The 57,067-nt window shown below is 65.9% G+C and carries 51 protein-coding genes (2 of these 51 running past the window's edge); 26 read left to right on the top strand and 25 right to left on the bottom strand.

Features of this window, described 5'->3' with window-relative positions:
* The 3 genes from E5A73_RS05595 to lnt form a co-directional block, all read right to left on the bottom strand.
* Nucleotides 1-281, bottom strand: the beginning of a protein-coding gene (locus E5A73_RS05595; protein WP_168355821.1) for an EAL domain-containing protein. It extends 439 nt beyond the left edge of the window; the window shows 281 of its 720 coding nt (coding positions 1-281); it begins with the start codon at nt 279-281; the stop codon falls past the left edge of the window.
* A gap of 182 nt (nt 282-463) precedes the next feature.
* Complete coding sequence (gene metK, locus E5A73_RS05600; protein ID WP_135962811.1) at nt 464-1,675, bottom strand: methionine adenosyltransferase; 1,212 nt, start codon at nt 1,673-1,675, stop codon at nt 464-466.
* A 74-nt stretch (nt 1,676-1,749) separates the two neighbouring features.
* Nucleotides 1,750-3,306, bottom strand: coding sequence for an apolipoprotein N-acyltransferase (gene lnt, locus E5A73_RS05605; RefSeq protein WP_135962812.1), 1,557 nt, complete (start codon nt 3,304-3,306; stop codon nt 1,750-1,752).
* Nucleotides 3,307-3,502: 196 nt separating this feature from the next.
* Here lnt and E5A73_RS05610 point away from each other — a divergent pair, with 196 nt between their 5' ends.
* Nucleotides 3,503-3,919, top strand: a complete 417-nt coding sequence (locus E5A73_RS05610; protein WP_135962813.1) for a VOC family protein — start codon at nt 3,503-3,505, stop codon at nt 3,917-3,919.
* The gene (locus E5A73_RS05615; RefSeq protein WP_135962814.1) at nt 3,919-4,221 is read left to right on the top strand and encodes a polyhydroxyalkanoic acid system family protein; all 303 of its coding nucleotides are present in this window, start codon (nt 3,919-3,921) and stop codon (nt 4,219-4,221) included. Before E5A73_RS05610 ends, E5A73_RS05615 begins: the two co-directional genes overlap by 1 nt.
* An 86-nt stretch (nt 4,222-4,307) precedes the next feature.
* Here the strand turns inward: E5A73_RS05615 and E5A73_RS05620 are convergent, their stop codons facing one another.
* From E5A73_RS05620 to E5A73_RS05635, 4 genes are read right to left on the bottom strand one after another with little or no spacing between them, the layout of a single operon-like run.
* Nucleotides 4,308-5,678 (bottom strand): PQQ-dependent sugar dehydrogenase, encoded by a 1,371-nt coding sequence (locus E5A73_RS05620; protein ID WP_135962815.1) that lies wholly within the window; start codon nt 5,676-5,678, stop codon nt 4,308-4,310.
* A gap of 5 nt (nt 5,679-5,683) precedes the next feature.
* Nucleotides 5,684-6,607, bottom strand: coding sequence for a hemolysin family protein (locus E5A73_RS05625; protein ID WP_135962816.1), 924 nt, complete (start codon nt 6,605-6,607; stop codon nt 5,684-5,686).
* Nucleotides 6,608-6,615: 8 nt separating this feature from the next.
* Nucleotides 6,616-7,125 (bottom strand): rRNA maturation RNase YbeY, encoded by a 510-nt coding sequence (ybeY, locus tag E5A73_RS05630; RefSeq protein ID WP_135962817.1) that lies wholly within the window; start codon nt 7,123-7,125, stop codon nt 6,616-6,618.
* Complete coding sequence (locus tag E5A73_RS05635) at nt 7,118-8,131, bottom strand: PhoH family protein (RefSeq protein ID WP_135962818.1); 1,014 nt, start codon at nt 8,129-8,131, stop codon at nt 7,118-7,120. The genes ybeY and E5A73_RS05635 overlap by 8 nt, the downstream gene beginning before the upstream one ends.
* A 277-nt stretch (nt 8,132-8,408) precedes the next feature.
* Between E5A73_RS05635 and E5A73_RS05640 the strand changes: the two genes are divergently transcribed.
* Nucleotides 8,409-9,383, top strand: a complete 975-nt coding sequence (locus E5A73_RS05640) for a phosphatase PAP2 family protein (protein WP_135962819.1) — start codon at nt 8,409-8,411, stop codon at nt 9,381-9,383.
* Here E5A73_RS05640 and miaB read toward each other — a convergent pair.
* From miaB to E5A73_RS05685, 9 genes are all read right to left on the bottom strand, one after another.
* The gene (gene miaB, locus E5A73_RS05645) at nt 9,335-10,654 is read right to left on the bottom strand and encodes a tRNA (N6-isopentenyl adenosine(37)-C2)-methylthiotransferase MiaB (protein WP_135962820.1); all 1,320 of its coding nucleotides are present in this window, start codon (nt 10,652-10,654) and stop codon (nt 9,335-9,337) included. The genes E5A73_RS05640 and miaB overlap by 49 nt on opposite strands.
* 101 nt (nt 10,655-10,755) lie before the next feature.
* Nucleotides 10,756-11,544: a lysophospholipid acyltransferase family protein gene (locus tag E5A73_RS05650; RefSeq protein ID WP_135962821.1), complete on the bottom strand. Its 789-nt coding sequence runs from the start codon at nt 11,542-11,544 to the stop codon at nt 10,756-10,758.
* A gap of 71 nt (nt 11,545-11,615) precedes the next feature.
* Nucleotides 11,616-12,038, bottom strand: coding sequence for a Fur family transcriptional regulator (locus tag E5A73_RS05655; RefSeq protein WP_135962822.1), 423 nt, complete (start codon nt 12,036-12,038; stop codon nt 11,616-11,618).
* A 105-nt stretch (nt 12,039-12,143) separates the two neighbouring features.
* The gene (locus E5A73_RS05660; protein WP_135962823.1) at nt 12,144-12,557 is read right to left on the bottom strand and encodes a Ros/MucR family transcriptional regulator; all 414 of its coding nucleotides are present in this window, start codon (nt 12,555-12,557) and stop codon (nt 12,144-12,146) included.
* A gap of 108 nt (nt 12,558-12,665) precedes the next feature.
* Nucleotides 12,666-13,130: a GNAT family N-acetyltransferase gene (locus E5A73_RS05665; RefSeq protein WP_135962824.1), complete on the bottom strand. Its 465-nt coding sequence runs from the start codon at nt 13,128-13,130 to the stop codon at nt 12,666-12,668.
* The gene (tsaB, locus tag E5A73_RS05670) at nt 13,127-13,759 is read right to left on the bottom strand and encodes a tRNA (adenosine(37)-N6)-threonylcarbamoyltransferase complex dimerization subunit type 1 TsaB (protein WP_135962825.1); all 633 of its coding nucleotides are present in this window, start codon (nt 13,757-13,759) and stop codon (nt 13,127-13,129) included. The genes E5A73_RS05665 and tsaB overlap by 4 nt, the downstream gene beginning before the upstream one ends.
* 4 nt (nt 13,760-13,763) lie before the next feature.
* Nucleotides 13,764-14,357, bottom strand: coding sequence for a malonic semialdehyde reductase (locus tag E5A73_RS05675; RefSeq protein WP_135962826.1), 594 nt, complete (start codon nt 14,355-14,357; stop codon nt 13,764-13,766).
* Nucleotides 14,358-14,383: 26 nt separating this feature from the next.
* Nucleotides 14,384-14,959, bottom strand: a complete 576-nt coding sequence (locus tag E5A73_RS05680) for a NifU family protein (RefSeq protein ID WP_135963142.1) — start codon at nt 14,957-14,959, stop codon at nt 14,384-14,386.
* 71 nt (nt 14,960-15,030) lie between these two features.
* Nucleotides 15,031-15,303: a hypothetical protein gene (locus E5A73_RS05685; RefSeq protein ID WP_240700047.1), complete on the bottom strand. Its 273-nt coding sequence runs from the start codon at nt 15,301-15,303 to the stop codon at nt 15,031-15,033.
* Nucleotides 15,304-15,450: 147 nt separating this feature from the next.
* Between E5A73_RS05685 and E5A73_RS05690 the strand changes: the two genes are divergently transcribed.
* The gene (locus E5A73_RS05690; protein ID WP_135962827.1) at nt 15,451-18,324 is read left to right on the top strand and encodes a M16 family metallopeptidase; all 2,874 of its coding nucleotides are present in this window, start codon (nt 15,451-15,453) and stop codon (nt 18,322-18,324) included.
* A gap of 156 nt (nt 18,325-18,480) precedes the next feature.
* Here the strand turns inward: E5A73_RS05690 and E5A73_RS05695 are convergent, their stop codons facing one another.
* Genes E5A73_RS05695 through E5A73_RS05705 form a run of 3 tightly spaced genes read right to left on the bottom strand, consistent with a single transcriptional unit; the run spans nt 18,481 to nt 23,043 of the window.
* Entirely contained in the window at nt 18,481-20,265 is a 1,785-nt protein-coding gene (locus tag E5A73_RS05695; protein WP_135962828.1) for an AMP-dependent synthetase/ligase, read from the bottom strand.
* Nucleotides 20,266-20,301: 36 nt separating this feature from the next.
* Complete coding sequence (locus E5A73_RS05700) at nt 20,302-22,005, bottom strand: gamma-glutamyltransferase family protein (protein ID WP_135962829.1); 1,704 nt, start codon at nt 22,003-22,005, stop codon at nt 20,302-20,304.
* 45 nt (nt 22,006-22,050) lie between these two features.
* A complete protein-coding gene (locus tag E5A73_RS05705) occupies nt 22,051-23,043 on the bottom strand; it encodes a quinone-dependent dihydroorotate dehydrogenase (protein WP_135962830.1) in 993 nt (330 codons plus the stop codon).
* Between the two features lie 200 nt (nt 23,044-23,243).
* On the opposite strand from E5A73_RS05705, the gene E5A73_RS05710 reads away from it, so the two are divergent.
* From E5A73_RS05710 to E5A73_RS05760, 11 genes are all read left to right on the top strand, one after another.
* Nucleotides 23,244-24,239 (top strand): helix-turn-helix domain-containing protein, encoded by a 996-nt coding sequence (locus E5A73_RS05710; protein ID WP_168355823.1) that lies wholly within the window; start codon nt 23,244-23,246, stop codon nt 24,237-24,239.
* Nucleotides 24,240-24,280: 41 nt separating this feature from the next.
* A complete protein-coding gene (locus tag E5A73_RS05715; protein WP_135962832.1) occupies nt 24,281-24,781 on the top strand; it encodes an SUF system Fe-S cluster assembly regulator in 501 nt (166 codons plus the stop codon).
* The gene (sufB, locus tag E5A73_RS05720) at nt 24,781-26,244 is read left to right on the top strand and encodes a Fe-S cluster assembly protein SufB (protein ID WP_135962833.1); all 1,464 of its coding nucleotides are present in this window, start codon (nt 24,781-24,783) and stop codon (nt 26,242-26,244) included. Before E5A73_RS05715 ends, sufB begins: the two co-directional genes overlap by 1 nt.
* Before the next feature lie 169 nt (nt 26,245-26,413).
* On the top strand, nt 26,414-26,902 hold the full coding sequence (locus E5A73_RS05725; RefSeq protein ID WP_168355824.1) for a hypothetical protein: 489 nt from the start codon (nt 26,414-26,416) through the stop codon (nt 26,900-26,902).
* 70 nt (nt 26,903-26,972) lie between these two features.
* Complete coding sequence (locus tag E5A73_RS05730; RefSeq protein ID WP_135962835.1) at nt 26,973-27,395, top strand: hypothetical protein; 423 nt, start codon at nt 26,973-26,975, stop codon at nt 27,393-27,395.
* The gene (locus E5A73_RS05735) at nt 27,392-27,694 is read left to right on the top strand and encodes a hypothetical protein (RefSeq protein ID WP_135962836.1); all 303 of its coding nucleotides are present in this window, start codon (nt 27,392-27,394) and stop codon (nt 27,692-27,694) included. Before E5A73_RS05730 ends, E5A73_RS05735 begins: the two co-directional genes overlap by 4 nt.
* Complete coding sequence (sufC, locus tag E5A73_RS05740) at nt 27,694-28,434, top strand: Fe-S cluster assembly ATPase SufC (protein WP_135962837.1); 741 nt, start codon at nt 27,694-27,696, stop codon at nt 28,432-28,434. The genes E5A73_RS05735 and sufC overlap by 1 nt, the downstream gene beginning before the upstream one ends.
* Nucleotides 28,435-28,478: 44 nt before the next feature.
* A complete protein-coding gene (locus E5A73_RS05745; protein WP_135962838.1) occupies nt 28,479-29,564 on the top strand; it encodes a SufD family Fe-S cluster assembly protein in 1,086 nt (361 codons plus the stop codon).
* Nucleotides 29,561-30,772 (top strand): cysteine desulfurase, encoded by a 1,212-nt coding sequence (locus E5A73_RS05750; protein WP_135962839.1) that lies wholly within the window; start codon nt 29,561-29,563, stop codon nt 30,770-30,772. Before E5A73_RS05745 ends, E5A73_RS05750 begins: the two co-directional genes overlap by 4 nt.
* Nucleotides 30,769-31,233 (top strand): SUF system Fe-S cluster assembly protein, encoded by a 465-nt coding sequence (locus E5A73_RS05755; RefSeq protein ID WP_135962840.1) that lies wholly within the window; start codon nt 30,769-30,771, stop codon nt 31,231-31,233. The genes E5A73_RS05750 and E5A73_RS05755 overlap by 4 nt, the downstream gene beginning before the upstream one ends.
* Nucleotides 31,233-31,583 (top strand): HesB/IscA family protein, encoded by a 351-nt coding sequence (locus tag E5A73_RS05760; RefSeq protein ID WP_135962841.1) that lies wholly within the window; start codon nt 31,233-31,235, stop codon nt 31,581-31,583. Before E5A73_RS05755 ends, E5A73_RS05760 begins: the two co-directional genes overlap by 1 nt.
* Before the next feature lie 109 nt (nt 31,584-31,692).
* Here the strand turns inward: E5A73_RS05760 and E5A73_RS05765 are convergent, their stop codons facing one another.
* Nucleotides 31,693-32,736 (bottom strand): glycosyltransferase family 2 protein, encoded by a 1,044-nt coding sequence (locus E5A73_RS05765; RefSeq protein ID WP_240700048.1) that lies wholly within the window; start codon nt 32,734-32,736, stop codon nt 31,693-31,695.
* A gap of 148 nt (nt 32,737-32,884) precedes the next feature.
* On the opposite strand from E5A73_RS05765, the gene mgrA reads away from it, so the two are divergent.
* On the top strand, nt 32,885-33,946 hold the full coding sequence (gene mgrA / locus E5A73_RS05770; RefSeq protein ID WP_135962843.1) for an L-glyceraldehyde 3-phosphate reductase: 1,062 nt from the start codon (nt 32,885-32,887) through the stop codon (nt 33,944-33,946).
* On the top strand, nt 33,943-34,410 hold the full coding sequence (locus tag E5A73_RS05775; RefSeq protein WP_135962844.1) for a GreA/GreB family elongation factor: 468 nt from the start codon (nt 33,943-33,945) through the stop codon (nt 34,408-34,410). Before mgrA ends, E5A73_RS05775 begins: the two co-directional genes overlap by 4 nt.
* Nucleotides 34,411-34,523: 113 nt before the next feature.
* Here the strand turns inward: E5A73_RS05775 and E5A73_RS05780 are convergent, their stop codons facing one another.
* On the bottom strand, nt 34,524-37,853 hold the full coding sequence (locus E5A73_RS05780; protein WP_135962845.1) for a TonB-dependent receptor: 3,330 nt from the start codon (nt 37,851-37,853) through the stop codon (nt 34,524-34,526).
* A gap of 165 nt (nt 37,854-38,018) precedes the next feature.
* On the bottom strand, nt 38,019-40,154 hold the full coding sequence (ligA, locus tag E5A73_RS05785) for an NAD-dependent DNA ligase LigA (RefSeq protein ID WP_135962846.1): 2,136 nt from the start codon (nt 40,152-40,154) through the stop codon (nt 38,019-38,021).
* 72 nt (nt 40,155-40,226) lie between these two features.
* Between ligA and E5A73_RS05790 the strand changes: the two genes are divergently transcribed.
* Both E5A73_RS05790 and E5A73_RS05795 read left to right on the top strand, forming a co-directional pair.
* Nucleotides 40,227-41,471 carry an MBL fold metallo-hydrolase gene (locus E5A73_RS05790; protein WP_135962847.1) on the top strand — a complete coding sequence of 415 codons (1,245 nt, stop codon included), beginning with the start codon at nt 40,227-40,229 and terminating at the stop codon, nt 41,469-41,471.
* Nucleotides 41,472-41,505: 34 nt separating this feature from the next.
* The gene (locus tag E5A73_RS05795; protein WP_240700049.1) at nt 41,506-42,000 is read left to right on the top strand and encodes a hypothetical protein; all 495 of its coding nucleotides are present in this window, start codon (nt 41,506-41,508) and stop codon (nt 41,998-42,000) included.
* A gap of 10 nt (nt 42,001-42,010) precedes the next feature.
* Here E5A73_RS05795 and E5A73_RS05800 read toward each other — a convergent pair whose 3' ends face one another.
* Together E5A73_RS05800 and E5A73_RS05805 are read right to left on the bottom strand one after the other, a co-directional pair.
* Entirely contained in the window at nt 42,011-42,583 is a 573-nt protein-coding gene (locus E5A73_RS05800; RefSeq protein WP_135962848.1) for a DUF3617 domain-containing protein, read from the bottom strand.
* Between the two features lie 107 nt (nt 42,584-42,690).
* A complete protein-coding gene (locus E5A73_RS05805) occupies nt 42,691-43,728 on the bottom strand; it encodes a GGDEF domain-containing protein (RefSeq protein WP_168355825.1) in 1,038 nt (345 codons plus the stop codon).
* A 678-nt stretch (nt 43,729-44,406) separates the two neighbouring features.
* On the opposite strand from E5A73_RS05805, the gene uvrB reads away from it, so the two are divergent.
* The 7 genes from uvrB (at nt 44,407) to E5A73_RS05840 (ending at nt 55,933) form a co-directional block, all read left to right on the top strand.
* Complete coding sequence (uvrB, locus tag E5A73_RS05810; protein WP_135962850.1) at nt 44,407-46,602, top strand: excinuclease ABC subunit UvrB; 2,196 nt, start codon at nt 44,407-44,409, stop codon at nt 46,600-46,602.
* Nucleotides 46,603-46,725: 123 nt separating this feature from the next.
* Entirely contained in the window at nt 46,726-47,151 is a 426-nt protein-coding gene (locus tag E5A73_RS05815) for a hemerythrin domain-containing protein (protein WP_135962851.1), read from the top strand.
* 41 nt (nt 47,152-47,192) lie between these two features.
* Nucleotides 47,193-47,726, top strand: a complete 534-nt coding sequence (locus E5A73_RS05820) for a hypothetical protein (protein ID WP_135962852.1) — start codon at nt 47,193-47,195, stop codon at nt 47,724-47,726.
* 464 nt (nt 47,727-48,190) lie between these two features.
* On the top strand, nt 48,191-48,667 hold the full coding sequence (locus tag E5A73_RS05825; RefSeq protein WP_135962853.1) for an RNA polymerase sigma factor: 477 nt from the start codon (nt 48,191-48,193) through the stop codon (nt 48,665-48,667).
* Complete coding sequence (locus E5A73_RS05830; protein WP_168355826.1) at nt 48,667-49,623, top strand: FecR family protein; 957 nt, start codon at nt 48,667-48,669, stop codon at nt 49,621-49,623. Before E5A73_RS05825 ends, E5A73_RS05830 begins: the two co-directional genes overlap by 1 nt.
* A gap of 109 nt (nt 49,624-49,732) precedes the next feature.
* Entirely contained in the window at nt 49,733-53,143 is a 3,411-nt protein-coding gene (locus E5A73_RS05835; RefSeq protein ID WP_135962855.1) for a TonB-dependent receptor, read from the top strand.
* A gap of 72 nt (nt 53,144-53,215) precedes the next feature.
* On the top strand, nt 53,216-55,933 hold the full coding sequence (locus tag E5A73_RS05840) for a M16 family metallopeptidase (RefSeq protein ID WP_135962856.1): 2,718 nt from the start codon (nt 53,216-53,218) through the stop codon (nt 55,931-55,933).
* A 15-nt stretch (nt 55,934-55,948) separates the two neighbouring features.
* Here E5A73_RS05840 and E5A73_RS05845 read toward each other — a convergent pair whose 3' ends face one another.
* A protein-coding gene (locus tag E5A73_RS05845) for a tetratricopeptide repeat protein (protein ID WP_135962857.1) crosses the window boundary here: on the bottom strand, nt 55,949-57,067 show its 3' portion. 966 nt of this gene lie beyond the right edge of the window; only the last 1,119 of its 2,085 coding nucleotides appear in the window; the start codon falls outside the window, past its right edge — the gene reads right to left on this strand; it ends in the stop codon at nt 55,949-55,951.

The following is a 57,067-nucleotide window of genomic DNA, read 5'->3' on the forward strand; positions in this document are numbered from 1 at the left end:
ATCGGCTCGAGATGCTCGGCGGGCTTGTCGATCGACTGGGCCTGGACCGGGATCAGCAGGCGCGCCCCGCTGTCTCCAAGGCCCACCGCCATCGCCCAGCGAATCGCCCCGGCGGCACAACGCTGATCGAAAGTGGCCTTGGCTTCGGGCGGAAGCGATTCGAATATCTGAGCGGAGGTCTGGCCTTTCGGGCCGCGGATGATCGCCTCATAGGCGTAGACGCGGCTGGCCGAGACGTCGGCGATTGGCTGGAACGCGACCGTGAGTCCTGAGTCGGACACCAGCTTGCGTTCCCCTTCCGATGTCACTGGCTGCGACTCCAACGTTTCCGCTCCTTTGCCCCGTAGCTAGTGAACAAGTGCGGTTACCCGAGGGTTAACGACCCCTACGCAAATCTGCGGAGACTAACGAAAAAGGCCGGAGGATTGCTCCCCCGGCCCGTTTGGAATCGTCTGGACCCGATTCAGGCCAAAGCGGCCTTGAGGTCGTCGACAAGGTCGGTCTTCTCCCAGGGGAAGAAGTCGCCCTCGGGCTTGCGACCGAAATGACCGTACGCCGCGGTCTTCTGATAAATCGGCTTGTTGAGGCCGAGATGGGTGCGGATGCCGCGCGGGGTGAGCCCGCCGAGCTTCTCGATGCCCTGGATCGCGGCTTCGATCTTGTCGTCGCCGACCGTGCCTGTGCCGTGGGTGTCGACATAAAGTGACAGCGGCTTGGATACGCCGATCGCGTAGGCCAGCTGGATCGTCACGCGTTGGGCAAGGCCGGCGGCGACGATGTTCTTCGCCAGATAGCGGGTGATGTACGCCGCCGAGCGATCGACCTTGGTGGGATCCTTGCCCGAGAACGCGCCGCCGCCATGCGGGGCAGCGCCGCCATAAGTGTCGACGATGATCTTGCGGCCGGTCAGGCCGGCATCGCCGTCAGGGCCGCCGATCTCGAAGCTGCCGGTCGGATTGATGTGATAGACGGTCTCGTCCGAAAGCAGCTCGGCTGGCAGAATTTCTGCGACGACCTTCTTCACATAAGCGTGGAGCTCGGCTTCCTTGTCGCCTTCGTCATAGCCCTTGCCGTGCTGAGTCGAGACGACGATCGCCGTTGCCGCAACCGGCGTGCTGCCTTCGTAGCGCAACGTGACCTGGCTCTTGGCGTCGGGCTCGAGGAACGGTGCGGCGCCCGAATGACGGTCGGCCGCCATGCGCTCGAGGATCTTGTGGCTGTAATAGAGCGTCGCCGGCATCAGATCGGGGGTGTCGTTGGCCGCATAGCCGAACATGATTCCCTGATCGCCCGCGCCTTCGTCCTTGTTGCCGCCGGCGTCCACGCCCTGCGCGATGTGCGCCGATTGCGGATGCAGATTGTTCTCGAAGCGCAAGGTCTCCCAGTGGAAGCCGTCCTGCTCATAGCCGATGCGCTTGACGGTATCGCGGACGGCCTTCTCGACCTCTTCCTTGACGCCCGGGGCCCAATTGCCCGCTTCGTCCATGATCCCCTTGCCGCGGATTTCGCCGGCAAGGACCACGAGCTGGGTGGTGGTGAGTGTCTCGCACGCGATGCGCGCTTCGGGGTCCTTCGACAGGAACAGGTCGACGATGGCGTCGGAAATCTGGTCGGCGACCTTGTCGGGGTGACCTTCCGAAACCGATTCGGACGTGAAGAGATAGCTGGAACGCATGATTTTCCTCGAGTCGTGGGAAGGACAGCCGGGCCGTTGCCATGCCCATATAAAGCTTTCCTTATATCTGGCCCCTAGCGGGCCAGGCGTCGGAAGGCAATCGCGAACAAATACAGTGCGCCGGTGACGAGGAAGGCCAGCCAATTGCCGGCCCTTGCAAACAAGGTGGGCGGGAGCGGGCGGGGCAGCGCCAGCTCGATCGCGCCCTGCTGACCATGCGGGATCGCTTCGAGCACCTGGCCGCGCGCGTCGATCACCGCCGAGATGCCGGTCGGAGTCGAGCGCAGGATCGGCAACCCCTCCTCGATCGCACGCAGCCGCGCCTGGGCGAGATGCTGCGGCGGACCCCATTTGCCGAACCACGCGTCGTTCGAGGGATTGAACAGGAAATCGGGCCGGTTACGGCGATCGACTACCTCGCCGGAGAAGACGATCTCGTAGCAGATCTGGATCCCAGCCTTGCCGAAGCCGGGGGTGGCGATCGCGCGCGGGCCTGGGCCAGGAACGAAGTCGACGTCGCCCATCACCAGCCGCGCCAGCCCGAGCGGGGCGAGCAATGTGCGCATCGGCAGATATTCGCCATAAGGAACCAGGTGCGCCTTGTCGTAGCGCTGGCCGAGCGCGCCGTTCGCATCGAGCGCCCAGACCGAATTGCCGGCACCGCTCAATTGGCCGTCCTTGCCGAAGAACAACGACGTCCCGCCGATCAGTGCGATGTCGCGCGGCCCGAGTTGCGCGGCGATGCGCGCGCGCACCCAGCGCGGATCGCCGCGGCCATAAAAGCGCGTGTCGGGATAGCCGTCCTCGACATAGTAATTGACCGTACCCTCGGGCCAGACGAGCAGCCGCGGCGCGGCGCCGGGACGCCCGCTCCATTCGAGCAATTTGGCCAGCACGCGCTCGGGGTAGTCGGCGTCACCGACGCCCTCCTGCCCGATATTGGGCTGGACCACGCGTACGCGCGGCGCGGCGGGGTCGGGCAGCGGGGGCCGCGAGAAGTCCATGTTGAGCGCGGCCAGCACGATCAGCAGCGGCGCGCCGATGAGCAACGGGCGATAATGGCGCTGCGACGCGAGGAAGAGCAGGCCCGCGGCGAGGATCGCGACTCCCGACAGGGCATAGGTGCCGATCCATGCGGCGATCTGGGCCAGCGGCGTCGGCAGCCAGATCACCCCGAGCGGGTTCCACGGATAGCCGGTGAACAGCACGCCGCGCAGATATTCGGTCAGGATCCATGAGCCAGTGGCGGCAAGCACGAAGGCGAGATCAGGCTCCTGCCAGCCGGCGCGGCTCTTCACCAGTCGGGCGAAGCGCCAGGCAAGTCCCATCGCGAAGGCCGGATAAAGTGCGAGGTACAATGCCAGCACCACCACGGCGAAATAGCCGAGCACCGGCGGCATCTTGTCCTGATAGTCGAAGGCGTGCTGGATCCAATTGTTGCCCAGCGTGAAATGCCCGACCCCGAATATCCAGCCGCGCAGCAGCACGCTCTTGAGCGTCGGCGCGGACCAAGTCAGCCAGAGCAGGATGGCGAAGGCGAGCAGGGCGAGCGGCCACAGGTTCAGCGGGGCGAAACCGGTGGCGGAGATCAGGCCGGCGAGGAGGGCGGTGAGCAGGGGACGGGAGAGCATCCGTCTTCGCTTACCCGATCCGTTGCGGGAGGGGGAGGGGGCGGCTCCCCCAAACCGTCATCCCCGCGAAGGCGGGGATCCAGGGTTACTCTGCCCTGCCGGTCCCGCATGGCTCTGGATCCCCGCCTGCGCGGGGATGACGAGGGAGGGTATGAGCGACATTGTTCGTTGCGTGTCGCATCGCTAGACCGCAGCGATGCTCCGTCCCTTCCATCTCGCTTTCCCGGTCCACGATCTCGAAGCCGCGCGCGCATTCTACGGCGGCGTGCTCGGCTGTTCCGAGGGGCGCTCGTCCGACAGCTGGGTCGACTTCGACCTGTTCGGCCACCAGATCGTCGCGCATCTCGATCCCGCGGCCAGGCCGGTTGCGGGTGCCAACCAGGTCGACGGTCACGACGTGCCGGTCCCGCATTTCGGCGTCGTGCTGACGATGCCGGACTGGGAGGCGCTCGCTGCCCGCGTCGAAGCGGCGGACATCCGCTTCGGAATTGCACCTTATGTCCGCTTCAAGGGCCAGGTCGGCGAGCAGGCGACGATGTTCTTTCGCGATCCGAGCGGCAACGCTCTCGAGTTCAAGGCGTTTGCCGATGATGACATGTTGTTTGCACGCTGATGGCTGATCCGGTCATCGTCGATATCCCGCATAAGCTGGGACGAGAGGCCGCGCGCGCGCGGATTGCCGGCGGCGTCGGCAAGATCGCCGAGATCGTCCCCGGCGGCGGGCATGTCGAGCAGCGCTGGGAAGGCGACACGCTCCACTTCACCGTCAGTGCGATGGGGCAGCAGGTGGCGAGCCGGCTCGAAGTGCGCGACGACAAGGTCCGTGCCGAAGTCGATTTGCCGCCGATGCTCGCATTGTTCGCGTCGAAGATCCGCGAGAAGCTGGCCGAGAAGGGCACCAAGCTGCTCCGCTGACCGTCATCCCGGCGAACGCCGGGATCTCAGGCGGCAGGCGAGCGGTGCGTGGCACGAGATCCCGGCGTTCGCCGGGATGACGGTTGCTACTTCGCGCTGACCCGCCAGATCACGTTGCCGACATCGTCCGACACCAGTAGCGCCCCGCTCGCATCGGTGATCACCCCGACCGGGCGGCCGCGCGTCGTCTTGCCGTCGGCGCTGAGGAAGCCGGTGAGCAAGTCGACCGGCTTGGCATCGCGCACCGGAAAGCCGTTGTCGGCGAAGGGGACATAGACGACCTTGTAGCCCGATTTGGGCTCGCGGTTCCACGATCCGTGCAGCCCCACGAACGCGCCGTTGGCCCAGCTTCCACCAAGCTTGGCGTCGCTGGCGAAGCTCAGCCCCAACGGAGCGACGTGCGCGCCCAGCGCGAAATCGGGCCGCCTGACATATTCGAACAGGTCCGGCCGCCCGGGGCTGACTCGCTTGTCGACATAGCCGCCCCAGTAAAACCACGGCCAGCCGTAGAAGGTGCCGAAATCGACCTGGGTCAGATAATCGGGCGGCATGTCCGATCCGAGCATGTCGCGTTCGTTGACCACGGTCCACAATTCGCCGGACTTCGGCTCGAACGCCATGCCGTTGGGATTGCGCAGGCCCCAGGCGAAGACGCGGGTGTATTTGGTGTCAGGCCAGACCTGGAGGATCAGCGCGCGGCCGTCCTTGGGAAAATTGGCGCGGGGACCACCGGCATAGAGCGTGCCTTCTGCGTCGAGCCCGTTTTCGGCGATGTTCGACGAGGAGCCGATGCTGACATAGAGCGTCTTGCCGTCGGGCGCGGCGACCACGTTGCGCGCCCAATGATTGCCGCCGCCGGGATAGGCGATGATCTTCTCGGGCTTGGCGGTGACCCTGGTCTGACCCGGGGTGAACGGATAGCGGACCAGAGCGTCGGTATTGGCGACGTAGAGCCAGTTGCCGACCAGGGCCATGCCGGTCGGCGAGTTGAGCCCGGTGATGAGCGTGGAACGCTGGTCGGCGACGCCGTCATTGTTCGTGTCGCGCAATAGCGTGATGCGGTTGGGCGAGGGGACGTCGGCGCCGGCCTGGCCGAGTAACAGCCCCATCACCTTGCCGGTGATACCGCCACCCTTGCGTGGCGGCGAATTGGTCTCGGCGACCAGCACATCGCCATTGGGCAATCGATAGAGCCAGCGCGGATGCTCGAGCTTGTCGGCGAACGCCGCGACCTGGAGGCCGGCGGCAGGAATTGGCTTGGCGCCGCCCGTCCAGCCCACCGGCTTGGCGATGCCGACGGTGGGGAAGGTCTGGCTGCGCGTCACGGTCAGCTGGGGCACCCGCCCGGTCACTGCCTGCTCGCTCAGCTTGGCCTTGTCGGGCTGGCTGATCCAGAACCAGCCAGCGATCGCCAGCACGACGAGCAATGCCAGGACGATCAGGATACGCTTGAGCATGGGTTTCATTCCTCGAGCTCGGCGAGCTGCTTGGGCGGGTGCAGGCGCAGCCGGGTGACCTTGCGCGAATCGCCCTCGGTCACTTCGAGCACCCAGCCGCTGGGATGGGCAAGGCATTCGCCCGGCGCGGGGACATGCCCGGCCAGCACGAAGGCCAGCCCGCCGAGCGTGTCGATATCCTCCTCGACTTCGCCGAGCCGCGGGTCGACGGTTTCGGCGACATCCTCGAGTTCGGCGCGGGCATCGGCATCCCAGCCGCCGCCGTCGATCGGGATGAGCAGAACCGTCGGCGCGTCGTCATGCTCGTCTTCGATCTCGCCGACGATTTCCTCGATCAGATCCTCGATCGTGATCAGCCCCTCGGTCCCCGAATATTCGTCGACGACGATCGCGAGATGGGTGCGGTTGGCGCGCATCTGCGCGAGCAGGTCGAGCACTCCCATCGATTGGGGGACATAGACCGGCTGGCGGATCAGCCCAGCGATGCTCGGTGGGTGCGGTGCGCCGGTGGCGAGGATCGCGAACACGTCCTTGACATGGACCATCCCGATGACGGTATCCAGCTCGTCGCGATAGACCGGCAGGCGGCTGTGCCCTGCCTCGGCGAACAACTGGACGAGATCGGAAAAGCTGGTCGCCTCCTCGACCGCGACGATGTCCGCGCGCGGCACGCCGACATCGCCGGCATCGCGCTCGCCGAAGTGCAGCAGGTTCTTGAGCATCTGGCGCTCGATCGGCGCGAGATCACCGGCGGGCGACTTGCCGCCTTCCTCCTCATGCTCGTCGATCGCCTCCTCGATGCGGTCGCGCAGCGTCTCTTCCTGGTCGTCGCCGAACAGCAAGGTGCGGATCGCCCGCCATATGCCGCCGCTTTCGGAAGGGGTCTCGTTGGTGCCGGCATTATGTCCGGTACTGGGGCCCTCGGGCATGTTCGTGTTCAGTCCTCGCGCACGGAATACGGATCGTGCAGGCCGAGACTGGCGAGCGCGGCGCGCTCCATGTCTTCCATCCCCTCGGCCGCAGCGTCCTCTATATGGTCATAGCCTAGCAGATGGAGCACGCCGTGGACAATCAGGTGCGCGGCATGATCCTCGACGCTGACTCCGCGCTCCGCGGCCTCGGCCGCGCAGATGCCGTGCGCGAGGACGATGTCGCCGAGGATGACTTCGCCATCGTCGCTGTTCTGGGCGACGGCTTCGAGCAGATCGGGCTGGACCATCGGGAAGGACAATACGTTGGTCGGCTTGTCCTTCTGGCGATATTGGCGGTTGAGCGTCCGGACCTCGTCGTCGCTGGTCAGGCGCACGGCGATCTCGATGACGCTCGGCCAGTCGCGCCACTCGCCATAAGGCGACTGGGCGATCGCCGCATCGGCGGCGCGCGTGGCGAGCGCTTCCCAATCGTGCTCCGGCCAGGGTTCTTCGCGGAGGGCTGCGACGTCAAGCATCGGGTCCCTCATACGCCATGACGATCCGACCGACGATCGGGTGCCGCACCACGTCCGCCGCGGTGAACCACGAGAAGGAAATTCCCTCGACTCCCTCGAGCCGGCGGACTGCGTCGTTCAGCCCCGAGGCGGGCGGGCCGCCGGGCAGGTCGACCTGGTTGGGATCGCCGCAGATCACCATCCGGCTGTTGGCACCGAATCGCGTCAGAAACATCTTCATCTGCGCCGGCGTGGTGTTCTGCGCCTCGTCGAGGATGACGAAGGCATCGGCCAGCGTGCGCCCGCGCATGAACGCGATCGGTGCGATTTCGATCTCGCCGCTGGCGATCCGCCGCTCGACCTGCTCGGCAGGCAGGCAATCGTAGAGCGCGTCGTAGATCGGGCGGAGATAGGGATCGACCTTCTCCTTCATGTCGCCGGGCAGGAAGCCGAGCCGCTCGCCCGCCTCGACCGCGGGACGCGACAGGATCAGCCGCTGAACGCTGCCGGTGATCAGCTGCGCGACTGCCTGGGCGACGGCGAGATAGGTCTTGCCGGTGCCTGCTGGTCCAAGCGCGAAGATCATGTCGTTCGACATCAGTTCGCGCATGTAATGCGTCTGCGCCACCGAGCGCGGCACGATCGTCTTCTTGCGCGTGCGGATCATGATCGGCGGGGCGCCGCCGCCGCTGCCGGCGGGGACCTCGGCCTTGACGATATCGGTGAACATCGGCTCGCTCGACATCGCGATCACCGCGTCGATCAGCCCGGTATCGATATCCTCGCCGCGGATCACCCGGCTGTGGAGCTCCTGGAGCACTTCGCGGGCATGCGCGACCGCTTCGGCCGAGCCTTCGATCACCACGCGCTGGCCGCGGGCGTGGATATAGACGCCCAGCCGCTCCTCGAGCGCGAGGATGTTGCTGTCATATTCGCCGAAGAGCTGCGGGAGAAGCTGGGGCTTGTCGAAATTGACTTCGGTGCGCGAGCGCTCCCCGGACTGGGCTTGGACAGGCTTGCGGCTCATGCGGTCCTTTCGGGATTCGGGCAGGCGAAGCGGTCGCCACCAAAGGGGAGACATTGACAGCGCGTGGAAAATGCGCGGCCTGAACAGGGGAAACCGGGGCGAGTGCGAGTGGTTCCGTGGCGCATAAGTCGGCTGTGACGATGGCAGATGCGGCGGAGCTAGGACAGGGGGATTCGCGCCGGCGGCGCGCATTTCGGCCGCCATGTGGCACCGCGAAGCATCAAGTTAACCTTTCACTGCCACCCTCGCCGGCGTTGCACAGGCTGGGGGATCGGCTGTGGGGGATATTTCGCGAACCGCATTATGGGCCGGCGTGCTCGCTTCGGCGGCATCGTTGTCGGCCGTCCTGGCGCTGCTCGGGCTGCGTATCGACCTGTCGCATGCCGTGCTGCAGGTGTCGCTGGCCCTGACGGGCATCGGCGCGGCGTTGATTCGCCCCCGGCTGCGCAATACGCGCGAGACGCGGCTGGCAGACCTCGCCGAATGCTGGGGGCTGCTGACGCTGATCAGCACGATCGGCGCGCTGACGAGCTACGTCGTGATGCTCCGCACTGTCGGCTATGCCGATCCCTGGCTGGCAGCGGTGGATCGCGGGCTGGGCTTCGATTGGGTCGGGGCGTACCGCTATATCGCCGAGCGCCCGCTGCTCGCGCGGCTGAGCGAGCTCATCTATCTGAGCATCTTCGCGTCGCCGATCCTCCTGTTGTCGGGGCTCGCACTTGCCGGCCGGGCCGATCGGGCGCGCGGCTTCATCGCGGCGTTCGGGCTCTCGCTGGCATTCACCTTGCTCGTCTTCCCTTTCTTTCCCGCGCGATCGGCACTCGCTTATCATCTCGGGACCAACGTGGCCTACATGCCCGCCACCGGAATAAGCCACCTCGCCGCCAGCGACGCGCTGCGTTCGGGAGCCTTGCGGGTGCTCGACATCGGCGCGCTTTCCGGGATGATCACCTTCCCGAGCTTCCACGCGGCGGCGGCGGTGCTGTTCATCTGGGCGGCGTGGCCGCTCGCGCGGCTGCGGCTGCCGTTGCTGGCACTGAACCTGGCGATGCTGGTCGTGACGCCAGTGCAGGGCACGCACTTCCTGATCGACGTGATCGCCGGGGTCGCAGTCGCCTCAGCCGCGCTTGGCCTGCTCTATCTGCGGGCCGGCCGGCCGCGGAGGGCGGCGCTCGTCAGCCGGCCCCTGCGGCGGCCGCCTGATCAGGCGGCGATCTTCACGCGCTCCACGCCGGTCAGCGAATTGGCATAGCCGGCGCGGATCTCGACCTGGATCATGTCGCCGATCGCGGCATCGGTCTCGAGATAGACCGATTGGAGCCAGGGCGACTTGCCGAGCATCTGGCCGGCAAACTTGCCGCGCCGCTCGACCAGCACATGGCAGGTCTGGCCGATCGTCGCGCGGTTGAACGCTTCCTGATCGCGGTTGAGATGCGCCTGGAGCCGCTGGAGCCGCTCGTCCATCGCTTCGGCCGATACGAAGCCGTCGACCATCTCGGCAGCAGGCGTGCCGGGGCGCGGGCTGTATTTGAAGCTGAAGCATTGCGCATAGCCGACGGCATCGACCAGGCTCAGCGTTTCTTCGAACTCGGCATCGGTCTCGCCGGGAAAGCCGACGATGAAGTCGCCCGAGAGCGCGATGTCGGGCCGGGCGGCGCGGACGCGATCGAGGATGCGCAAATAGGAGTCGCGGCTGTGGCTGCGATTCATCGCCTTGAGCACGCGGTCGCTGCCTGCCTGCACCGGCAGATGGAGGAAGGGCATCAGTTTCTCGACTTCGGCATGCGCGCGGATCAGCCCTTCGCGCATGTCGTTGGGGTGGCTGGTGGTGTAGCGGATGCGGTGCAGCCCCTCGACTCGGTCGAGCGCGCGGATCAGGCCGTGGAGGCCGCGGCCTTCGGCATCGTCCCACGCATTGACGTTCTGGCCGAGCAGAATGATCTCGCGCGCGCCTGCATCGACCAAAGCCTTGGCCTCGTCGACGATCGCATCGAACGGGCGGCTGATCTCGGCGCCGCGGGTATAGGGCACGACGCAATAAGTGCAGAATTTGTCGCAGCCTTCCTGCACGGTGAGGAAGGCCGACGGGCTGACTTTGCGGCGCGCCGGCAATGCCCCGAACTTGGCAGTGGCGGGCATGTCGGTATCGACCGCGGCAGTGCCTGCGGCGGCCTGTGCGACCAGTCCGGGCAGATTGTGATAGGCCTGTGGGCCGACCACGACATCGACCTTGGCGCGGGCGACGATGTCAGCGCCCTCGGCCTGCGCGACGCAGCCGGCGACGGCGATCATCGGGTCGTTGCCGTGCTTCCTTAGTCGGCCGATGTCCGAATAGACCTTCTCGGTCGCGCGCTCGCGGATGTGACAGGTATTGAGCACCACGAGATCGGCGGCATTGGCGTCGTCGATCGGCGTCATGCCCTGCGCGGCCATCAGCTCGCCCATGCGCTCGCCGTCATAGACGTTCATCTGGCAGCCGAACGACTTGACGTGGAAGGTCTTGGGATTTCTTGGGGCGCTCATCGCCGCGCCTGTACACCAGCCGTCACCCTGACGAAAGCCGGGGCCCAGAGCCACATGCGCATCGCTCGAACCTTGGATCCCGGCTTTTGCCGGGATGACGGTCAGGATTGGGAGGAGGAAACCGCGGGTTTGTACCCGATCGCTTCCTCGGCGAACCGGAACGGCCGCAGCGGATGCCCCAGCGCATCCACCAGCGCCGCCTCCAGCCGCCGCCGGCCCTCCGCCGCGATCGCCTTGCGGCCGGGGAAGTCCGCGGGAAGGAACGGTTCGAGGAAATGCACCCGCAGCTCGAAGCTGCCCTTGCGCGCCAGTATGCGGCGGGCATTGTCGACTCCGCGTTCCTGGCCGATCCAGGCGATCTCCTCGCCGGCTTGGCCGTAATCGAGCAGCACCGGCTGGACCATCACCCCTGGCGGCGGCGGTTCGAGCACGCGCAGCATCGGCGTCTTGAACGGCAGCAGCGACTGGCCGTCGGTGGTGGTGCCTTCGGGGAAGATCGTGATCGCCCAATTGTCGGCCAGCGCGTCGCGCAACTGGTTGATCTGGTCGGCGACGCCGAGCCGGTTCTCGCGCTTGACGTAGACCGTGCGGTTCATGCCCGCGAGCCAGCCGACCACCGGCGCGGTGCCGATCTCTGCCTTGGCGACGAACGCCGTGCCGCTGGCGCCGCCCGATGCGAGGATGTCGATCCAGCTGAGATGGTTCGAAAGGTAGAACACGTCGCGGCGCAGCGGCGTGCCGACCTTGACGACGCGCGCGCCGGCGATGCGCGCGGCGCGGCCGAGGAACCAGCGCGGCCAGGGCGAGGACAGCCGCAGCAGGCGCCAGAGATAGTGCATCGGGACGTGAGTCAGCACCGCGAGCAGCAGCAGCGCGATACGGCGCCACATCCTCGCTTGTTCCCACGCCGTCAGTCGGGGGGCCACCCCCGCGGCGGCCTGGGCACGCCGCTGGTCCACGATCAGATCTTCCGGTCGAGCGCGACGCCGTAGAGTTCCATGCGGTGATCGACGAGGCGGAAGCCGAGCCGCTCGGCGATCTGCTTCTGAAGCAGTTCCAGCTCGGGATCGACGAACTCGATCACCTTGCCCGATTCGACATCGATCAGATGGTCGTGATGCGCTTCGGGCGCAGGTTCGTAGCGGGCGCGGCCGTCGCCGAAATCGTGGCGGTCGAGAATGCCCGCCTCTTCGAACAGCCGGACGGTGCGATAGACCGTGGCGATCGAGATGCCCGGATCGATCGCCGAGGCACGCTCATAGACCTTCTCGACGTCGGGATGATCCTCGGCGTCGGAGAGGACACGCGCAATTACCTTGCGCTGTTCGGTGATGCGCAGCCCCTTGTCGTGGCAGAGCTGTTCGAGATCGATTTTGCGCGGCATGGCGCCGATGTAATGGCAATGCGCGCCAGGGGGAAGAGGCAGCAGAAAGCCGGCCGAAGCGATTGCTCCGGCCGGCGTGCGATCTCACTGCCCTGCGGCGAGACTTTAGCGCTTGCGGCGCTTGGTGCCGAGACCGATCTTCTTCGCGAGCGTGCGGCGCTGCTCGGCATAGTTGGGCGCGACCATCGGATAGTCGACGGGAAGATTCCACTTCGCGCGATACTGTTCCGGGGTCATCTGATAGTGCGTCATCAAGTGGCGCTTCAGCATCTTCAGCTTCTTGCCGTCTTCGAGGCAGACAATGAAGTCCGGCTTCACCGAAGAACGGATCGAAACCGCAGGTTCCTGCTTTACTTCCGGCTCGGCAACAACGCGACCAAGGCCAGTCAAGGCGCCATGTACGTTCTGGATAAGAACTGGAATATCGGAAACAGCAACGCTATTGTTGCTCACATGTGCGGCAACAATATCCGCAGTAAGTGTAATTAGTGTTTCCTGAATGTCAGCTGAACCGTCCATCTATATTTCCTTCGACCCATTAACGGCGACTATAGATGCCACCTGCGGCGGCCCTATCGGACCATATTAGAACGAAGGCAAGTCGTTAACCTTCAGTTACGAAAAAAATCAGCGAAGCTCGCGCGCATAGGTGTGAGCGTCGAACGCCTGCCCCATCTTGCCTCTATAATAGTTCTTTCGCTCGCCGACCTTCTCGAAACCTTCGCGACGGTATAGCCGGACGGCATCGTTGCCCTCGCGAACTTCGAGATGCAGTTGCACGACTCCGCGTCCTTGCGCTTCGGCAACCACGGCGCGGAGCAGCGCCCCGGCCACCCCCCGTCGGCGCGCAGACGGGCGAGTCGCGAGCAGCAGCAACTCGGCCTCGTCGGCGATCACCCGGGCGAGTGCGAAGCCCACATCCTGGCCATCGAGGCTGGCGATAACCAGCCACACTCCGGGAAGCGAAAGCATGCCGAGGCATTGCGCGCCGGTCCACGCCTCGCCGAAGCGCGCGTCGAACGCGTCTTCCATGATGTGGCTGACCTCGACCAGGTCCTGCGTGCCGCCTTCGCGCAATTCGGTGAGCGTCATGCGAGGCCGCGCTCGGCGAGCGTCCTGGCGTCGGGCGCGCGGCCATAGATCGGGCGCGGCGCCAGGCTGGCCAGTGTAGGGGGAAGCAGCCGCGCGTCTTCGGCGCGGGGAAGCGCCTCGATCAGCGTACGGCCGGGATCCAGCGCGGCGAGATGACGGACGCCGCTGCCGATCGCGGGCCGCTGCCCGAGTGCCGCCAGCGCGGCCGCGGGAAGCAGCGATTGTAGCGGACCTACGGGGGCGAGCGGTGATGCGATGAACGACTGCATGAAGACTTCACCGTGCCCGCCCTCGAGTATCGCGGCAAGTGCGGTGGTTTGCGGAGACGCTGCGAATTGCGAAGCGGCGAGCAAGGCGAGTGACGAATAACCCTGGACTTCGGCCTCCCAGCCGATCGCGAGGCCGAGCGCCGCGGCGAGCCCGACGCGCACCCCGGTGAAGCTGCCCGGGCCGACATCGACGAGGATGCGCGGCGCGCGGCCCTGATCGGGCAGCGCCGCGATCATCGGCACCAGCCGCTCGGCATGGCCGCGCCCGACGACCTGGTGCGCACTGGCGATGACTTCGACGCCGCGCAGCAGCGCCACCGAACAGGCGGCGGTGGCGGTCTCGATGACGAGCGTCAGCAACGCCTCAGACGACGCGGTTGAACTGATCGAACTCGGGGCGGGGAAGTCGTCCGAAAATGGTGGAGGGGTCGCCATGGCCCAGCGTTGAAATGAAGTTGGATTTCAGATTGGGCTGGTCGCTGAAAAAGGCTTCGTCAACCTTGGCGTTGTCGAATCCCGACATGGGACCGGTATCGAAGCCCAGTGCGCGCGCCGCGATCAGGAAATAGCCGCCTTGCAGCGTCGAGTTGCGAAAGGCGTGGGTATGGCGCGCGACATCGTCGGCGAACCAGTTCTTCGCGTCGGGGACGTGCGGGAAAAGCCAGGGAAGCTGCTCGTTGAACGCCAGATCCATCGCGACGATCACCGTCGCGGGCGCCTTGCGGATCTTGTCGGGATTGTTGCCGGTGGCGAACTCGGCGAGCTTGTCCTTGCCCTCCTGGCTCAGCACCCAGACGAAGCGCGCCGCCTGCTGGTTGGCCGAGGTCGGCCCCATCTTGACCAGATCGTAGATGCGGCGGATGTCCGCCTCGGTGACCGGCGTGTCGTCATAGCCGTTATAGCTGCGTGCGGTACGAAAGATCGTATCCAGCCCCGCATCATCGAGGGGACGGCCCATGTTGCAATCCTTTCGGTAGCGCGCGACTAGATCGCGCGGACTTCGGTTACTTCGGGAACATAATATTTGAGCAATTGCTCGATGCCGTTCTTGAGCGTCGCGCTCGAAGACGGGCAGCCCGCACAGGCGCCCTGCATCTGGAGGTAGACCTTGCCCGCGTCGAAGCCGCGATAGACGATGTCGCCGCCGTCATTGGCCACTGCGGGGCGGATGCGCGTCTCGATCAGCTCGCGGATCTGCGCGACGATCTCGGCGTCCTCGGGATTGTCGCCGAAATCGGCCGACTCGGCCGGGACCGAGAAGCCCGCGGCCGTGCCGGCGGCGAACAATGGCATGTTGGCCGAGAAATGGTCCAGCAGGATTCCCAGCACGTCGGGCTTGAGGTCGCGCCACTCGACGCCGGGACCTGCAGTGACCGAAATAAAGTCGCGCCCGAAGAATACGCCGGTCACGTCGCCGAACGAAAACAATGCGCTGGCGAGCGGCGAGGCCTCGGCATCCTCGGGCGTGGCGAAGTCGCGGGTCCCCGCGTCCATCACCGTGCGTCCGGGGAGGAATTTGAGAGTTGCCGGGTTGGGCGTGGCTTCGGTCTCGATCAGCATGGCTGGCATGTGGCGTCTGAGCGGGCGCGGATCAAGCCAGCGGCGGGAAACGAAAGGTTTCGCGCGGGAAATCAGCCACGCGGTTCGTCGTCATGCTGCGCGGCGCTGCCGACATTCGCGTCATGGCCGCTCTTGTCGCTGAAGAAAGCCGCGGCAAACAGCCCGCAGCCGAGCAGAGTCGACAGGAATACCCCGCCGATCGCCGCGAGGATCGCGGAAGGGTAAAGCGCGTCGTAGAGCGAAAGATACCAGAGCGCCCCGATGACCATCACCACGCCGGCGAGCGCGATCCACACCAGCATCCGGCGAAACTCGCTCCAGGCCTGGGCATTGTCGGTCGGCATGTCGAATTCCTCTGGGCACCAAGATGGTGGTTTAGGGCTTCCTGCACAACCGTCGACTGGACGAATCGTCCTACGCCGACAACGCCGTACACCTGCGCGAAAGGTAGCCGGTGGCAAGCGCGGGGTTTCGTCATTAGATGGGGGTCCATGCTTCGTTTCCTGCGGTCGCCGCTCCTCGCCTCCTTCGCCCTTCTCACGCTCGCACCGGCGCTGCCGGTCCAGGCCCAGACCGCGCCGCGCCCGGTCCAGACCGCGGAGGATCCCTGGCTCTATAAGGGCAGCGACCTCGTCCATGACGAGGAATGGAAGTTCGGCCGGCTGTCGAACGGCGTGCGCTACGCCGTCCGCAAGAATGGCGTGCCCCCCGGCCAGGTCTCGGTCCGCGTGCGGATCGACGCCGGCTCGCTGTACGAACAGGATAGCGAGCGCGGCTTCGCGCATTTGCTCGAGCATCTCTCGTTCCGCGGGTCGACCTATGTGCCGGACGGCGAATCGAAGCGGATCTGGCAGCGGCTGGGCGTGACCTTCGGTTCGGATTCGAACGCGAGCACCACGTTCACCGAGACCGTCTACAAGCTCGATCTGCCGACCGCGACGCCGGCCGGGCTCGACGAGAGCTTCAAGATCCTCACTGGCATGCTGTCCGCTCCGGCGATCACCCAGGCCTCGCTCGATGCCGAGCGCCCGGTAGTGATGGCCGAAGCTCGCGAGCAGCCCGGCGCGCAGGAGCGGCTGCAGGACATGATGCTCGGCCTCATGTTCGCCGGCCAGCCGGTTGCCAATCGCAAGCCGATCGGCACCACCGCCGCGCTCGCCGCGGGGACGCCGGCCACGGTGAAGGCGTTTCACGATCGCTGGTACCGTCCCGATCGCGCCGTGGTGATCGTGATCGGCGACATGGATCCGGCGGTGCTCGAAGCGCTGGTGCAGAAGCATTTCACTACGTGGAAGGCGGACGGCCCCAACCCGCCGAGCCCCGATTTCGGCAAGCCGTCGTCCGAGGGCCATCCGGTCGCCGCGAGCATCGTCGAGCCGGCGGTGCCGACGATGGCGATGATGACGATCGTGCGGCCATGGACGGTGTTCAGCGACACGGTGATCTTCAACCAGAAAAGGATGATCGACCTCGTCGCGATCCGCATCATCAACCGCCGGCTCGAATCGCGTGCGCGTTCGGGCGGCACCTTCGTCGGCGCGGGCGCCGATCTGAGCGACGTCGCGCGCTCGGCCAACGTCACGACGATCAACGTCATGCCAATAGGCGAAGATTGGGAGACTGCGCTCCGCGACGTGCGCGGCGTCGTCGCCGATGCGCAGACCACGGCGCCGACTCAGGCCGAGATCGACCGCGAGCTCGCCGAGATCGAATCGTCGATGAAGCAGCGCATCTCCACCGCGCCGGTCGAATCGGGCGCGAAGCTCGCCGAGGATCTCGTCGAAGCGGTCGACATCAACGAGACGGTGACCACCCCCGAGGCTTCGTACGACATCTTCAAGGCCGCCGTCGCCGCCAAGATGTTCACCCCCGCTACCGTCCAGGCCGCCGCCAAGCGCGTGTTCGAAGGCACCGCGACGCGCGCTTTGGTCAACACCCACACCCCCGATCCGCAGGTGATGACCAAGGTCACCGCCGCGCTCCAGGCCGATGTCGTCGCCAATGGCGGCAAGCGCCGCGCGCTCGGCAATGTCAGCTTCGCCCAGCTGCCCAAGCTCGGCGCGCCGGGCAAGATGGTCAGCCGCACCCCGCTGCTGCCCGAGCTCGAGATCGAGAAGGTCGTCTTCGCCAACGGCGTCAACCTGCTGATGCGCAAGGATTCGTCCGAGGTCGGCAAGGTCTATGTCAATGTCCGCTTCGGGCGCGGGCTCAATGCGCTGCCGAACCGGCCGAGCCCGGCCTGGGCCGGCGAGATGGCGCTGGTCGCGGGCGGCATCGGCAAGCTCGGCCAGGAAGAATTGGATGCGCTGATCGGCCGGCGCCAGATGGGCTTCGACTTCGACATTGCCGGCGACGCCTTCCGCTTCAACGGCCAGACCAACAAGGAAGACCTGCCCGATCAGCTCCGCCTGTTCGCCGCCAAGCTGACCGCGCCCGCCTGGGACCCGAACCCGATCGTCCGCGCCAAGACCGCGGTGCTCTCGGGCTATGCTGGACTGTCTTCGTCGCCCGACGCCGTGCTCGGCCGCGATCTCGAGAAATTGCTCCATTCGGGCGATCCGCGCTGGGGCATCCCCGCGCGCGAGACGATCGAGGCGACGACGCCGGCGAGCTTCCGCAAATTGTGGGAGCCCTTGCTCGCCACCGGCCCGATCGAAGTCGAAGTGTTCGGCGACATGGATTCGGACGCGACGATCAAGGCAGTCGGCGAAACCCTCGGCGCGCTCAAGCCGCGCCCGGCGAGCACTGCGCCGGTGCCCGTCGTCGCCTTCCCGGCGCATGCCGACAAGCCGGTCGTCCGCACCCATAGCGGCAAGGCCGATCAGGCCGCGGCGGTGATCGCCTGGCCGACCGGGGCGGGCAGCGCCGGGATCACCGAGAGCCGCAAGCTCGAAGTGCTCGCCGCGATCTTCCGCGACCGGCTGATCGATCAGCTGCGCAGCCAGGCCGGGGTGAGCTATTCGCCCAACGTCGCCAGCCAATGGCCGCTCGGCATGGAATCGGGCGGCAAGCTGATCGCATTGGGCATGGTGCCTCCCGACAAGACCGAGTTCTTCTTCAAGCTCGCCCGCGGAATCGCTTCGGATCTGATCGCCAAGCCGGTCGATGCCGACGAACTCAACCGTGCGCTGACTCCGATCAAGCAGATGCTGATCCGCCAATCGAGCGGCAACATGTTCTGGATGCGGCTGGTCGAGGGCGGGGCGTATGATCCGGCGCGGGTTTCGTCGGTGGCGACGCTCGCCCGCGATGTCGCGACGACGTCGCCGGTCGAGCTCCAGGGGCTCGCGCAGAAATATCTGCGGCCCGATCGGGACTGGTCGATGGTAGTGGTGCCGGGGGCTGACGCGAAAGCCGGGGGCTGAATTAGCTCCCCTCCCTGAAAGGGAGGGGCTGGGGGTGGGTGCGAGCGTCAGCGAGCCCATCGAGATGCCCTCGACGAAAAGAAAAGGCCGGGCATCGAGCCCGACCTTTTCTTACCCACCCCCACCCCTCCCTAAGAGGGAGGGGAGTTCCGTCGCTCAATACAGCGCGTCGAGCCGTTCGCCATATGCCTGCTTCAACACATGCCGGCGGATCTTCAGGCTCGGGGTCAATTGCTCGTTCTCGATCGTGAACGGCGCGTCGGCGATGATGAATTTTCGCACGCGCTCGACCACCGACAGATCCTTGTTGACGCGCTCGACCGCGGCACCGATCGCCGCTTTGTAATCATGGTCCTGCGCCAGCACGCGGAAGTTGCACCTGCTTGCGGTGTGCGCGCAATATTCGGCGGTCCATTCGGGATCGGGGACGATCACTGCGGTCATGTAGGGCTTCTTGTCGCCGGCGATCATCGCCTGGACGATCTCGGGCTGGAGGGTGAGCATCCCCTCCACCTTTTGCGGCGCGACATTGTCGCCCTTGTCGTTGACGATGATGTCCTTCTTGCGGTCGGTGATCTTGATCCGGCCCTTGTCGTCGATCTCGCCGATGTCGCCGGTGTGGAGCCAGCCATTCTTGAGGACGCGCGCCGTCTCTTCCTCGTTGCGCCAATAGCCGTGCATGACCAGCTCGCCGCGCACCAGTATCTCGCCGTCTTCGGCGATCCGCACTTCGACGTCGGGTAGCGGCGGGCCGACCGAATCGTGGCGGAGCCCGGCCTTGGGGCGGTTGCACGAGATCACCGGCGCCGCCTCGGTCTGGCCATAGCCCTGGAGGAAGGTCAGCCCGATCGAATCGAAGAAGATGCCGACTTCGGGGTTGAGCGGCGCGCCGCCCGATACCATCGCCTTGATCCGCCCACCGAATCGCTTCGAGATCTTGGGCAGCAGAGTCGCCTTGAGCAAAAGGTTCATCGGCGTGTCGAGCAGGCTGGTGGTGCCCGCGGCGCGCTTGCTGCCGAGATAGACCGCGCGGTCGAGCAGGATGTTGGCGAAGCGGCCCTGCTTCTCGATCTGCTTGGTGATCCGCGTGCGCAGCACTTCGAACAGCCGCGGCACCACCACCATGATCGTCGGGCGGACCTCCTCGATGTTCGAGGCGAGCTTTTCGAGCCCTTCGGAATAATAGATTTCGGCGCCGAGCCCGATCGGGAAAAATTGCCCGCCGCTATGCTCATAAGCGTGGGAGAGCGGCAGGAAGGACAGGAACACTTCGTCCTCCCAGCCGAAATCCTCCGAGATGATCGTGCAGCAGCCGTTGACGTTGTGGAGGATCGCGCCGTGATGCTGCATCACCCCGCGCGGGCTTCCGCCGGTGCCGCTCGTATAGATGATGCAGGCAAGCTCCTCGCGCCGGAACGAGGCGCGCGCGGCCACCGCCTCGGGATCGGCCGGATGCTTCGCGATCAGGTCTTTATAGTCGTGGAAGTCCATTGCGCCCGATTGACCGGCGCGGACATCGTCGATGCCGATCACCATCCGTGCCGAGGAAGAGCGGATCGCCGCGGGAAGCAGCGTCTTGGCGAGCTTGGTGTTCGAGACGACGATCGCGCAGGCGCCCGAATTCTCGATGATGTGCTGGTGATCGCGCTCGGTATTGGTGGTGTAGGTCGGGACGGTCACGCAGCCCGCCGCCATGATCGCGAGATCGGTGATGCAGAATTCGGGGCGGTTCTCGGAGACCAGCATCACCCGGTCGCCATGCTTGAGCCCCAGCGCCTGCAGCGCGGTGGCGAGGCTGGCGACCTGGCGCGCAGCCTCCGCCCAGCTGGTCGGCTGCCATTTGCCGCCCGCTTTGTGCCAAAGGAACGGCTTGTCGCCCTTCTCGCGTGCCCGCGTGAAGAACATCTGGACCAGATTGTCGAACCGCTCGAGTGTACGCATCGCTCTCCCCTTGGGCGCCGCTCTGGCGGCGTCCCTTTATTCCGATGGGCGCTTCGGCACTGCGTCGAAGCGCCGTATCTCCGGCACGCGCCCGTCCTGGTGCATCACAACGCCTTCGCTTCGCGGATCGGCGGCGCCGGCCCAGCCGCCGTTCACCCGCTCGATCGCATTGGCCTTGAGCCCGAGCGGCGCAATCTGGACCTTTTCGCCCAATGCCTCCAGCGCCGGGACCATCGCCTCGCGCTCGGTGCCCTCCTCGATCGTCGCGACCTGCCCCGGCGCATATACCAGACCGAGTGCCACTGCGTCCTGTGCGCTGAGCTTCCAGTCGATCACGCCGATGATCGCCTTGGCGACCTGCGCGATGATCGTCGATCCGCCCGCGGCGCCGACCGCGAGGCGGACTGCGCCGTCGGGTCCATAGACGATCGTCGGCGCCATCGAGCTGCGCGGGCGCTTGCCGCCCTCGACTCGGTTCGCAACGAGATATCCGTCCTTCTCGGGGACGATGTCGAAATCGGTGAGCTCGTTGTTGAGCATCGTGCCGTCGACCGACAGCCCTGAGCCGAACGGGCTCTCGATCGTGGTGGTGACCTGCGCGACATTGCCGGCGCCGTCGGCGACCGACAGCGAGGTCGTGCCGGCAACTTCGCTGCTGGCCACGCGAACCCGCGGTGGGGCGCCGCGCGGGGTGCCGGGGGCGATCGTCTGCATGCTGCCGATCGGGCTGATCAGCGCCGAGCGGCGGGCGATGTATCTGGGTTCGAGCAGCCCCTTGAGCGGGATGCGCACATAATCGGGATCGCCGAGATACATGTCGCGATCGGCATAAGCGAGCCGCGAGCTTTCGGCGAACAGGTGCCAGGCGACCGGCGAATCCTTGCCGAGCTTCGCCATGTCGAAGCGCTCGAGCTGCTTGAGGATCATCAGCACCGCGGTGCCGCCCGAGGAAATCGGGGCCATCGAGCAGATCCTGTAGCGGCGATAGAAGCCGCACAGCACCGGGCGTTCCTTGGCTTCGTAGGCGGCGAGATCGCCGACGGTCATCTTCGAGGGATTGCGCGCGGCATTGTTGACGGTCGCAACCAGCTTGGCCGCCTGCGGGCCGACATAGAAGCTGTCCGGGCCGAACTTGGCGATCCGCGCGAGCAATGCCGCCTGTTCGGGATTGCGGATGGTGGTCAGCGGCTTGCCTGCGGCGTCATAGAAGATCGCGCGGCTGCCGGCATCTCCATGGCCAAAGCGGCCGAGCGCAGCATTCATGCGCGGCGATACCGCGAAGCCTTCGCGCGCCAGCTTTATCGCGGGCTCGAACAAGCTCGCCCAAGGCAGCTTGCCGCCGTGGCGATGCGCCAATTCCATTGCGCGCAGGGTGCCGGGAACGCCGACGCTGCGCCCGCCGGGGATCGCGGCGCGGATGCCGAGCGGCTTGCCGTCGGCATAGAACCAGCGCGAGTCCGCGGCCATCGGCGCCGCCTCGCGGCCGTCGACCGTAGTGGTCGCCTTCCGCTTCGCGTCATATTGCACGAAGAACGCGCCGCCGCCGATCCCGGCGCTTTGCGGCTCGACAACATTCAAGGCGAGCATCGTCGCGATTGCCGCGTCGGTAGCTGATCCGCCCTTGCGGAGGATTTCGACTCCCGCCGCGACGGCCCGCGGGTCCGCCGCGCTGACGATTCCCTGCGCCGATGCGGCGAAGGGCAGGAACAGGGCAACGAGCAGCGCGACCATTTTTTTCATCGGGCCGACCGTAGCTCGCTTTGGCGTGGTGGCAAACCCGCTACGTCAACGGCTTGCGGCCAATCCTCGGACGATTTCGCGCGCCAGTCCCGGTCCGCGATACACCAGCGCGCTATAGATCTGGACGAGCGCCGCGCCGGCATCGAGCCGCCTTCTGGCCTCCTCGGCGCTATCGATTCCGCCCGCCGAAATCAGCGGCAGCATGCCGCCGCTGGCCTCGCGCGCCTCTACCAGCTTGGCGGCGGCAAGTTGGCGCAATGGTGCTCCCGAAAGGCCGCCCGCCTCGCCCGCGAACCTCGAAAGCAATGACGGCCGCGCGATCGTCGTGTTCGAGACGATCAGCGCGTCGACCCGATTGTCGATCGCCGCGCGCACCGCGCCGTCGATTCCCGCACGATCGAGGTCAGGCGCGATCTTCAGGAACAGCGGGGTACCGCCGCGCGCGGCGTCGCAGCCGGCGAGCAGTTCGTCCAACGCCGGACGCGACTGGAGATCGCGCAGGCCGGGCGTGTTGGGCGAGCTGACGTTGATCGTGATATAATCGGCATGCGGCGCGGCCTTGCGCACCCCCTCGGCGTAATCGGCGACTCGATCCACCGAATCCTTGTTCGCCCCGACATTGATGCCCAACACGCCCGCGCGCCGTTTCAGCCTGGCGATTCGCGCCAGCGCGGCGTCGATCCCGTCATTGTTGAAGCCCATGCGGTTGATCACCGCCTCGTCCTCGGTCAGCCGGAACAGCCGCGGCCGTGGATTGCCGGGCTGCGGGCGGGGGGTGAGCGTCCCCACTTCGACGGCGCCGAAGCCGAGCCCGAACAGCCCGGCTACCGCCTCGGCGTTCTTGTCGAGCCCCGCAGCCAGCCCCACCCGGTTGGGAAAGTCGATTCCCGCCACGCGCACGCCCGCAGATACCTCCGATCCGGAGCGACTCGCGAACGGCGTGCCGAGGCTGCCCCAGGCGCCGAGCGCGGCGATCGTCGCGCGATGCGCAGTCTCGGGATCGAGGCAAAATAGTGCGGAACGGAGCGGATATTTCATGTCGACGCCTTCGCATCGCGGGGACCGCGCGTCAAAAATCATGCGATGTCGATTCCGTCCAATACGTAGTCCTACGGGTGGTCTAGTCCGTTTTTGCGACCCGAGGGGTTTCCGCTTCAACGGGGGGAACCCTTTCCACTGGCCCGGCCGGGTAACACCGGTCGGGCCACTTTTATCTGCGCGCCCCCATGTCTATAGACATGAGCGAGACACAGATTCGGGAAACCGGGGGGCTCGGGTCGTACATGCGGGGCGCAACTACACGTAAGGCCATCATCGCGGACGCGCACGCGCATTCCGCGGTCGATTATATTTCGTCGTCGGGGCCGACGATCGAGCTCAAGCGCGCCAAGGGGCGGCTGCTTCCGCACGTAGAATCCTATTATCTGTTCCGCTGGGACGGCGAAGGCGATCTGGAGCGCTCCGAGCGGATCGATCTCGGCCATATCCGCTTCCTGATCCACGGCCAGGGCGAGATGACCTTCCCCGATGGCCATGTCGAGTCGCTCAAGCCGATCATGGTCGCGGGCCCCGGCACCGCCGCCGCCAGCTATCGGATGCAGGGGCCGGTGCTCTGCTTCGGCGTGGTGCTGCGCGCGATCGGCTGGAAGGCACTGATCGGCATTCCCGCGCACAAGGTCACCGATCACATCATCGACGGCGAGAAACTGTTCTGCGAGCGCGCGCCGCGACTGCTCGAGCAATTGCACGAGATGACCGAGCTCGACGAGATGATCTCGGCGATCGCGCCGCAATTGATCATGCGCCAGGAGGAAGTGAAGCCCGTCCCCGACGCGCATTTCCCGTTCCTCGACGCTGTGCGCGAATGGGCGGCGAGCGAGGATCCGACGATCGATGCGCTCTACGCGACGATCGAGACCAATTCGGGCCTGGGCGAGCGCCAGGTCCAGCGGCTGTGCCTCGAATATTTCGGGGGGCCGCCGACCAAGCTCAAGCGCAAGTTCCGCGCGATCCGCGCCGCGATGCAGATCTTCCAGGGCGCGCCGATCTCCGACGTGGTCGGGCCCTTCGCCGATCAGTCGCACATGATCAACGAAGTCAAACACTTCACCGGCCACACCCCGACCAGCCTGCGCGGCAATTCGGATCCGACGCTGACACTGACCTTGCAGAACGAGGGGCTGCACTTCCTGCCCGAAGTCATCCTCGAACCGGTTGACCTTCGCGCCGCGTGAGCCCATTTGCAATCGGACAAGATCGTTCCGATTGTGAGTAGATGCGTCTTTCGAGCCTCGCCGACTATGCCGTAGTGATGATGGCCGCCGCCGCGCGCCATTGCGGCGCGTCGTGCCGGCTCAATGCGACGCTGCTCGCCGGCGAGACCGGGCTGCCGCTGCCCACCGTGCAGAAACTGGTCAGCAAGCTCTCGGCGGCAGGGCTTATCGAAAGCGCGCGCGGCACCGGCGGCGGCTTCCGCCTGGCGCGCCCGCCGGCGGCGATCACCGTCGCGGACATCGTCGAGGCGATCGAAGGCCCGATCGCACTGACCATTTGCGTCGACGCCGCACGCGACGATTGCGCGATGGGCGGCACCTGCCGGGTCATGCCGCATTGGAGCACCATCAACGGCGCCGTCCGAGGCGCGCTTGCCGGGGTGAGCCTGGCGAGCCTCACACATCCCGTTCGCCCTGAGCTTGTCGAAGGGCCGTTCTTTTCTTCATCGTCTTCGCAAAAGGAGGGTGGGGCTTCGACGAGCTCGGCCCGAACGGTTTATTGATGGCTACCCGCAACGCCGAGGCGCTCGCCGCCGCGAACAAGAAATATGAATGGGGCTTCGCCTCGGACGTCGAACAGGAATTCGCGCCCAAGGGGCTGAGCGAAGACACCGTCCGCTTCATCTCGGCCAAGAAGAACGAGCCCGAATGGATGCTCGAATGGCGGCTCAAGGCCTTCCGCATCTGGCAGGAGATGGAGCTTCCGCAATGGGCGAAGCTGCAGATTCCGCACATCGATTATCAGGACGCTTATTATTACGCCGAGCCCAAGGCGAAGAAGACGATCGGCAGCCTCGACGAGCTCGATCCGGAGATTCTCCGCGTCTACGAAAAGCTCGGCATCCCGATCGAGGAGCAGAAGGTCCTCGCCGGAGTCGAGGGTGCGCGCAAGATCGCAGTCGACGCCGTGTTCGACAGCGTCTCGGTCGCGACCACGTTCCGCAAGGAGCTCGAAGCCGCGGGCGTCATCTTCCGCTCGATCAGCGAGGCAATCCGCGAATATCCCGAGCTGATCCGCAAATGGCTGGGCAAGGTCGTGCCGGTGCGCGACAATTTCTTCTCGGCGCTCAATGCGGCGGTCTTCTCCGACGGCACCTTCGTTTACATTCCCGAGGGCGTGCGTTGCCCGATGGAGCTGAGCACCTATTTCCGGATCAATGCCGAAAATACCGGCCAGTTCGAGCGCACGCTGATCGTCGCCGACAAAGGGAGCTACGTCTCCTATCTCGAAGGCTGCACCGCGCCGATGCGCGACGAGAACCAGCTCCATGCCGCAGTAGTCGAACTGGTCGCGCTCGACGATGCCGAAATCAAATATTCCACCGTGCAGAACTGGTATCCCGGCGACGAGAACGGGCTGGGCGGGATCTTCAACTTCGTCACCAAGCGCGCTTTGTGCGCCGGCAAGAACTCGAAGGTCAGCTGGACCCAGGTCGAGACCGGCAGTGCAATCACCTGGAAATATCCGAGCTGCATTCTCCAGGGCGACGGATCGGTCGGCGAATTCTATTCGGTGGCGGTGACCAACGGCCGTCAGCAGGCCGATACCGGCACCAAGATGCTGCATATCGGCAAGAACACCCGCTCGACGATCGTGTCGAAGGGCATTTCGGCCGGCCGCAGCGACAATACCTATCGCGGCAAGGTGCTGGTCAATGCCGGCGCCGAGAATGTCCGCAACTTCACTCAGTGCGACAGCCTGTTGCTCGGCGATCAATGCGGCGCGCACACCGTGCCGTACATCGAAGTCAAGAACCCGACCGCACAGATCGAGCACGAGGCCACCACGTCGAAGATCAGCGAGGACCAGATGTTCTACGCGATGCAGCGCGGGCTCGATTCCGAAGCCGCGGTGGCGCTGATCGTCAACGGCTTCGCGCGCGAAGTGCTCAAGCAGCTGCCGATGGAGTTCGCCGTCGAAGCGCAGAAATTGCTGGGGATCAGCCTCGAGGGGTCGGTGGGATGACCCGTCTTCCTTCCACCCGTCATGCCGGACGTGTTCCGGTATCCACCGCGCCGCGGGGTGAACGCGAAGCCGCGCATGCCTCTCGCTCTGCCGCGCGCTGGACCCCGGACCAAGTCCGGGGTGACGATGGGTCGGTGCCCACCCGGTGATCCTCGCGCTCCTCCTCCTCTTGCAGTCCACGCCTGCCGCGCCCCCTGCGGACTCTCCCGAAATCGAGGAAGTCGTCGTGCAGGCGAAGCTCGGGCTCACCACGATGCTGTTCGACAAGGGCAATGACGGGCGGCTGCGCAATTGCCGGGTGATGGTGTCGAGCGGCAGCCAGAAGCGCGATACCGCCGCGTGCCAGGCGACTCCGGTCTGCTATGCCAAGACCGCCGACGAAGTGACCGATTGCCGCGAACTCGGCATGCTCGAAATGGCGTCGATCGCGTTGCCGGCGGAGAAACGGCCCGTTGGTACCGGCGCGCCGCAGACCTTCACTTTGCCCCAGCTGCTCGATCTCAAACCCGCGCTGACCGACAATCAGGCCGGCCCGCTGACGGTGCAGGAGCCGAGCCGCGAGACCGAGCGCCAGCGCGTCAAGCTGCCGCCCTTGCCCAAGGCACCTTCGGATGGGCCGGTGATCCGCCTCGTCCCTGCGCGCGAGGCCGGGGAATGAGCGTTGCAAACCGCCCGTGCGGGGCTCGCCGCAATTTGGGGCAAATGTTCGCGCCCCCTGGAGTATTCGAATGACCTTCGCAATCTTGCTCGCAATCGCCGCCCAGGCCGGCGGTGGCGTCGCGGTCGACAGCGTGCCGCAGATCGGCATCGCCACGCGTTATGCGCGCTGCATCGTGCGCCAGATCGGCGTCGCTCCGGCCGAGGACAGCGCGCGCGCCGCGAAGGTGCAGGACGCAGTCAAGGGTTGCCGCACCTTCATCGAGAGCGATTACACGCAGGGCCGGATCATGCTCGGCGACCGCCCGGTGAACAAGCGCTGGTGGGGGCGGATGCAGAGCATCCTCGATTCGGTCGAGGCGGACGTCACTGCTGCGATCGTCCAGCCCAAGCAATATAAGATCATCTGGGAATTGCCCGGCGGTGGCCGCGTCGACGCGTACAATGCGCCCGAGCCACTCAAGACGATCAAGCTGCTGACGGTGCCTTTGTGAGCCTGTCGCTCGCCGCTTTGCTGCTGGCGCCGGCGCTACAGGAAACGCCGCAAGAAGAGATCGTCGTCACGGCGCGGCTGCGGGCGCTAGACGTTCATCTCCAGCTCGATCGCAAGAAGCACATCCGCGCGTGCTCGATCGCCATGACCAGCGGTGACAACGGCTTCGATCGTACCGCATGCGAGGCGACGGTCGCCTGCGCGCGGTCCGGAATCAGTGAAGCGGCGGCGATGCGCACCTGCGTGCGGCCGAAGCTGCTCGCATACGCACGCACCCAGCTCGGGGAAGAACAGGAATAATGCTCGACATCCAAGACCTTCGTGCCGAAATCGCCGGCAAGGAAATCCTCAAGGGGCTCAGCCTCCGGGTGAACGCGGGCGAAGTCCATGCGATCATGGGCCCGAACGGTGCCGGCAAGTCGACGCTTGGCTATGTGCTCGGCGGCCGGCCGGGCTATACACCGACCGGCGGCAGCGTGACCTTTGCCGGTGCGGACCTGCTCGAAATGGATCCGCACGCGCGGGCCGCGGCGGGGCTGTTCCTCGGCTTCCAATATCCGGTGGAAATCCCCGGCATCTCCAACGTCCAGTTCCTGCGCGAGGCGCTCAATTCGCAGCGGCGTGCGCGGGGCGAAGCGCCGCTGTCTGGCGGCGAATTCCTCAAGCTCGCCCGGGCGCAGGCCGACGCGCTCGGGATGGATCAGGAGATGCTCAAGCGACCGGTCAATGTCGGCTTTTCGGGCGGCGAGAAGAAGCGCAACGAGATGGTCCAGATGGGCATCCTCGGCCCGAAGCTGGCGATCCTCGACGAGACCGATAGCGGGCTCGACATCGACGCGCTCAAGGCGGTGGGCGAGGGGATCAACCGGATCATGCGCGCGCCCGACAAGGCCGTCTTGCTGATCACCCATTACCAGCGGCTGCTCGATTATGTGCAGCCCGATTTCGTCCACGTCCTCGACGCTGGGCGGATCACGCGCACCGGCGGTCCCGAACTCGCGCACCAGCTCGAGCGCGAAGGCTATGGAGTGGCGGCGTGAGAGGGCTTCCTAAAATCCTCCCTCGCGCAGCGGGGGAGGATTTGATGATCAGCACGCACCAGCTCCCCACTCCACGCCTGGAGGAATGGCGTTGGGCCGACATGGGCGCGCTGCGTGCCGCGGCGGACGCCGAGCCGCGCGATTTCGGCATCAAGCCTGCCGATCTGTTCCTCGACATGGAAGGTCCCCGCCTCCTGTTCGTCGATGGCATGTTCGAGCCTGCGCATAGCCGACCCGGCCCGGTAACGATCGCGCGCTTCGCACCCGAGACCCCGCACCCGCTCGGCAGCATGGCCGAGGGCGAGGGCTGGGCGCTGACGCTCGACACAGGGGCCGCGGTCACCGGCATCCAGATCGTCCATCTCGGCTCGGGCGGCGAAAGCCATGTGCCCGCGCGGATCATGCTTGCCGAAGATGCAGTCGCGTCGGTGGTCGAGACCTATGCCGGATCGGGCTGGGCCAACCGCATCACCCAGATGACGCTGGCCCATGGCGCGCGGCTGATGCGCTCGGTCCGGCTGTTGCAGCCGGACGGCTTCGTCTCGATCCGCGACGAGGCCGAGATCGGCGAGGCCGCGAGCCTCGTTTCGGTATTCCTCGGCGCCGGTGGCATGGGCAGCCGAATCGACGGCGCGCTGACGCTCATCGGAAAGGGTGGCTTTGCCGAGATGGGTGGGGCGCTGCTCACCTCGGGCACCCAGAAGCAGGAAGCTGCGGTCAGCGTGCGGCACGAGGCGATCGAAGGCACCTCTCGGCAATTGTGGCGCGCGGTCGCGGCGAACCGCTCGGTGGTGAGCCTCGCGGCACGCGTCGAAGTCGCGCGCGGCGCGCAGCAAACCGACGGCGGGCAATCGCTGCGCGGGCTGCTGCTAGATCGCGGCGCGACGGTGAACCTCAAGCCCGAGCTCGAGATCTTCGCCGACGACGTCAAATGCGCGCACGGCGCGACGGTCGGCGAGCTCGATCGCGGCGCATTGTTCTACCTGCAAAGCCGCGGCGTTCCCGAGGCGCGCGCCAAGGCGCTGCTGACGCGCGCCTTCGTGGCCGACGCGGTGTCGCGGATCGGCGAGGAAGCGGTGCGGGCGGCGTTCGAAGCCGATGCCGAGCGGTGGCTGGAGAAGGGGCTATGACAGTCGCAACCGCCACGCGTCCCCTCGACCTGCTCGCCGACTTCCCCGCGATCCCCCCCGGCTGGGCCTATCTCGACACCGCCGCCACCTCGCAAAAGCCGCGCCCCGTGCTCGACGCGATCGCGCGCGGTTATGGCGAGACCTATGCCACCGTCCATCGCGGCGTATATCAGCGCAGCGCCGACATGACGCTGGCGTTCGAGGCCGCGCGCGAGCGCGTGGCGGCGTTCATCGGCGGCAAGCCCGGGGAGACGATCTTCGTCCGCGGCGCGACCGAGGGGATCAACCTCGTCGCGACATGCTGGGCGGGTACACAGCTCGAGGCCGGCGACCGCATCCTGCTCTCCACGCTCGAGCATCATTCGAACATCGTGCCGTGGCAGATGGTCGCCGGGAAGGTCGGCGCCGAAATCGACGTGATCCCGCTCACCCCCGACCACCGCATCGATCTCGACGCGATGGCGGCGATGATCACGCCTGCGCACAAATTGGTCGCGCTCGCCCACGTCTCGAACGTTCTCGGCGCGGTGCTCGACGCGAAGCGGGCCTGCCAGATCGCGCATTCGGTCGGCGCCAGGATCCTGCTCGATGGCTGCCAGGCAGTGCCGCGGCTGCCGGTCGACGTCGCGGAGATCGGCTGCGACTTCTACGTCTTCTCGGGCCACAAGCTCTACGGCCCCACCGGTATCGGCGTGCTGTGGGGGCGCTCCGAACTGCTCGAAGCGATGCCGCCATATCAGGGCGGCGGCTCGATGATCGATCGCGTCACCTTCGCCAGGACTACCTATGCCCCGCCGCCGGGCCGCTTCGAGGCGGGGACGCCGCACATCGTCGGCGTGGTCGGGCTGCATGCCGCGATCGACTATGTCGACGGTATCGGGCTCGCGCGGATCCACGCCCACGAGACCGCGCTGGTAACCCAGGCACGCGATGCACTGTCGCAGATCAACAGCGTCCGGCTGTTCGGTCCGGACGACAGCGCCGGGATCGTCAGTTTTGCCGTCGGGGGGGTGCATCCGCACGATGTCGCCACCATCTTGGACGAAGGCAATGTCGCGATCCGCGCCGGGCATCACTGCGCGCAGCCGCTGATGGACGCATTGGGCGTGCCGGCGACCGCGCGGGCGAGCTTCGGAGTGTACAATCATGCCGGCGACATCGCCGCATTGGTCAAGGGTATCGAACGCGTGACGAGGATTTTCGGGTGAACGAGGAACGCAGGATCGCAGTGGAAGAAGTCGACGCCGTCGCCGCGCCGCCCAAGGCGCGCGTTGAGGACGTCACCGAGACGTTCGAGCGCAAGCGCGACTATCTCACCGGCTTCCTGACGCAAAAGCCCGAGGCGCATCCGGCGGGTGAGCCCGGCGGCGAACTCTATGAAGCGGTGATCACTGCGCTCAAGGAGATCTACGATCCGGAGATCCCGGTGAACATCTACGATCTCGGGCTGATCTACGGCGTCGACATCAGCGCCGACGGCCATGCCGCAGTTCAGATGACGCTGACCACGCCGCATTGCCCGGTCGCCGAATCGATGCCCGGCGAAGTCGAATTGCGCGTCGGTTCGGTGCCGGGGATCGGCCATGCCGAAGTCAATCTGGTCTGGGATCCGCCCTGGGACCCGCAGAAGATGACCGACGACGCCAAGCTCGAACTGGGGATGCTGTGATGGCCACCGTTCGCCAACGCCCCGCCGCGCTCAACCTCACCGAGCGCGCGCATGCCCGCATCGCCGAGTTGATGGCCAAGGCGCCCGACGGTACTGTCGGCGTCAAGCTGTCGACCCCGCGCCGCGGTTGCTCGGGGCTGGCCTATTCGGTCGATTATGTCGGCGAGGCCGCGCCGTTCGACGAGCGGATCGAGACTCCCGGCGGCACCTTCTTCGTCGACGGTGCCTCGGTGCTCTACCTGGTCGGATCGACGATGGACTGGGTCGAGGACGATTTCGCCGCGGGGTTCACCTTCGAAAACCCCAATGCCAAGGGCAGCTGCGGCTGCGGCGAGAGCTTCACGGTTTAGAGTTGAGCACAGCAGCTTGAATCGTCATCCCGGCGAAAGCCGGGATCCAGAGTCAGGCAGGTGGCCCTTGCGGCCCTGGATCCCGGCCTTCGCCGGGATGACGAGGGGTCTACGCCGCCAGCCGTTCGCGCATCTCGGCCGCCATCGCCGCATAGGATTGTGCCTCGTCGTCGATGCCCAAAGTCTCGTAGAGCATTGCGAGATTCTGCGCGGCGAGATGGCTGCCGCAGCCCTCGACCGATCCGTCCAGATCGGGCCGCTCGCCGATCTCGAGGCAACGCTTCCACGCCCCTTCGACGATCGGGAGCAGCTCCACCATCGCGATTCCCGGATTGCGGCTGGCATGTTCGAGATAGAGGTCGGCGACGGCGAAGAAGAAGTCGGGCGAGCGCTGCCAATGCGCGTGCTCGGCATCGGCAAAGGCCAGCGCCTCGTCGAACCGTTCGGCGCGCTTGAGTGCCTGCAACGCGGCGACCACAACGCCTTGGCGCCATGCCGAATCGGGCGTGCCGGTGCGGTGCGCGGTCATCAGCGCGTCGGCGGCTTCATCGGGCTTGCCGCGCACGAGATGCTCGCGCCCGAGCTGGAACCAGAAATAGGAATCGCCGGGATCGGCGTCGAGCTCGGCGCGCAGCAGTGCCTCGTTGCGCCCCGCCTTGCGCGCGAGCTGAGCGCCGTCGAAACCGTCATGGCGCACCGCGAGCGGCAACACCTTCATCGGCAGCGGCGACACCGGCTGCTCGTGGATCCGCCCCTCGTAGCGTACGCCGCGGGGCAGGATCCGCGGGACGAATTTCCGCGCCACCGGCTGGTCCGACGCCGTCCGGTTCACGATCCTGACGCAGCCGATGAAGCGCGCCGGCGCGGGGGCGGGGGGCAGCGTCGCGCGGCCGAGCGCACCGACATCGCCTTCGAGCCACTCGTCGGCGTCGAGGATCAAGTTCCAGTCGGCGTCCGAATAGTCGAGCGCCGCGTTGCGTGCCGCCGCGAAGTCGTCGCACCAGTCGAAGTGATGAACCGTCGCGCCGCATGCTTCGGCAATCGCGACGGTGTCGTCGGTAGATCCGGTGTCGAGCACGATCATCGCGTCGACATGGCCGCGCACGCTGTCGAGGCAGCGCGCAATGCAGCGCGCCTCGTTCCGTACGATCATGACGAGCGCCAAGCATGGCATTGCGGTGATATCCTTCGCTGGCACGGCGGTGCCAATAGCCATTATAGGACGTTCGACAGCCGGGCTGCGTCGCGCCGCGCGATCGGCTACAGCCTCGCTCTCTCTATTTGCCGGAGTTTCCCCACGCATGTCCTATCCGCAGCCCTGGACCGCCGATCCCGCCCGTTACGACGGGCGCATGCCCTATCGCCGTTGTGGGCGGAGCGGGCTCGATCTGCCGGCGATCAGCCTCGGGCTCTGGCAGAATTTCGGCGGGACCGATGTGTTCGAGACCGGCCGCGCGATGCTGCGCCGGGCGTTCGACCGCGGCGTCACCCATTTCGATCTCGCCAATAATTACGGCCCGCCTTACGGTTCCGCCGAAGAGAATTTCGGGCGCGTCCTCGCGGCCGATTTCGCGCAGCATCGCGACGAATTGGTGATTTCGACCAAGGCCGGCTGGGACATGTGGCCGGGCCCGTACGGCGATGTCGGCGGATCGCGCAAATATCTGATCGCTTCCTGCGACCAAAGCCTCGAGCGGATGGGAGTCGATTATGTCGACATCTTCTATTCGCACCGCGTCGATCCGAAGACGCCGCTCGAGGAGACGATGGGCGCGCTCGCGCACCTCCACCGCCAGGGCAAGGCGCTCTATGTCGGCATTTCGTCCTATTCGCCCGAGCTGACGCGCCAGGCGGCGGCGATCCTGGCGGACTATAAGGTGCCCCTGCTCATCCACCAGCCGAGCTACTCGATGCTCAATCGCTGGATCGAAGACGAACTGCTCGACACGCTCGGCGATCTCGGCACCGGCTGCATCGCCTTTTCGCCGCTCGCACAGGGGATGCTGTCGTCCAAATATCTGAACGGCGTCCCCGCCGATGCCCGCGCCGCCAGGAGCGGGTCGCTGAGCCAGGGGCTGCTGTCGGACGCGAACATCGCCCGCATCCGCGCGCTCAACGTAATCGCCGGGCGCCGCGGCCAGACGCTCGCGCAGATGGCGATCGCCTGGGTGCTGCGCGATCCGCGCGTCACTTCGGCGCTGGTCGGCGCGCGCACCGTGGAGCAGCTCGACAATTCGCTCGACGCCGTGAACAATCTTGCTTTCAGTTCCGAAGAACTCGCCGAAATCGATACGTATGCAACCGAAGGCGCGATCGATCTTTGGAAGGAATCATCCACGCTAGAGGATTTGCCGCAACGATGAGCGTCGCCTTCCGCCGCGACAGCGACGAGGAACATAAGGAGCCGAAGTTCGAGATCCCGCTCGCCTCGGGTCCCAATCTGGTGACTGCGCGCGGGCTCGCGCTGATCGAAGCGAAAGTGACCGAGCTCGAAGGCGCGATCGCCGCCGAGGCGGCGGAGGAGCCGCGCGAAGTGCTCAAGCGCGAGCTGCGCTACTGGAACACCCGGCGGACCACCGCCGAGATCGCGCCGCCGCCCGAGGACGGCGTGGTCGGGATCGGCTCGCGCGTGCGAATCCGGCTGGCGGGCAAGGAGCGCGTGATCGACGTGGTCGGCAATGACGAAGCCGATCCGCATGCCGACCGGCTCGCATTCTCGGCACCGCTGGCGAACGTCCTGCTCGGCGCGGAGGCAGGCGAGCGGGTCGATTTCAACGGCCGGCCCGAGTCGATCGAGATCCTGGAGGTTTCCGCGATCCCGGACTGATCGGGCCAACTGTCCAACATCCGTTCGCACGAACGGAAGCTGGCCAAGCCGATCACAAACGAAACGGGCGCCGGCCGAAGCCGACGCCCTTTTCTGTTCTTGCGAAATCGCGATCAGAACGAGAAGCGAGCGCCCACCCGGATCAGATAGAGCGAACGGCGCACTTCGATCGTGCTCGCGTTCGGCTGGATGAAGCTCGAGTAGCGATACTGCGCGCAGGGCTGCGCCGACGAGCTGTTGATCACTGCCGCGCCCGGCGTGGTGCCGGTAGCGATCGGCGCCGAGAGGCACTGCACGCGAACCGCGTCCTCGACATAAGGGAACAGCGCCTGGCGGAAGCCGCCCCAATCCTTGTTGATCAGGTTCGGCAGGTTCTCGATATCGGCGAACAAGGCGATGCGCGACTTGCCGATGAAGGTCGGGATTTCCTGCTCGAGATGCACGTCCATGCGCGTGTAGGCGCGCGAGCGGGCGACGTTGCGCGGCGCGATCTTGCCGCGATAGTTCTTCAGGTTGCTGTTCGCGACGAGGTTCTCGAGCGATGCCTGGGTCGCTGCGGTGTCGTAGCTCACGATCGGATCGGTGCCGCTGGTCGGCACATAGAGCAGGAAGCGATCGTCACGCCCGGTGACGCCGAACACCGCGCTGCGGGTCGCCGAGCCGGCATCTTCCATCGTGTAGCTGTACGGACGGCCCGCCTGGGTTTCGCCGAACAGCTGGATGCGGGTCTTATAGTCACCGTAGAAGGCGTGGTTGAAGCCGACGCCGTACTTGAACGACCAGGCGACCTGGTCATTCGCAGTGCCGTAGGCGGCGCCGCGGCCGTCGACGAATGCGCCGTTGCCATAGTTCGAACCCGCGGTCGACGACGTCGCCGGGGCCTGATCCTTCACGTCCTGCTGCGAGTAGTTGAAGTTCAGGTCGAGGCCGAAGTCGAAATGCTTGTCGACGCGGATGACGCCGATGTGGCTGCGGCCCTTGGACGAATTGGTCAGCAGGATGTCGGTGTTGGTGTTGGTGCCGACCAGCGGGCCGTAGCGAGTGCGGCCGTCAGGCAGCGTCCCGATCGGGATCGAGCGGATGTCGGTGAAGAACACCGATGCATTGGTACGGCTGAAATAATAGTCCGCACCGAAGCGCCAGCCGCCGCCGAGGAAGTTGCGCGGCGTCCAGTCGGCCGACAGGGTCGCCTTCCAGACATTGGGCACTTCGAAATCGGGGTCGAGCGCGTTGATATTGGCAAGACCGTTGGCGCCGGTGTTGGGGATCTGCGCCTGCAGCCCCGCCGGGATCGAAGTGCCCGAGACGTTGCTCAGCAGCGGCAGCGCGGTCGCTGCCGCGACGTTGGCGCCATTGATCTGATATCCCGTGGTGCAGTTCGCGCTGATCACGCAGCGCTGGACGGTCACCGAGTTGATCGCCACGCCACCGACGCCGGCACCGGCATTCGAATAGCTGTTCGACAGATAGACGTCGGGGGTGCCGCCGCCGAAGATGCCGACGCTGCCGCGGAGCTTGAAGTCGTCGATCGGCTTCCAGTCGGCGCCGATGCGCGGCTGGAACAGGCCCTTGCCGGCGATCGTGTGGGTATTCGAGAAGCCGTAGCGGCTGGTGAAGCCCGGGTTGAGCGGCACCGGCGTATCGGCGTCGAACAAGTCGTAGCGCAGGCCGATATTGACGTTCAGGCGATCGGTGACCGCGATGTCGTCCTGCAGGCCGAAAGTGTACTGGCGGTACTTGAAGTCGGCTGCCGCCTGGTTCTGATCGCCGGTCGCGGTGTTCTGGTAGGTCACCTGGCTGGCGAGGCGGTTGTTGAAGTCCGCGAGCGAGTCGAAGTAATAATTGCCCAGCGTGTTTTGCAGGAACACGTTGAAGATCCGCACTTCGTTCATCTCGGCGAGCAGGCGCAGGTCATGCGCACCCTGGCTCCACCGCGCCTGGACCGAGCCGCCATAGGTGTCGGTGTAGAACTGGTTCGCCTGGGTCGAGTTCTCGACGCCGAGCGAGTAGAACGGATTGTTGGTGCCGCAGGTGGTCGGCTGGTCGTTGGTGGTGTTGGCCGGCGAGCCCACCGCCGAATCGTTGGTCGCGTCGCCGCACACGCGGAACTGGGCGAAGCCGCCCTCGCCGCCGGGAAGCCGGCCGCGCTCATAGCTCTTGTAGAGGAAGCGCGCCTCGGTCGAGAAATTGTCGCTCCAGTCCGAGTTCAGCTGGAGGATGCCCGCGCGGAGCAGCTCGGTGTTGCTGTAGCTGTTCGATTGCAGGCCGAAACTCGGAGTCGAAGCGTTGGTGCTGACGTTGCCGAGGATATCGATCGTGTCATAGGCGTTGATGTACGAAAGCGACAGGCGCTGCCCGTCAGTGATCTGCCAGGTCAGCTTGCCGACGATCTTCTCGTCCTTCTCCTGCGAGATGTCGAGAATGCCACCGGCGTCATAGCCATAGACGCTCTGCGCGGCCGCCGCGACCGCGGTGGCGGTGGCGGTGCTGCTGCCCGGAATGCCCGAGAACGGCTGGAGCGGGTTGCCCTGCACGTTGCGCTCGGCCGAGAGCATGAAGAACAATTTGTCCTTGATGATCGGGCCCGAGATCGTCGCGCCATAGGTCTCGCTCTTATAGTCGAGCGGGATCGTCGTGCTGCCGATCTTGGTGCCCGAGAGCGAATCGTTGTTCTGCGAGTAGAAGCCGGTGCCGTGGAACTCGTTGGTACCCTGCAGCAGAACCGCGTCCACCGCGCCGCCGAGGAAGTTGCCCTGGCGGATGTCGACCGGAGCGAGCGAGACGGTGAACTGCGCGATCGAATCGATCGGCACCGGGCCGCGGCGGGTCGGGTTGGCGTCGGGGTTGAGGCCGAAATTGTCGCTGACGACGACGCCGTCGATCGAGAAGCGGTTGTAGCGCGGATTGACGCCGGCGAACGAGATCGAGCGGCCGCCCGACGACGTGTCCTCGATGCGCGCGAACGGATCGCGGCGCATCAGGTCGCGGATGTCGCGGTTGACCGAAGCGACTGCGGCGATGTCCTCGCGGCGCAGCAGCGTCTGCGGACCGGTCGAGGTGCTACCGGCACCGGCAAGCGACGAAGCGGTGACGACGATCTCGGCCGAATCGCTCGACGCGGCGATCTCGATCGGCACGTCATAAGGCTGGCCGACGACGGTGTAGATGTCGGTGACGGTGACGTTGCCCGCGCTGCTCTGCACTTCGACCGAATAGGGGCCGCCCGGACGGAGGCCGCCGGCATTGAAGCTGCCGTTCGCATCGGTGGTCGCATTGGTGCGCTGCCCCGTCGCGGTATCGGTGATGGTCACCGTCGCGCCACCGACTGCGGTGCCTTCGGAAACCACGGTACCGCGGATGCTCGAGGTGGTTTCCTGCGCGCTCGCGGCGGCAGGAATCATCAGCGCGGCAGCTGCCACGCCAGCGAAGAGCTTGGTGCGCATTTTAGAAGTCCCTTTCGGAGTGCCCTGGTGCACGAATACACGCGCGGTGTCGTTCACCGTCGCGCCGCCCTTGGAATTCATTTATGTCGACTCGATGACAGTCAACGGGGAGCGGCTGTGCAAGCTGTTGGTAACAGTTGATTCATTTGTTGCGTTGCAAAAAGGTCACTTGGCGGTAGCGACGATCTCCGCCCATTCCGCCTCGCTGATCACCCGGATTTCGAGTTCGGCCGCCTTTTTGAGCTTCGATCCCGCGCCCGGCCCGGCGATCACCAGATCGGTCTTCGCCGATACCGATCCGGCGACTCGCGCACCGAGCGATTCGGCCTGTGCCTTCGCCTCGTCGCGGCTCAGCGTCTCCATGCTGCCGGTAAAGACGAGCGTCTTGCCCGACACTTCGGACTCGCGCGTCTCGACTACGAACGGCGGCGGCGCGACCTCGGCCAGGAGATCGTCCCACACGGCGCGATTGTGGGGCTCGTGGAAGAAGTCGGCGAGTGCCTGGCCGACGGCGCCGCCGACATTCTCGACTCCGATATGCTCGGCGACGGCCTTGTCGAGCCGCGCGCGGTGCTTGGCGTCGCTCTCGCCGATGACCGCCGGAGCCCCGTCGCGCAGCGCGATGACTTCGTCGGCGAGCGCCTTGAGCGCGTCGAGCGTGGTGTAACGCTTGAGCAGGTCGCGCGCGGTGATCGCCCCGATGTGGCGAATGCCCAGCCCGAACAGCAGCCGGGCCGCATCGGGCGCGCGTTTGGCCTCGATCGCGGCGAGCAGTGCGTCGACGGACTTCTCTTGCCAGCCTTCGCGCCCGAGCAGCGCGTCGCGGTGCGCGGCGAGGCGGAAGATGTCCGCGGGCTCGGCGATCCAGCCGAGGTCGAGAAATTCGACCAGGGTCTTCTCGCCGAGCCCCTCGATGTCGAGCGCGCCGCGGCTGACGAAATGCTTGAGGCGCTCCAGCCGCTGCGCCGGGCAGATCAGCCCGCCGGTGCAGCGGACATCGACTTCGCCTTCCTCGGCGACCGCTTCCGAGCCGCAACGCGGGCAATGGTCGGGAAAGGCATAAGCCGGCCGGTCCTCGTCGATCGTGAGGTTCTCGACGATCTGCGGGATCACGTCGCCGGCGCGCTGGAGCATCACCCGGTCGCCGGGGCGCACGCCCAGCCGCGCGATCTCGTCGGCATTGTGCAAGGTCGCGTTGGTGACCACGACCCCGCCCACCGTCACCGGCTCGAGCCGCGCGACCGGAGTCAATTTGCCGGTCCGCCCGACCTGGATGTCGATCGCGCGAAGCGTCGTCTGCGCGCGCTCGGCGGGGAATTTGTGCGCCAGCCCCCAGCGCGGCGCGCGCCCGACAAAGCCGAGCCGCGCTTGCCAGTCGAGCCGGTCGATCTTGTAGACGACGCCGTCGATATCGAACGGCAGATCGGCGCGCTGCGCCTCGATCATTCGATATTGCGCCAGCGCCGCAGCCAGATCGAGCGGACCGGCGAACAGATCCGACACCGGAAACCCCATGGTGCGGATCGCGGCGATCACTTCGGTCTGCGTCTCGCCCGGCAGGTCGCTGGTCTCGCCCCAGCCCCAGGCGAGGAAGCGCAGCGGCCGCGATGCCGTGATGCTCGCATCCTTCTGGCGCAGCGATCCCGCGGCGGCGTTGCGCGGATTGGCGAACTGGCGCGCTTCCTTGCCTGCGGCCTCGGCCTCGGCGAGCAGTCTCGCGTTGAGCGCCGTGAAGTCCGCCTTGGCCATGTAGATCTCGCCGCGCACTTCGAAGATGTCGGGCGCGCCGGCGATTGCGTGGGGAACGTCGCTGCCGATCGTGCGGGCATTGGCGGTGACGTCCTCGCCGACCTGGCCGTCGCCGCGAGTCAGCGCCTGGACCAGCGTGCCGCGCTCATAGCGCAATGAGCAGGACAGCCCGTCGATCTTGGGCTCGGCGGTCAGCGCGATCGCGGCATCCTCGGCCAAATTGAGAAAGCGACGGACGCGGCCGAGAAAGTCGGTCACATCCGCGTCGGCAAAGCCGTTGTCCAGGCTGAACATCGGCCGGGCATGCGCCACTTTCGACAGATGCCCCGCAGGCGCGGCACCGACCTTGCGCGACGGCGAATCGGCGCGGACCAGCGCGGGATATTCGGCTTCGATCGCGGCGTTGCGCTGCATCAGCGCGTCGAACGCGGCGTCGCTGATCTCGGGGGCGTCGTCGGCATGGTAGCGCCGGTTGTGATAGGCGATTTGCTCGGCAAGCCGCGCCAGCTCGGCGGCGGCTTCTTCCTCGGTCCGGGGCAGCGCGGATGTCATGCCCGTCGGTTAGGGGAGGGTGGCGCCGCCGATCAAGCTTGATTGCGTCCCGAGGCGCCGCGATAGGGGCAAATGCGCCCGCTCAAGCTCCTCCTCGCCGCCTTGCTCTGGGCAGTCGTGATCCTCTGCCTCGGCCTCACCGCGCTGCCGCGCTTCCTCGACCGCATCTATTATCGCGGACCCGTGACCGCGCATTTCGACGGCGCGCATTTCTTCAATCCCGACGACGACGACGATCGTCTGCCCGCGGGAAGCAGTCGCCTGCGCCTGATCGCGCAGCGGATCTTCGGCGATTCGACTCAGCCGGCCTGGCCCGATCGAGTCGCGATCCACCCGTCCAGGCCAAGCGCGCGCGTCGACGGGAACGCAATGCGCGTCACCTGGATCGGGCATGCCAGCGTGCTGATCCAGACCAACGGCCTCAACATCCTCACCGATCCGGTGTGGAGCGAAAGCGCCGGGCCGTTCGGATTCGGCCCCAGCCGCGTCGCCGAACCCGGCGTGCGCTTCGAGGACCTGCCGAAGATCGACATCGTCCTCGTCAGCCACAATCACTATGATCACATGGACCTAACCACGCTCAAGCGGCTCTGGGATCGGGACAAGCCGATCATCGTGACCGGCCTCGGCAACGATGCGCCGCTCCGCGCCGCAGGCATTCCGGGGCGGCACGACCAGACCGATTGCGGCGATTGTCCCGGCGTCGAGGCGCTGGACTGGGGCGAATCGACCGGGGCGACCCGCTTCGACAATCCGTGGAGCGGAGAGGCGCCGAAAACGCCGGTCACGCCGGCGATGGTGCATGTCACCCGCAACCATCACTGGGACAGCCGATGGTTCAGCGACCGCAACCGTGCGCTCTGGTCGAGCTTCGTCGTCCAGCTCCCCGGCGGCAACCTCTTCTTCTCGGGCGATACCGGTCTGGGCGACGGCAAATGGCCCGCAGAGGCCGCCGCGCTCGGCCCGATCCGCTTCGCCGCGATCCCGATCGGCGCGTTCCGCTTCGAAGAGGATCAGATGGGCAGCGGCAGTCATATCGGCCCGCGGGATGCGCTGCGCGTGTGGGACGGGCTCGGCCGGCCGTTCGCATTGCCGATCCATTGGGGCACCTTCCGGCTGTCGCGCGAAGGCTATGCCACCCCGCCGCGAATGCTCGCCGCGATGCAGGCCTGCGCCGGCAGCGACCCGGCGCGCTTTGCACCGGTGGTGATCGGCGTCCCGTTCGACGTGCCCGCGCTCGGCGGATCGCCGTCGCGCCCCGATATGGCACGAGTCGAAGCCTGCGCGCGCGCCGGCCGGTTCGACGCGTTCCGCTGAGCGGCTTGAGGCTCCGCCCGGACCGGCGTATCTGATGCGCAGGAGAGGGGCTCTGGAACAGATCAACCGCCGCGCGATGCGCGCGCCGCGCCGATACGAGACGACGATCGACCGTACCGGGCTGGCGCTCGGCGCGGGCAGCGCGCTCGCCGGCGGAATCATCTTCGCGCTGCTGCTGCTCGGTGGCCAGCGCGATCCGCTCAGCCTGCTCGGCGGCTGGCTGATCGGCAGCCTGTTCTCGGCGATCGGGATCACCGCAGTGGGCGGCCCGATCTGGCTCACTCTCCATATCGCCGGGCTGCGCCGCGCATGGCACGCCGCCGCGGTCGGCGCGATGACCGCGATGCTGATCTTCGTCGGCGCGCAGACCTATGGCTTCGGCGTGCTCGACATGCCCGCGATGGACGCCCGCACCCTGCTGTACCGCTGGCTGAGCGCGCTCGCGTCGAGCGCGATCCTCGCCGGCATCGCCGCGGCGATCGGCGGGGTGATGTGGCGCATCGCCTATCGCCGGGGGGTGGAGCGCTGAGCCGCGGGGCTCAGCCCTTGGCCTGCGCCGGGCATTCGCCGACCCGCGCCCCGGTCGAGCGCATCCGCACCCGCGAATAGCCGGGCTGGCCCGCTGCGCCGGTCAGATTGTCGATCGCCACGTCGAAGCCGGTCGCCGAAGTGGTGCCGTTGATCAGGATCGCAGTCGCGGGCGCATCGGGCTTGCTGCACTGGATCTTGGCGTCGACTTTCCCGCCCTTCGCGACATAGCGGATGAAGGTGCATTTGCCCGCGGCGCTTTCGAGCTTTTCGATGTCGAACGGCTTCAATTGCTCGGCGGTCTTGCACTCGGTCGCGTCGCGCTCGAGCCGCTTGGCCAGCGCAAGCTGCCGCGCATTGTCGCTGTCCGGGCCGGTATCGACCGATTCGATACGCAACTCGGCCTTCCACAAGCCGGGCCTGACCGCGGTCTTCGGCGCGGCGGCCTTGATCAGCTTCGAAACCTGATCGGTGGATGCATCGGTGACCTCGATCTCGCCGGTCTCGGCGGCGTGCTTCTCCGCGGCGGATTGGCACGCGGAGAGGGCGAGGGCGGCTGCTCCGAGGACGACGATGGCGCGCATGTGGGATTCCCTACCGGTTCTCCGCTCCCAAAAGCCGAATTGGCAGCGCTTGGCAATCCGGGCGGTAACCGGATTTGGTATAGACGATCAACGTTTAATCGCTCCGTTCAGGCGCTCCTGCGAAGGCAGAGCCCAGGGTTGTCCAGCCCTTCCCTACCCCCAAGCTCATCTCTTCGCAGGAGCAAGGCTTGAGGTTGGCAAAGGGCCGGCTTCCGCCCCAAATGCAGGCATTCAGCGGCAATCAGCCACTCGCCGCAACCGGACGCCCCGTTCGGGCCACACCCCACGGCGCGTACTGGGCCGACTGCGGACAGGCCGCTTTGTCGTGGTAATCCCTGGCCGCTGCCGGGCGCCCTCCAGCCGCCGACTTCCGACGCGCCAGCAGTGCGAATCCAGATGGCACCGCCCTCGTTCTTGGCCTCGTACATCAATCGATCGGCAACGCCGATATGGGCTTTGTCGACACCGGTTTCGCTCAGGTTTAACACCAGGGCGCCGATGCTGCAGCCCAGCGCGAACGGCGTCTGCATACAGTTCATCTGCAGATGCAGTGTCTTGGCGAGCCGGTAGCCTTCGGCTTCGCTGTCGACCGGCAGGAACAACAGGAATTCGTCGCCCCCAATCCGGGCGAACACGTCGCTCGATCGAATCAAATCACGGACCCCGCTCGCGAAGGCCTGTAGTGCTTCGTCCCCCGCGGCATGGCCGTGGCGGTCGTTGATCTGCTTGAAGCCGTCGAGGTCGACATAGGCGAGTATGCCCCACGCCCGATGCCTCGCAGCCGCACCGGCGTTGTCGTAGAAGGCCTGCTCGTTGACGAGCCCAGTTAATGGATCGCTGCGCGCGCGATGCCATTCGCGATCGTACGAGCGGCGCGTGCCGGACATCAGTACGATGATGATCGTCACCGCCAAGATCCGCATGGCGATGTTCCAAGCGATTGCAGTGTGACCGAGCGGATAAGCCTCCAGCCCGTTCGCCCCAAGCGATACCGCCACGCACGCGGCGCTGGTCAGCGCGGCCTCGCGCCACCCCAAGGTCCAGGCCGGCATGCAGACGATCAGCAGGTACATCGGGCCGAACCACAGGGCATTCCCGGTCGCACAATCGGCGAGGCCGGCGATGACGACAGCTGCGGCGGTCACGATGCGTGCCTGTGGGCGCGATAGCGCCGTCGTCCAAACAGTCAGAGCGTCCAGTCGATCATGCCAACACCGGGCGGGCGGAATCGCTTGAGGGGACCAAGGTACATTCATTCTGTTGCCGTAATGATAAGAACGTAAAGCTTGTATTACGATGGTCAGCCAGGCGGTATCGAGGTGAGAGCTGCATTGACGCAGCTTCAGATGGCAGCTTCCTGGTTCAACGGCGCGAGCGCTCGACGACCCAAATTAGGGCGAGTAGCGGACGTCCTAAGGCGCGACAGCGAATATCCGCTTACTCAAACCGCCGCAAAGCGGCCATTCCGTTTTCCACCCCATCACCCATTTGCTGTCATCTCACGCGGCATCAAATTGCTGGTAAAATAGGATTTGATCTGCTTTTGTTCTATCAATGAGCAACGTGGAGAATCTTTTCTCACTATGCCGCACTCGCTGCCGTAGCTTTGCCGCCGCGTGCGAGGCGCGAAACCGGCGCGTGGCTGGCGCGTGCGTGGCGCATAGGTGTGGCGTCTGTGTCGCGCCGGTGCCGCGTACCTGCCGCTTCGCCGCCGCGTCGCCGGCACCTTCCCTCCTGTGTCCCGCTAAAAACACGCTTTCGAGTCAACCGGAGTCAACCAGTCAACTAATTGCGTCCCCCGATAGAGGCACCATATTCCCACCATGGTCATCCAGATCCGCACCACTCTCGACGAGCCCGATACCGGCCAGTCCTTCGTCCCGCACCGCCCCAATCGCCCCGACAAGCTCGAGGGTGGCCGGGCGTTCAAGCTGGTCAGCGACTATCAGCCCTCGGGCGATCAGCGCTTCGCGATCCCCGAACTGGTCGAGCAGGCCAGGAATGGCGAGCGCGATCAGGTGCTGCTCGGCGTCACCGGATCGGGCAAGACCTATACGATGGCCAAGGTCATCGAGGAGCTCCAGCGCCCGGCGCTGATCCTTGCCCCCAACAAGATCCTCGCCGCGCAGCTCTACGGCGAGTTCAAGAGCTTCTTCCCCGAAAACGCCGTCGAATATTTCGTCAGCTATTACGATTATTACCAGCCCGAAGCCTATGTCGCCCGCTCGGACACGTACATCGAGAAGGAAAGCTCGGTGAACGAGGCGATCGACCGGATGCGGCATTCCGCCACCCGGTCGCTGCTCGAGCGCGACGACGTGATCATCGTCGCCTCGGTGTCGTGCCTCTACGGCATCGGCTCGGTCGAGACCTATTCGGCGATGATCTTCGACTTGAAGAAGGGCCAGGTCGCCGACCAGCGCGAGATCATCCGCAAGCTCGTCGCGCTCCAGTACAAGCGCAACGACCAGGCGTTCGCCCGCGGCAATTTCAGGGTGCGCGGCGACAGCCTCGAAATCTTCCCGTCGCATTATGAGGACAGCGCCTGGCGCATCTCGTTCTTCGGCGACGATATCGAGGAGATCACCGAGTTCGACCCGCTCACCGGCAGCAAGGTGGCGAATTTGGACTATGTTCGCGTGTTCGCCAATTCGCACTATGTCACGCCCGGCCCGACGATGAAGCAGGCGATGGGGGCGATCAAGCACGAGCTGACCGAGCGGCTCAAGGAGCTCGAGGCCGAAGGCAAATTGATCGAGCACCAAAGGCTCGAGCAGCGCACCAATTTCGATCTCGAGATGATCGCGGCGACCGGCTCCTGCGCCGGCATCGAGAATTACAGCCGCTTCCTCACCGGCCGGTTGCCCGGCGAGCCGCCGCCCACCTTGTTCGAATATCTGCCCGAGAACGCGTTGCTGTTCGTCGACGAGAGCCACCAGACGATCGGCCAGATCAACGGCATGTCGCGCGGCGATCACAAGCGGAAAATCACGCTGGCCGAATATGGCTTCCGGTTGCCCTCGGCGATCGACAACCGGCCTTTGCGCTTCAACGAATGGGACGCGATGCGCCCGCAGACCACTTATGTCTCGGCGACTCCGGGCGGGTGGGAGATGGAGCAATCGGGCGGCGTGTTCGTCGAGCAGGTGATCCGCCCGACCGGACTGATCGACCCGCCGGTCGAGATCAAGCCGGTCGAGGAACAGGTCCAGGACCTGATCCAGGAGTGCAAGAAGACCACGGCGCTCGGCTATCGCACTTTGGTCACCACGCTGACCAAGCGCATGGCCGAGGATCTCACCGAGTACATGCACGAGGCGGGACTGAAGGTCCGCTACATGCACTCGGACACCGAGACATTGGAGCGGATCGAGCTGATCCGCGACCTGCGCATGGGCGTTTACGACGTGCTGATCGGCATCAATCTGCTGCGCGAGGGGCTCGACATTCCCGAATGCGGGCTGGTCGCGATTCTCGATGCCGACAAGGAAGGCTTTCTGCGCTCGGAGACCTCGCTGATCCAGACGATCGGCCGCGCCGCGCGCAACGTCGACGGCCGCGTGATCCTTTATGCCGATCGCATCACCGGCAGCATGGAGCGCGCGCTCGCCGAGACCGGGCGGCGCCGCGAGAAGCAGCACGCCTATAATCTCGAACACGGCATCACCCCCGAGACGATCAAGCGCAGCATCGGCGACATCATCGCGCACGTCTCGAACAAGGACGGCGTCACCGTCGAGATCGATGCCGATCGCCCGCACATGGTCGGCCACAATCTGCGCGGCTATATCGAAGAGCTCGAAAAGAAGATGCGCGACGCCGCCGCCAATCTTGAATTCGAGGAGGCGGGCAGGCTGCGCGACGAGATCCGCGGGCTCGAGGCCGAGGAACTCGGGCTGCCGCCTGGCGAGCACAAGGCGCCGATCATGGGTCGCAGCAACGAAGGCAAGCCGGGCACGCGCAAGACGCGCTACGGCAAGCAGAGCAAGACGCGGATGGGCGGCGCGCGGCGGAATTGATTTACGTTAGAAATTCAAGAATATCAAATAGATAGAATCGCGTAACCATACGTAGTCGTGACTCTACGGACTGACTGTTCTATAATGAACGTGCTTGAGTAGACTCCAGATGGAGGCGAGTGCGTGATCGAAGGGCTTTGCGCGGAACATCGAGCCCTCGAGGCTCAGGCTGCGCGATTGCTCCAGATCGTCTCCGCGAGCGTGCCGGATGCCGCCGCGGTCGCGGTGATGCGCTGGCAGATGGCGCAGGCGCTGCGCGACCATTGCAGCCGCGAAGACCAGTTGGTCTATGATCGGCTGCTCTCTTCGGGCGACGCGGTCGCGACCGACCTCGCCTGGTCCTATCGCCAGGAGCACGGCTTGCTCGGCCCGGCATTCGCCAATTACATGGCCGCCTGGCCGGTCGGCCGGATCGCGCACGAATGGGAGCGGTTCCGCGCCGAGACGCGAATCCTGATGGCCGATCTCGCCGAGCGGATCGCGCGCGAGGAGCAAGTGCTCTACCCCCATGTCGAGCGAGTCATCGCGCGCCAGCGGGCGGCCGCCTGATCCAAGGTTGAGGCGGCGGGGGACTTCCCGCATAAGGCGGCATGCGTCTTCTGTCCGTGTTCGCCAGCCTATCCATCGCGACTCTGGTTGCCGGCTGCGTGGCGCCCAGCCAGCCTCCGCCGCGGCCCGCCCCGCCGGTCGCGGTGCCCGCTCCCGCGCCGACTCCGGCGCCCGCCCCGCCGCCGAGAAGCGCGGACTGGCGCGACTGGCCGCCGACCCCCGGCAATTGGAGCTGGCGGCCGGAAGGGCAGGGCAGCGTCGCCACATTCGGGTTGCCCGGCCAGGCCCCCGAGCTGACGCTCCGCTGCGACCGTTCCCGCAGCCGCATCCTGCTGTCCAGGCGCGGACAGCTATCGGCGCCGACCCTCATCGTGCGCACCACCAGCCAGGCCCGGACGCTCGCCGTCACTGCCGCCACGACCGGTGCGAGCGCGGAGCTCGGTGTGCGCGACGCGCTGGTCGATGCGATGGGCTACAGCCGCGGACGCTTCGTCATCGAGGGTGGCGGCATGCCGATTCTGGTGGCGCCTGCCTGGGCCGAGATCCTGCGGGTGGCAGAGGATTGTCGCGGCTGAGCGCGTCGGGCGAACCACAGACCTTTGAGAATCGCACTATCTTTCTCGTAAAACAAGACTTGTTCTGCGACTCGCAATGATTCAAGATTCCTCCGTGGCCGCAAGTCACGCTCGTTCTTCAACTAGCGAAAGGAGGTGATCCGATGTCTCATGGTTCAGCAATGGGGTCGGTTCAGTTCGTTCGGGAGACGCGCCGCTGAGTTGAAGGCGCGGACGGAAGCCCTCCGTCCGTAGATGCGCGGGAGGTATTCTCCTCTAGTCAACGCGCATCGCCCTTCGCGAAGCGGCCCGCATGGTCTCCCGAGCTGGAACTCTCCGGCCGCTGACCATGTCGGAGGTCGCCGGGCACCCTGATGGGGCCCGGCGGCCTCTTTCATTTTGGGAAGACGGACGGCCGATTCACGAAGCATGTCCGATTCCCGCATCCCGCGCGTCTTAGGACTGAATGGAGATCCGGAAAGCCGATGCCGAGCCTAGCTGAGATGCTGGCCAGAGCCAGACGGGCGGTGCTTCGGCACGGGGTCTCGGAAGAGGATGCGGACGAATTGGTGCAGGATGCCTTCCTGAAGGTCGAGCAATATGAGCGCACGCATGCTGCGCGCTCGCGCGAGGCGTTGCTCGTCACTGCCGCGGTAAACCTGTCGATCGACCGCAGCCGCCGCCGTGCGCGCTCGCCGTTCGTCGATATCGACGATTTCCATGCGATCGCCGATGCGACCCCCGATCCTTCGCAGATCGTCGAGCAGCAGGCGCGTCTGCGCCATGCCGCGGAGGGGCTGGCGACGCTGCCTGAACGGACGCGGCGCATCCTGCTCAAGCGCCGGCTCGAGGATATGAGCTATGCCGAGATCGCCGCTTCGGAGGACATGTCGGTCGCCGCAGTCGAAAAGCAGGTTGCCCGCGCGACGCTTCAGTTGATGAAGTGGATGGCGGAATGGTGATGCCGACCCCGCTCTTTCGCGCCGAAGTCGATGCCGACGCGGCAGCCTGGCTCGCACGGCTGCAGGCAGAGGGGCGCAGCGAGGCCACCGAAAGCGCGTTCAAGGCGTGGCTCCACGCCGATCTTGCGCATCAGGAGGCATTCGAACGCGCTACCGAAATCTGGGCGATGATCCCGGGCGCGATGCTCTGCTCCGGGGTGTCCACGCAGGCGCCTGCTTCGCTTCCGATCCGCCGCACCCGTGGCCGCGCCGCCGGGTTCGCGATGGCGGCTTCGCTGCTGATCGTGCTCGGTGCGGGCGGCGGCTGGTGGCTGCTGACGCGTCCGATCGACTATGCGACGAGAGTCGGTGAGCAGAAGATCGCGACGCTCGAGGACGGCAGCCGGATCGCGCTCAACACCGACAGCGAAGTCGATGTCTCCTATGAGAAGGATGTCCGCCGGGTGACGCTCGAGCGCGGAGAGGCGATGTTCGAAGTCGCGCCCAATCCGAGCCGCCCGTTCGTCGTCCGCGCGGGCGACAAATTGGTCAAGGCGATCGGCACCAGCTTCATCGTCCGCCGCGATGCCAGCGGCGTGATCGTGACGCTGATCCAAGGCAAGGTCTCGGTCAGCGACGTGACCAAAGCCGCAGTTCAGCCCACCTTGCTGGCGCCCGGAGAGCGGCTCACGGTGCCCGCGAGCGCGCCATCGGTGATCGACCAGCCGCCGATCGAGGCGGCCACGGCGTGGCGTCGCGGGCAGGCCGTGTTCAACGATACGCCGCTTTCGTCCGCGGTTGCCGAGCTCAATCGCTACGGCGGACCGCGCGTCACGGTCGACGATCCGCGGCTGGCTGGCCTGCGCATATCGGGGGTGTTCGCAACCAACGACACCGCCGAATTCGCCAATGCCGTGGCGGCCTTGTATCGCCTTCGTGTCCAGAAAGCCGGCCGCGAGCTCCATTTATTGCGCTGAGTCCGCGTGCAGTGACATTTTTGTTTCCCGGCCGTGTCGGTTTTGCATTGCAGCATCGTCTGGTTAACTGAGGGGTCGCAAACCTCGCGGGCCCGAACGGGGGGAATCGATGGTATCGAGAGTCACGCTTTCGGCGTTGGCCGCAACGGCATGTGCGTTCGCCGGGCCGGTCAGTGCATTCGCGCAGCCAAGTTATGCGTTCGATCTGCCTGCGCAGCCGCTCGAGAAGTCGCTCCGCGCGGTCGCCGGCCGCACCGGCTCCAACATCGTCTTCTCGGATGACGCGGTTCGCGGCAAGACCGCCCTGGCGCTGCGCGGGGAGTTCGGCGCCACCGCCGCCTATCGCCAATTGCTCGCCGGATCGGGGCTGACGCTCAGCGTCACCAGCGGCGGCTCCTATATCGTCAACCGCCCCCAGTCCCAGAGCACCAGTGGAGCCGCTGGCGCCATCCAGGGCCACGTCGCCGAGGCCGACGGCACGCGCAACATCGCCGGCGCACTGGTCCGCATCGTCGAAACCGGTCAGACCACCAAGGCCGATGATCTCGGCAATTTTCGCTTCGTGAGCGTTCCGGCTGGCAGCTATACGCTCGAGGTCTCGTTCCTCGGCTATCCAACCGTCACGCGCACCATCAACGTCGCCGCTGACGGCCATGCCGCAGTCGAGCTCGCCATGGGCGATACTGCCGAGACCGCGCCCGACGTCGTCGTCTACGGCTCGCGCAGCGCCCGCGCCAATGCGCTCAACCTCCAGCGCACCGCCTCGAACAATTCGGACGTCATCTCCGCCGACGATCTCGGCAACTTCACCGGCACCACCTTTTCGGACGCGCTGCGCCGCACCGCGGGCGTGTCGTTCCAGCGCGACAGCGTGACCGGCGACGGCACCAACGTCATCGTCCGCGGGCTCGATCCGGACATGAACAGCGTCAAGCTCAACGGCCTCCAGCTGCCGGTGGGCAACGGCACCGGCCGTTCGGCGGATCTCAGCAACCTGCTCGCGGATTCGGTCAGCAAGATCACGATCAGCAAGAGCCTGCTCCCCAGCCAGGACAGCGCCGGCACCGGCGGGCTGATCGAGATCGAGACGCTGTCGCCGCTCAATCGTCCGCGTCGCTATGCCAATTTCCAGCTCGAGGGTGGGCTGAGCGGGAAGGATTTCAGCAAGGACGTGCTCGCCTCGGGCACGATCGCCGGGCGTTTCGGCGCGCAGGACAATTTCGGCATCAGCGCCTCGGTCCAGTATCGCCGCAATTCGGTGCGCAACGTGTCGTACAACACGGTGACTCGCTTTGGCGCGTTCCTGCCCAACGCCGCGGACGGCACACCGACGCTGACTACGACGGAGGGCCTGGATCCGCGTGCGACCTTTCCCTTCGTCGCAGGCGATGACGATGCCTATGTCCTCCAGCTGGCGACCAGCTTCAACCATGTGAAGCAGACCACGCTGGCCGCGACCGTCTCGGCCGAGTGGCAGGTCGCCGACCATACCAACTGGAAGTTCGATTTCCAGCACGCCGAGGCGAACCGCACCACTTATGACATGCGGGACACCTTCGGCGCGCTGAGCGAATATTCGGACGTTCCGGGGGGCGATGCCATCTCCGCGCTGAACCTCAGCCTGGCGTCCGGCAACGCCGCCCTGCAGCGTCAGCAGGCGTATCACTATGATCCGAACGCCAAGACGATCACCGACACCTACAGCTTCAACGGCAAGACCACGGCCGGCAAGCTCACCTTCGTCTACCTGGCCGGCTATGCGCACGGCAGCGAACGGCACCATAAAAATAGCACGCTCGACATGCGCACGCCTGACATCGACGCGACGGCAGCCTATTTCCAGCCCGGCGCCACCGATGCATCGCTCGGCTACATCGTCAGTCCGTTCGGCCGGCGCGGCGGCGATGCCATTCCGATCCCGCTGCTCACCGATGCCGGCTGGGCATTGATCAACGATCCCTCGCTCTACACGATCACCGTCGGCACCGGGCAGATCGACTCCAGCACCGGCAGCAATGATCGCTACACCGGCGATGTCAGTCTGCGCTGGGACGTTGGCGTCGGCCCTCTCACGTACATCCAGGTCGGCGCCCGGTATGAACGGGCCGAGTTCAAGAACGACAATGCGCGCACCCAGTTCGGCGGAAACGCATCGCTGGCAGACCTCAAACTGCCGTTCTCGCCGACCGACCTCACTCGCGTCGGCGTGACCGGTGCGAACTTCACTGCGTTGAGCGAGAATACGCTGATCAACTTCATCGACAATATCGGCGACTATCCGGCGGTGATCCTGTCGCCGATCGCGCCGGTGGCGGGGCAGGACGAGCAGGGGACGCGCGAGGACAATTATGCCGCTTATGTCCAGACCAGCCTGCAGTTCGGCAAGCTCGAGCTGGTCGGCGGGGTGCGCTACAACCGCACCGATCTGCGCGCCTCCAATCTGCTCTTTCCCACGTATATCGGCCCGATCCTGCCGGAGAACGGCGGCGGCTTCGGCGTCGACTTGGCCTTCCAGAACCAGTTCAGCAAGCTGGTGACCGAGACGGCGAAGTCCGAGGACTTCCTGCCGCGCGTGCTGTTCAATTTTCGCCAGAGCGACAATCTGATCTTTCGCGGCGGCTATTTCCTGTCGGTCGCGCGGCCGCAGATCACCAATTTGTCGAATCAGACGCGGATCACCTTCGTCAATATCCCGATCCCCGGCCCGAATGGCGTGCAACCGATCCTCCAGCTCAATTCGGGCAATCCGAACCTGAAACAGGCGACGACGCACAATTTCGATCTGAGCGTCGAATATTATCACAAGATCGGCATCATCAAGCTCGGCGGCTTCTACAAGCGGATCAACAACCTGCTCCAGGCCAACGAGACCAACGGCCCGGCCAGCCTCGCCAATGTGACGTTGCCCGACCACCCTTATTTCCAGGGCCCGCCCTATTTCGATCCGGCAAATCCGCAGAACTTCTTCATCAACGGCGGCTCGCCGATCAACAGCGAGCATGCGGCGACGATCTGGGGCGTGGAAGGCCGGTTCGAGCGTCAGTTCGATTTCCTGCCCGGCGCGCTGAGCGGCCTGGGCGTGATCGCCAACTATACCTACACCAAGAGCAGCCGCTGGCAGCGCTACAGCTGGGCCTCGGCCCCGGCGGGAGAGGACAATCTCTACGAATTCTCCGGCCTGCCGTTCAACCAGCAGCCCGAGCATTCGGGCACGGTCGCGCTGAACTACAACAAGTTCGGCTTCGACGGCACGCTAGCCTACAGCTTCCAGTCGCGCACGCTGAACAATTTCATTCCGCGCGGCCTCTCGGTCTATGAAAAGGGCGTGCAGACGCTCGATCTGCGGGCCGAATATTATGTCGACCCCCGGACCCGCAACTACCGGATATATTTCGAGGCGTCTGACTTGCTCAAGGGCACCGAGACGCCCGACGTCCAACAGCTGATCGCCGGCTATTACACTCGCGCGACCTATCTCGGCGGCCGCAAGTTCAAGATCGGCGCCGCCGTCACCTTCTGAAGAACCCGTGCAGAATACCCATTGCCGGCGCCTACCCGTGCGGGAGCCGGCGCTTCAAGGAAAGCCATCGTTATGAAGTCCTCCAAACTGCTCCTCGCGGCGGCAGCGCTCGCGATTGCCGCCGCGCAGCCCGCAGTCGCGCAGGAGCTCGCACCCTACCAGCAGTTTACGCTCGCCAACGGGCTGCGGGTGGTGGTGCACGAGGATCACAACACCCCGAAAGTGGCGGTGTCGGTCTGGTATCACGTCGGATCGATGAACGAGCCCGAGGGCAAATCGGGCTTCGCGCATCTGTTCGAGCATCTGATGTTCAACGGCTCCGAACATCACGACAAGGAATATATGCCGCCGCTGCAGGAAGTCGGCGTCTCCGGCGTCAACGGCTCGACCGCGCTCGATCAGACCTGGTACTATGAGATCGTGCCGACCGGCGGGCTCGAGCGGGTGCTGTGGCTCGAATCGGATCGGATGGGCTATCTGCTCGGCGCGGTCACCCAGGCCAAGCTCGACGAGCAGCGCGCCGTTGTCCAGAACGAGAAGCGTACCCGCGAGAACCAGCCTTATGCACTGATGAGCGAGCGCGAGGGCGCGGGCGTGTTCCCGCAGGGGCACCCCTATCACCACTCGACGATCGGCTCGATGGAGGATCTCAATGCGGCTTCGCTCGAGGACGTGAAGTCGTGGTTCCGCGAATATTATGGCGCGTCCAATGCCGTCGTGACGCTCTCGGGGGACGTCACCGTCGCGCAGGCAAAGGCGCTGGTGGAGAAGTATTTCGGCAGCATCCCCGCGGGTCCGCCGACCGGGCGGGTGACCGCGTGGGTGCCGGTGCTCGAGCGCGACAAGACCGAAGTGATGCAGGAAGCGGCGCCGCAGACCGCGATTCAGTGGAGCTGGCCGGTCCCGGGCCGCGGCACCGCCGAGGCGCCGTCGCTGCGCATGGCGGCGCAGATCCTCGGCCGCGGCAAGACCTCGCGCCTCTACCAGGCGCTGGTCCACGACCAGCAGATCGCCACCTCGGCCTCGGCCAGCTACAATAGCTATGCGATCGCCGGCACCTTCTCGATCGACGTGCGGCTCAAGTCCGAAGCCGATCGCGCCAAGGCCGAAGCGGCGATCAAGGCAGTGATCGCCGAGTTCCTCGCCAAGGGGCCGAGCGAAGCCGAACTCAAGCGCACCAAGACGACGTCCTATGCCGACACCGCGCGCTCGATGGAGTCGATCTACGTCAAGGCGATGGCGCTTTCCGATGGTGCATTGTTCGCCGGCAATCCGGGGCAATATCGGATCGACGAGCAGAAATTCGCCGCGGTCACCGGGCAGGACGTCCGCAGCATCGCCGACGGCTGGCTGACCAGGCCCGCTTACCGGCTCACCGTGCTCCCTTATGGCAGCCATAATGTCGTTGCCGACACTGCCGATCGCACCAGGCTTCCGCCGCTCGGCGCGTCGCCCGATCTCAAGCTGCCAACGCTCCGCGAGGCGAAGCTCTCCAACGGCATCCGCGTGCTCCTGTCCGAGCGTCCCGGCACCCCGACGGTCGAGCTCGCAATGGTATTCGATGCGGGCCAGGCCGCCGAGCAGCACATGAAGCGCGGGCTGCAGGGCTTCACCCTCGGCGCGATGGACGAGGGCACTAGGACGCTGAGCGCGCAGGCCTTTGCCGAACAACAGGCGATGCTCGGCGCGCGCCTCTGGGCCTATGGCGATTCGGATACTGCGGACTTCGCTTTGTCGGCGCTGCCGCGGTCGCTCCCCGAATCGGTCGCGCTCTGGGCCGATTACATCCGCAATCCCGGCTTCCGGCCCGATGATCTCGAGCGTGACCGCGCGCTGCATCTCTCCGGCCTGTCGCAGTCGCTGGTCGATCCCGGCGAAATCGCCCAGCGCACCTTCGGCTATCTGCTCTATGGGCCCGATCACGCTTACGGCACCGCGCTTGCCGGCCGGGCGGAAACGATCAAGTCGCTACGTCGCGAAGACCTGATCGCCTTCCACGAAAGCTGGATCCGGCCCGACAATGCCGTGATCTATGCCTCGGGCAACACCGATCTTGCCGCGCTGACCACAGCGCTAGAAAAGGCATTCGGCGACTGGAAGGCGCCGGCCCGCCCCAAGGGCATCAAGACGCTCGATGCCGTCTCGCCGCAGCAGGCGGCGCGGATCGTGCTGGTCGACAAGCCCGGCGCGATCCAGTCGGTGATCCGAGTCGGCCAGACCGCGGCCAGCGGCCTCGATAGCCACGATTTCGAGCTCGGCGCGATGAACGACGTGCTCGGCGGCAACTTCACTTCACGCCTCAACATGAACCTGCGCGAGGGCAAGGGCTGGACCTATGGCGCCAACAGCTACGTCGCCGAAGCGCGCGGCCCGCAGGCGTTCGCCGTGGCCACCAGCATCCAGACCGACAAGACCGCCGAAGCGCTGGGCGAGATCGACAAGGAAATCCGCGCCATTCAGAAGGGCCGCCCCACCACGCAGGAAGAACTCGATCTGCTTACCAAGGGCCAGGTGCTGGCGCTGCCCGGCCAGTTCGAGACCAATCAGGCGATGGTCGGCTATCTCCAATATGTGAACCGCTTCGGCCGGCCCTATGAGTACGTCACCACGCTGCCGAAGAAATACGCGGCGCTGACCCCGGCGACGATCACGGCAACTGCCGCAATGCTCCATCCGGATGCGCTCACCTGGGTGATCGTCGGCGATCTCGCAAAGGTCGAGCAGAAGGTCCGCGCATTGAAGCTGGGCTCGGTCGAAGTCTGGGATGCCGAGGGCCGCAAGCAACGCTGAGCCGGGCTTCGGCGGTCAGCTTTGCTCCGCCAGCTTGGTCGCGGCGGCCCGGTCGGTAAAGCGCGGATCCGCCAGCGCGGCCTTGGCCTGCCGGCGGGCCTCGGCCGCGCGGCCCAGATCGGCATAGATCTGGGCAAGGTGCCAGCGCAGCCCGGCATGGTGCGGCGCGAGCACCACGGCCTTTTGCAGCAGCTCGACCGCCGCCTGTACATCGCCATTCCGGTAGAGCGCCCAGCCGTAGGCGTCGGCGGTTACCGGATTGGCAGGCGCGAGCGCATAGGCTGCCTCGCCGAACTCCGCGGCGGTGTCGAACGCGTCGGCGCCTGAATAGGCGACGGCAAGATTGGCGTTGAGTGCGGCGTCGCCATCGCCGATCCGTGCACGCAGCAGTTCGAGCGTGTCGATTGCGGCATCGTAATCGCCCGCCGCGAGCTGCCAGCCGCCCGACAGGCGCAGTGCGGCAACATTGACCGGGTTTTGCGACAGGAAGAGCGCGAGAACATTGGCCGCATCCGCCCGACGGTCAGCGCGGTCGAGCGCTTCGATCAGCCGAAGCATTGTCGATTCGTCGAATCGCAGATCGGCGGCGCTGCGATAGGCGCCGGCGGCGTCGCCGAAGCGGTTCATCAGCATCAGCGCATCGCCGACCAGCAGATGCGCCGCGGGCGCGCCGGGGTGACGCGCGACGAGGCCCTGCGCCCTGGCGAGCGCACCGGCCTTGTCGCCCTGGCCGATCAGTCCGCGGATCAGCGGGATCAACGCCGCGGGATCGTCGGGGCGCTGATCGGCATCGGCGGCGAGCACGCCGGCGCTGTCGTCGGTGGAGAAGGCGCCGGCCTGGCCTTGCGACGGCCACGCCGCGCGATCGAGCAACTGCGCCGCGGCGGCAGGGTCACCGATGCGCTCCAAGCCGCGCGCCGCGAGGATGAGCGAATAGCTGTCGGCATCGCCGCGCGCGATCACCGGGCGAAGCAGGTCGATTGCGTTGCGAGCCGAATCGGTGCGCAGCAGCGCGATCGCGAGCAATTTGCGTGCCGCGAGGTTCATCGGCTGGTTGGCGACGAGCGGCTTGAGTTTCTCCATCGCCTGCTCGTAATCGGCGCCCTCGATGTCGAGCGCGCCGCCGAGCAGCAT

This window comes from Sphingomonas gei, assembly GCF_004792685.1.
In the GTDB taxonomy this organism is placed as follows: domain Bacteria; phylum Pseudomonadota; class Alphaproteobacteria; order Sphingomonadales; family Sphingomonadaceae; genus Sphingomonas; species Sphingomonas gei.

Excerpts from the sequence above, each read along its gene's own strand:
- E5A73_RS05760 (WP_135962841.1), top strand. The coding sequence starts at position 31,233 with ATGGCCACCGTTCGCCAACGCCCCGCCGCGCTCAACCTCACCGAGCGC.
- E5A73_RS05655 (WP_135962822.1), bottom strand. The coding sequence starts at position 12,038 with ATGCCGCGCAAAATCGATCTCGAACAGCTCTGCCACGACAAGGGGCTG.
- E5A73_RS05625 (WP_135962816.1), bottom strand. The coding sequence starts at position 6,607 with ATGCCCGAGGGCCCCAGTACCGGACATAATGCCGGCACCAACGAGACC.
- E5A73_RS05710 (WP_168355823.1), top strand. The coding sequence starts at position 23,244 with ATGAGCGAGACACAGATTCGGGAAACCGGGGGGCTCGGGTCGTACATG.
- E5A73_RS05830 (WP_168355826.1), top strand. The coding sequence starts at position 48,667 with ATGCCGACCCCGCTCTTTCGCGCCGAAGTCGATGCCGACGCGGCAGCC.
- E5A73_RS05750 (WP_135962839.1), top strand. The coding sequence starts at position 29,561 with ATGACAGTCGCAACCGCCACGCGTCCCCTCGACCTGCTCGCCGACTTC.
- miaB (WP_135962820.1), bottom strand. The coding sequence starts at position 10,654 with ATGAGCGCCCCAAGAAATCCCAAGACCTTCCACGTCAAGTCGTTCGGC.
- E5A73_RS05610 (WP_135962813.1), top strand. The coding sequence starts at position 3,503 with ATGCTCCGTCCCTTCCATCTCGCTTTCCCGGTCCACGATCTCGAAGCC.
- E5A73_RS05685 (WP_240700047.1), bottom strand. The coding sequence starts at position 15,303 with ATGCCGACCGACAATGCCCAGGCCTGGAGCGAGTTTCGCCGGATGCTG.
- E5A73_RS05715 (WP_135962832.1), top strand. The coding sequence starts at position 24,281 with ATGCGTCTTTCGAGCCTCGCCGACTATGCCGTAGTGATGATGGCCGCC.
- E5A73_RS05825 (WP_135962853.1), top strand. The coding sequence starts at position 48,191 with ATGCCGAGCCTAGCTGAGATGCTGGCCAGAGCCAGACGGGCGGTGCTT.
- E5A73_RS05705 (WP_135962830.1), bottom strand. The coding sequence starts at position 23,043 with ATGAAATATCCGCTCCGTTCCGCACTATTTTGCCTCGATCCCGAGACT.
- E5A73_RS05695 (WP_135962828.1), bottom strand. The coding sequence starts at position 20,265 with ATGCGTACACTCGAGCGGTTCGACAATCTGGTCCAGATGTTCTTCACG.
- uvrB (WP_135962850.1), top strand. The coding sequence starts at position 44,407 with ATGGTCATCCAGATCCGCACCACTCTCGACGAGCCCGATACCGGCCAG.
- E5A73_RS05615 (WP_135962814.1), top strand. The coding sequence starts at position 3,919 with ATGGCTGATCCGGTCATCGTCGATATCCCGCATAAGCTGGGACGAGAG.
- E5A73_RS05780 (WP_135962845.1), bottom strand. The coding sequence starts at position 37,853 with ATGCGCACCAAGCTCTTCGCTGGCGTGGCAGCTGCCGCGCTGATGATT.
- lnt (WP_135962812.1), bottom strand. The coding sequence starts at position 3,306 with ATGCTCTCCCGTCCCCTGCTCACCGCCCTCCTCGCCGGCCTGATCTCC.
- ligA (WP_135962846.1), bottom strand. The coding sequence starts at position 40,154 with ATGACATCCGCGCTGCCCCGGACCGAGGAAGAAGCCGCCGCCGAGCTG.
- metK (WP_135962811.1), bottom strand. The coding sequence starts at position 1,675 with ATGCGTTCCAGCTATCTCTTCACGTCCGAATCGGTTTCGGAAGGTCAC.
- E5A73_RS05745 (WP_135962838.1), top strand. The coding sequence starts at position 28,479 with ATGATCAGCACGCACCAGCTCCCCACTCCACGCCTGGAGGAATGGCGT.
- E5A73_RS05775 (WP_135962844.1), top strand. The coding sequence starts at position 33,943 with ATGAGCGTCGCCTTCCGCCGCGACAGCGACGAGGAACATAAGGAGCCG.
- mgrA (WP_135962843.1), top strand. The coding sequence starts at position 32,885 with ATGTCCTATCCGCAGCCCTGGACCGCCGATCCCGCCCGTTACGACGGG.
- E5A73_RS05700 (WP_135962829.1), bottom strand. The coding sequence starts at position 22,005 with ATGAAAAAAATGGTCGCGCTGCTCGTTGCCCTGTTCCTGCCCTTCGCC.
- sufC (WP_135962837.1), top strand. The coding sequence starts at position 27,694 with ATGCTCGACATCCAAGACCTTCGTGCCGAAATCGCCGGCAAGGAAATC.
- E5A73_RS05675 (WP_135962826.1), bottom strand. The coding sequence starts at position 14,357 with ATGGGCCGTCCCCTCGATGATGCGGGGCTGGATACGATCTTTCGTACC.
- E5A73_RS05820 (WP_135962852.1), top strand. The coding sequence starts at position 47,193 with ATGCGTCTTCTGTCCGTGTTCGCCAGCCTATCCATCGCGACTCTGGTT.
- E5A73_RS05635 (WP_135962818.1), bottom strand. The coding sequence starts at position 8,131 with ATGAGCCGCAAGCCTGTCCAAGCCCAGTCCGGGGAGCGCTCGCGCACC.
- sufB (WP_135962833.1), top strand. The coding sequence starts at position 24,781 with ATGGCTACCCGCAACGCCGAGGCGCTCGCCGCCGCGAACAAGAAATAT.
- E5A73_RS05790 (WP_135962847.1), top strand. The coding sequence starts at position 40,227 with ATGCGCCCGCTCAAGCTCCTCCTCGCCGCCTTGCTCTGGGCAGTCGTG.
- E5A73_RS05690 (WP_135962827.1), top strand. The coding sequence starts at position 15,451 with ATGCTTCGTTTCCTGCGGTCGCCGCTCCTCGCCTCCTTCGCCCTTCTC.
- E5A73_RS05840 (WP_135962856.1), top strand. The coding sequence starts at position 53,216 with ATGAAGTCCTCCAAACTGCTCCTCGCGGCGGCAGCGCTCGCGATTGCC.
- E5A73_RS05650 (WP_135962821.1), bottom strand. The coding sequence starts at position 11,544 with ATGTGGCGCCGTATCGCGCTGCTGCTGCTCGCGGTGCTGACTCACGTC.
- E5A73_RS05665 (WP_135962824.1), bottom strand. The coding sequence starts at position 13,130 with ATGACGCTCACCGAATTGCGCGAAGGCGGCACGCAGGACCTGGTCGAG.
- E5A73_RS05800 (WP_135962848.1), bottom strand. The coding sequence starts at position 42,583 with ATGCGCGCCATCGTCGTCCTCGGAGCAGCCGCCCTCGCCCTCTCCGCG.
- E5A73_RS05620 (WP_135962815.1), bottom strand. The coding sequence starts at position 5,678 with ATGCTCAAGCGTATCCTGATCGTCCTGGCATTGCTCGTCGTGCTGGCG.
- E5A73_RS05765 (WP_240700048.1), bottom strand. The coding sequence starts at position 32,736 with ATGATCGTACGGAACGAGGCGCGCTGCATTGCGCGCTGCCTCGACAGC.
- E5A73_RS05680 (WP_135963142.1), bottom strand. The coding sequence starts at position 14,959 with ATGCTGATCGAGACCGAAGCCACGCCCAACCCGGCAACTCTCAAATTC.
- E5A73_RS05660 (WP_135962823.1), bottom strand. The coding sequence starts at position 12,557 with ATGGACGGTTCAGCTGACATTCAGGAAACACTAATTACACTTACTGCG.
- E5A73_RS05835 (WP_135962855.1), top strand. The coding sequence starts at position 49,733 with ATGGTATCGAGAGTCACGCTTTCGGCGTTGGCCGCAACGGCATGTGCG.
- ybeY (WP_135962817.1), bottom strand. The coding sequence starts at position 7,125 with ATGCTTGACGTCGCAGCCCTCCGCGAAGAACCCTGGCCGGAGCACGAT.
- E5A73_RS05795 (WP_240700049.1), top strand. The coding sequence starts at position 41,506 with ATGCGCAGGAGAGGGGCTCTGGAACAGATCAACCGCCGCGCGATGCGC.
- E5A73_RS05730 (WP_135962835.1), top strand. The coding sequence starts at position 26,973 with ATGACCTTCGCAATCTTGCTCGCAATCGCCGCCCAGGCCGGCGGTGGC.